58 protein-coding genes (1 of these 58 running past the window's edge) are annotated in these 56,816 nt (G+C 68.4%); 47 read left to right on the top strand and 11 right to left on the bottom strand.

Annotated elements, in window-relative coordinates; all coding sequences use genetic code 11:
- Both mprF and VFV19_13085 read right to left on the bottom strand, forming a co-directional pair.
- Positions 1–1,742, bottom strand: partial view of a bifunctional lysylphosphatidylglycerol flippase/synthetase MprF gene (gene mprF, locus VFV19_13090; protein ID HEX4825236.1) — the 5' portion only. It extends 814 nt beyond the left edge of the window; 1,742 of the gene's 2,556 nt are visible here — the first part of the coding sequence; it begins with the start codon at positions 1,740–1,742; its stop codon lies beyond the left edge, outside the window.
- Complete coding sequence (locus tag VFV19_13085) at positions 1,739–2,455, bottom strand: AcvB/VirJ family lysyl-phosphatidylglycerol hydrolase (GenBank protein ID HEX4825235.1); 717 nt, start codon at positions 2,453–2,455, stop codon at positions 1,739–1,741. The genes mprF and VFV19_13085 overlap by 4 nt, the downstream gene beginning before the upstream one ends.
- Before the next feature lie 46 nt (positions 2,456–2,501).
- Here VFV19_13085 and VFV19_13080 point away from each other — a divergent pair, with 46 nt between their 5' ends.
- Complete coding sequence (locus tag VFV19_13080) at positions 2,502–3,146, top strand: CoA pyrophosphatase (protein ID HEX4825234.1); 645 nt, start codon at positions 2,502–2,504, stop codon at positions 3,144–3,146.
- On the opposite strand, the gene VFV19_13075 is transcribed toward VFV19_13080, so the two are convergent.
- Positions 3,143–3,373 (bottom strand): hypothetical protein, encoded by a 231-nt coding sequence (locus VFV19_13075; protein HEX4825233.1) that lies wholly within the window; start codon positions 3,371–3,373, stop codon positions 3,143–3,145. The two genes, VFV19_13080 and VFV19_13075, sit on opposite strands and share 4 nt — an antisense overlap.
- 50 nt (positions 3,374–3,423) lie before the next feature.
- On the opposite strand from VFV19_13075, the gene VFV19_13070 reads away from it, so the two are divergent.
- Positions 3,424–4,431 (top strand): hypothetical protein, encoded by a 1,008-nt coding sequence (locus VFV19_13070; GenBank protein HEX4825232.1) that lies wholly within the window; start codon positions 3,424–3,426, stop codon positions 4,429–4,431.
- Here the strand turns inward: VFV19_13070 and VFV19_13065 are convergent.
- The gene (locus VFV19_13065; GenBank protein HEX4825231.1) at positions 4,418–4,903 is read right to left on the bottom strand and encodes a hypothetical protein; all 486 of its coding nucleotides are present in this window, start codon (positions 4,901–4,903) and stop codon (positions 4,418–4,420) included. The genes VFV19_13070 and VFV19_13065 overlap by 14 nt on opposite strands.
- Before the next feature lie 154 nt (positions 4,904–5,057).
- Between VFV19_13065 and VFV19_13060 the strand changes: the two genes are divergently transcribed.
- From VFV19_13060 to VFV19_13045, 4 genes are read left to right on the top strand one after another with little or no spacing between them, the layout of a single operon-like run.
- Positions 5,058–5,783, top strand: coding sequence for a hypothetical protein (locus tag VFV19_13060; protein HEX4825230.1), 726 nt, complete (start codon positions 5,058–5,060; stop codon positions 5,781–5,783).
- A gap of 3 nt (positions 5,784–5,786) precedes the next feature.
- Complete coding sequence (locus VFV19_13055; protein ID HEX4825229.1) at positions 5,787–6,347, top strand: hypothetical protein; 561 nt, start codon at positions 5,787–5,789, stop codon at positions 6,345–6,347.
- A gap of 6 nt (positions 6,348–6,353) precedes the next feature.
- A complete protein-coding gene (gene dxs, locus VFV19_13050) occupies positions 6,354–8,303 on the top strand; it encodes a 1-deoxy-D-xylulose-5-phosphate synthase (protein HEX4825228.1) in 1,950 nt (649 codons plus the stop codon).
- Complete coding sequence (locus VFV19_13045; GenBank protein HEX4825227.1) at positions 8,300–8,803, top strand: MogA/MoaB family molybdenum cofactor biosynthesis protein; 504 nt, start codon at positions 8,300–8,302, stop codon at positions 8,801–8,803. The genes dxs and VFV19_13045 overlap by 4 nt, the downstream gene beginning before the upstream one ends.
- Before the next feature lies 1 nt (position 8,804).
- Here the strand turns inward: VFV19_13045 and VFV19_13040 are convergent, their stop codons facing one another.
- Positions 8,805–9,083, bottom strand: coding sequence for a DUF3467 domain-containing protein (locus VFV19_13040; protein HEX4825226.1), 279 nt, complete (start codon positions 9,081–9,083; stop codon positions 8,805–8,807).
- Between the two features lie 64 nt (positions 9,084–9,147).
- Here VFV19_13040 and VFV19_13035 point away from each other — a divergent pair, with 64 nt between their 5' ends.
- Positions 9,148–9,417 (top strand): Fe(2+)-trafficking protein, encoded by a 270-nt coding sequence (locus VFV19_13035; GenBank protein HEX4825225.1) that lies wholly within the window; start codon positions 9,148–9,150, stop codon positions 9,415–9,417.
- Positions 9,414–10,598, top strand: a complete 1,185-nt coding sequence (locus VFV19_13030) for a glycine C-acetyltransferase (protein ID HEX4825224.1) — start codon at positions 9,414–9,416, stop codon at positions 10,596–10,598. Before VFV19_13035 ends, VFV19_13030 begins: the two co-directional genes overlap by 4 nt.
- Here VFV19_13030 and VFV19_13025 read toward each other — a convergent pair.
- Positions 10,580–10,759 (bottom strand): hypothetical protein, encoded by a 180-nt coding sequence (locus VFV19_13025; GenBank protein ID HEX4825223.1) that lies wholly within the window; start codon positions 10,757–10,759, stop codon positions 10,580–10,582. The two genes, VFV19_13030 and VFV19_13025, sit on opposite strands and share 19 nt — an antisense overlap.
- A 134-nt stretch (positions 10,760–10,893) precedes the next feature.
- On the opposite strand from VFV19_13025, the gene erpA reads away from it, so the two are divergent.
- From erpA to VFV19_13000, 5 genes are all read left to right on the top strand, one after another.
- Positions 10,894–11,217, top strand: a complete 324-nt coding sequence (gene erpA, locus VFV19_13020; GenBank protein HEX4825222.1) for an iron-sulfur cluster insertion protein ErpA — start codon at positions 10,894–10,896, stop codon at positions 11,215–11,217.
- Between the two features lie 73 nt (positions 11,218–11,290).
- Positions 11,291–12,451, top strand: coding sequence for a deoxyguanosinetriphosphate triphosphohydrolase (locus tag VFV19_13015; GenBank protein ID HEX4825221.1), 1,161 nt, complete (start codon positions 11,291–11,293; stop codon positions 12,449–12,451).
- A 17-nt stretch (positions 12,452–12,468) separates the two neighbouring features.
- On the top strand, positions 12,469–13,935 hold the full coding sequence (locus VFV19_13010; protein ID HEX4825220.1) for an aldehyde dehydrogenase family protein: 1,467 nt from the start codon (positions 12,469–12,471) through the stop codon (positions 13,933–13,935).
- Positions 13,936–13,949: 14 nt separating this feature from the next.
- Positions 13,950–14,978: a zinc-binding dehydrogenase gene (locus VFV19_13005; protein ID HEX4825219.1), complete on the top strand. Its 1,029-nt coding sequence runs from the start codon at positions 13,950–13,952 to the stop codon at positions 14,976–14,978.
- 32 nt (positions 14,979–15,010) lie between these two features.
- Entirely contained in the window at positions 15,011–15,388 is a 378-nt protein-coding gene (locus VFV19_13000) for a response regulator (protein ID HEX4825218.1), read from the top strand.
- On the opposite strand, the gene VFV19_12995 is transcribed toward VFV19_13000, so the two are convergent.
- Entirely contained in the window at positions 15,351–15,848 is a 498-nt protein-coding gene (locus VFV19_12995) for a hypothetical protein (protein ID HEX4825217.1), read from the bottom strand. The genes VFV19_13000 and VFV19_12995 overlap by 38 nt on opposite strands.
- Positions 15,849–15,948: 100 nt before the next feature.
- Positions 15,949–17,859, bottom strand: a complete 1,911-nt coding sequence (locus tag VFV19_12990; GenBank protein ID HEX4825216.1) for a peptidyl-prolyl cis-trans isomerase — start codon at positions 17,857–17,859, stop codon at positions 15,949–15,951.
- A 171-nt stretch (positions 17,860–18,030) separates the two neighbouring features.
- Between VFV19_12990 and VFV19_12985 the strand changes: the two genes are divergently transcribed.
- The 8 genes from VFV19_12985 to VFV19_12950 all read left to right on the top strand — a co-directional run bounded on the left by VFV19_12985 (position 18,031) and on the right by VFV19_12950 (position 29,167).
- Positions 18,031–19,485 carry a FecR domain-containing protein gene (locus tag VFV19_12985; GenBank protein ID HEX4825215.1) on the top strand — a complete coding sequence of 485 codons (1,455 nt, stop codon included), beginning with the start codon at positions 18,031–18,033 and terminating at the stop codon, positions 19,483–19,485.
- Positions 19,486–19,572: 87 nt separating this feature from the next.
- Positions 19,573–20,604: a rod shape-determining protein gene (locus VFV19_12980; protein HEX4825214.1), complete on the top strand. Its 1,032-nt coding sequence runs from the start codon at positions 19,573–19,575 to the stop codon at positions 20,602–20,604.
- A gap of 13 nt (positions 20,605–20,617) precedes the next feature.
- Complete coding sequence (gene mreC / locus VFV19_12975) at positions 20,618–21,475, top strand: rod shape-determining protein MreC (protein ID HEX4825213.1); 858 nt, start codon at positions 20,618–20,620, stop codon at positions 21,473–21,475.
- The gene (gene mreD, locus VFV19_12970) at positions 21,472–21,978 is read left to right on the top strand and encodes a rod shape-determining protein MreD (protein ID HEX4825212.1); all 507 of its coding nucleotides are present in this window, start codon (positions 21,472–21,474) and stop codon (positions 21,976–21,978) included. The genes mreC and mreD overlap by 4 nt, the downstream gene beginning before the upstream one ends.
- A 2-nt stretch (positions 21,979–21,980) precedes the next feature.
- On the top strand, positions 21,981–23,873 hold the full coding sequence (gene mrdA / locus VFV19_12965; GenBank protein HEX4825211.1) for a penicillin-binding protein 2: 1,893 nt from the start codon (positions 21,981–21,983) through the stop codon (positions 23,871–23,873).
- A complete protein-coding gene (rodA, locus tag VFV19_12960) occupies positions 23,848–24,939 on the top strand; it encodes a rod shape-determining protein RodA (protein HEX4825210.1) in 1,092 nt (363 codons plus the stop codon). Before mrdA ends, rodA begins: the two co-directional genes overlap by 26 nt.
- Before the next feature lie 54 nt (positions 24,940–24,993).
- Positions 24,994–27,672, top strand: a complete 2,679-nt coding sequence (locus VFV19_12955; protein ID HEX4825209.1) for a TIGR03960 family B12-binding radical SAM protein — start codon at positions 24,994–24,996, stop codon at positions 27,670–27,672.
- Positions 27,650–29,167 (top strand): Rne/Rng family ribonuclease, encoded by a 1,518-nt coding sequence (locus tag VFV19_12950; protein ID HEX4825208.1) that lies wholly within the window; start codon positions 27,650–27,652, stop codon positions 29,165–29,167. Before VFV19_12955 ends, VFV19_12950 begins: the two co-directional genes overlap by 23 nt.
- Here the strand turns inward: VFV19_12950 and VFV19_12945 are convergent.
- Both VFV19_12945 and VFV19_12940 read right to left on the bottom strand, forming a co-directional pair.
- Positions 29,164–29,592 carry an acyl-CoA thioesterase gene (locus VFV19_12945; GenBank protein HEX4825207.1) on the bottom strand — a complete coding sequence of 143 codons (429 nt, stop codon included), beginning with the start codon at positions 29,590–29,592 and terminating at the stop codon, positions 29,164–29,166. The two genes, VFV19_12950 and VFV19_12945, sit on opposite strands and share 4 nt — an antisense overlap.
- 35 nt (positions 29,593–29,627) lie before the next feature.
- Positions 29,628–29,960: a hypothetical protein gene (locus VFV19_12940; GenBank protein HEX4825206.1), complete on the bottom strand. Its 333-nt coding sequence runs from the start codon at positions 29,958–29,960 to the stop codon at positions 29,628–29,630.
- Between the two features lie 148 nt (positions 29,961–30,108).
- Here VFV19_12940 and feoB point away from each other — a divergent pair, with 148 nt between their 5' ends.
- The 10 genes from feoB (at position 30,109) to VFV19_12890 (ending at position 40,207) form a co-directional block, all read left to right on the top strand.
- Positions 30,109–32,100: a ferrous iron transport protein B gene (gene feoB / locus VFV19_12935; protein ID HEX4825205.1), complete on the top strand. Its 1,992-nt coding sequence runs from the start codon at positions 30,109–30,111 to the stop codon at positions 32,098–32,100.
- Positions 32,097–32,336 (top strand): hypothetical protein, encoded by a 240-nt coding sequence (locus VFV19_12930; protein HEX4825204.1) that lies wholly within the window; start codon positions 32,097–32,099, stop codon positions 32,334–32,336. Before feoB ends, VFV19_12930 begins: the two co-directional genes overlap by 4 nt.
- Positions 32,333–32,554: a FeoA family protein gene (locus tag VFV19_12925; protein ID HEX4825203.1), complete on the top strand. Its 222-nt coding sequence runs from the start codon at positions 32,333–32,335 to the stop codon at positions 32,552–32,554. The genes VFV19_12930 and VFV19_12925 overlap by 4 nt, the downstream gene beginning before the upstream one ends.
- A gap of 29 nt (positions 32,555–32,583) precedes the next feature.
- A complete protein-coding gene (locus tag VFV19_12920; GenBank protein ID HEX4825202.1) occupies positions 32,584–33,882 on the top strand; it encodes a tetratricopeptide repeat protein in 1,299 nt (432 codons plus the stop codon).
- Positions 33,879–34,580: a polyphenol oxidase family protein gene (locus VFV19_12915; protein HEX4825201.1), complete on the top strand. Its 702-nt coding sequence runs from the start codon at positions 33,879–33,881 to the stop codon at positions 34,578–34,580. The genes VFV19_12920 and VFV19_12915 overlap by 4 nt, the downstream gene beginning before the upstream one ends.
- 70 nt (positions 34,581–34,650) lie before the next feature.
- Positions 34,651–34,977, top strand: a complete 327-nt coding sequence (yajC, locus tag VFV19_12910; GenBank protein HEX4825200.1) for a preprotein translocase subunit YajC — start codon at positions 34,651–34,653, stop codon at positions 34,975–34,977.
- Between the two features lie 22 nt (positions 34,978–34,999).
- Entirely contained in the window at positions 35,000–36,595 is a 1,596-nt protein-coding gene (gene secD / locus VFV19_12905; protein HEX4825199.1) for a protein translocase subunit SecD, read from the top strand.
- A gap of 11 nt (positions 36,596–36,606) precedes the next feature.
- The gene (gene secF, locus VFV19_12900) at positions 36,607–37,596 is read left to right on the top strand and encodes a protein translocase subunit SecF (protein ID HEX4825198.1); all 990 of its coding nucleotides are present in this window, start codon (positions 36,607–36,609) and stop codon (positions 37,594–37,596) included.
- A gap of 58 nt (positions 37,597–37,654) precedes the next feature.
- On the top strand, positions 37,655–39,811 hold the full coding sequence (locus VFV19_12895; protein HEX4825197.1) for a bifunctional (p)ppGpp synthetase/guanosine-3',5'-bis(diphosphate) 3'-pyrophosphohydrolase: 2,157 nt from the start codon (positions 37,655–37,657) through the stop codon (positions 39,809–39,811).
- A 9-nt stretch (positions 39,812–39,820) separates the two neighbouring features.
- Positions 39,821–40,207, top strand: coding sequence for a RidA family protein (locus tag VFV19_12890; protein ID HEX4825196.1), 387 nt, complete (start codon positions 39,821–39,823; stop codon positions 40,205–40,207).
- 4 nt (positions 40,208–40,211) lie between these two features.
- Here the strand turns inward: VFV19_12890 and rpmB are convergent, their stop codons facing one another.
- Positions 40,212–40,409: a 50S ribosomal protein L28 gene (rpmB, locus tag VFV19_12885; protein ID HEX4825195.1), complete on the bottom strand. Its 198-nt coding sequence runs from the start codon at positions 40,407–40,409 to the stop codon at positions 40,212–40,214.
- A 369-nt stretch (positions 40,410–40,778) separates the two neighbouring features.
- Between rpmB and pilM the strand changes: the two genes are divergently transcribed.
- From pilM to VFV19_12805, 16 genes are all read left to right on the top strand, one after another.
- Positions 40,779–41,846, top strand: a complete 1,068-nt coding sequence (gene pilM, locus VFV19_12880; protein HEX4825194.1) for a type IV pilus assembly protein PilM — start codon at positions 40,779–40,781, stop codon at positions 41,844–41,846.
- 3 nt (positions 41,847–41,849) lie between these two features.
- Entirely contained in the window at positions 41,850–42,476 is a 627-nt protein-coding gene (locus VFV19_12875) for a PilN domain-containing protein (protein ID HEX4825193.1), read from the top strand.
- Between the two features lie 12 nt (positions 42,477–42,488).
- Complete coding sequence (gene pilO / locus VFV19_12870; GenBank protein ID HEX4825192.1) at positions 42,489–43,067, top strand: type 4a pilus biogenesis protein PilO; 579 nt, start codon at positions 42,489–42,491, stop codon at positions 43,065–43,067.
- A complete protein-coding gene (locus VFV19_12865) occupies positions 43,064–43,630 on the top strand; it encodes a hypothetical protein (protein ID HEX4825191.1) in 567 nt (188 codons plus the stop codon). The genes pilO and VFV19_12865 overlap by 4 nt, the downstream gene beginning before the upstream one ends.
- On the top strand, positions 43,627–45,561 hold the full coding sequence (pilQ, locus tag VFV19_12860) for a type IV pilus secretin PilQ (protein HEX4825190.1): 1,935 nt from the start codon (positions 43,627–43,629) through the stop codon (positions 45,559–45,561). Before VFV19_12865 ends, pilQ begins: the two co-directional genes overlap by 4 nt.
- Before the next feature lie 11 nt (positions 45,562–45,572).
- A complete protein-coding gene (locus tag VFV19_12855) occupies positions 45,573–46,217 on the top strand; it encodes a hypothetical protein (protein HEX4825189.1) in 645 nt (214 codons plus the stop codon).
- Between the two features lie 70 nt (positions 46,218–46,287).
- Positions 46,288–46,629 carry a hypothetical protein gene (locus VFV19_12850; protein ID HEX4825188.1) on the top strand — a complete coding sequence of 114 codons (342 nt, stop codon included), beginning with the start codon at positions 46,288–46,290 and terminating at the stop codon, positions 46,627–46,629.
- Entirely contained in the window at positions 46,619–46,975 is a 357-nt protein-coding gene (locus tag VFV19_12845; protein HEX4825187.1) for a roadblock/LC7 domain-containing protein, read from the top strand. The genes VFV19_12850 and VFV19_12845 overlap by 11 nt, the downstream gene beginning before the upstream one ends.
- 67 nt (positions 46,976–47,042) lie before the next feature.
- Complete coding sequence (gene accB / locus VFV19_12840; protein ID HEX4825186.1) at positions 47,043–47,540, top strand: acetyl-CoA carboxylase biotin carboxyl carrier protein; 498 nt, start codon at positions 47,043–47,045, stop codon at positions 47,538–47,540.
- A gap of 14 nt (positions 47,541–47,554) precedes the next feature.
- Positions 47,555–48,916 (top strand): acetyl-CoA carboxylase biotin carboxylase subunit, encoded by a 1,362-nt coding sequence (gene accC, locus VFV19_12835; GenBank protein HEX4825185.1) that lies wholly within the window; start codon positions 47,555–47,557, stop codon positions 48,914–48,916.
- Positions 48,917–49,086: 170 nt separating this feature from the next.
- Positions 49,087–50,802 carry a type IV-A pilus assembly ATPase PilB gene (pilB, locus tag VFV19_12830; GenBank protein ID HEX4825184.1) on the top strand — a complete coding sequence of 572 codons (1,716 nt, stop codon included), beginning with the start codon at positions 49,087–49,089 and terminating at the stop codon, positions 50,800–50,802.
- A gap of 14 nt (positions 50,803–50,816) precedes the next feature.
- On the top strand, positions 50,817–51,950 hold the full coding sequence (locus VFV19_12825) for a type IV pilus twitching motility protein PilT (protein ID HEX4825183.1): 1,134 nt from the start codon (positions 50,817–50,819) through the stop codon (positions 51,948–51,950).
- 27 nt (positions 51,951–51,977) lie between these two features.
- Positions 51,978–53,180, top strand: a complete 1,203-nt coding sequence (locus tag VFV19_12820; GenBank protein ID HEX4825182.1) for a type II secretion system F family protein — start codon at positions 51,978–51,980, stop codon at positions 53,178–53,180.
- 87 nt (positions 53,181–53,267) lie between these two features.
- Positions 53,268–54,920, top strand: coding sequence for an ATP-binding protein (locus VFV19_12815; GenBank protein ID HEX4825181.1), 1,653 nt, complete (start codon positions 53,268–53,270; stop codon positions 54,918–54,920).
- A complete protein-coding gene (locus tag VFV19_12810; protein HEX4825180.1) occupies positions 54,917–56,407 on the top strand; it encodes a sigma-54 dependent transcriptional regulator in 1,491 nt (496 codons plus the stop codon). Before VFV19_12815 ends, VFV19_12810 begins: the two co-directional genes overlap by 4 nt.
- Positions 56,408–56,581: 174 nt before the next feature.
- Positions 56,582–56,816 (top strand): prepilin-type N-terminal cleavage/methylation domain-containing protein (locus tag VFV19_12805; protein ID HEX4825179.1); only part of this gene is annotated, 235 nt, incomplete at its 3' end.

Genomic DNA, 56,816 nt, shown 5'->3' with positions numbered 1-56,816 from the left:
TCGGAGAGGAGCCGGCGCTCGAGCCCCGCCCCGCATACCGGATCGGACCAGGCGACGAGGAACCGGCCGGCGGTCCGGTAGAGGACGAACCCGTCACCGCCGCCCGGCGACCGGAAGATCGCTTTGTCGCCGGTCGCGACGAGGAGCGGCGGGGTGCCGTGCCCCAGGACGCCGATCGTCTGCAGAGCGCCGTCGATCGCGGCGGGCGGCGGGAGCACGTCGGGGGAGCGGGGACGCTGTCCGAGGCGCAGGGCCACGATCGCCGCGACGGCCCCGAGCACGATGAGGCCGCGGACGAACCGCTCCTCGTGCGCGAGGAACGCGAATCGTGAGAACGCGCTCGGGACGTCGGGCCATGCGTCGTAGGAGCCCAGTCCCACGGCACCGAAGAGGAGGACCGCGGCGAGCCCCGCCCCCGCGACGAACTCGAGCGATGGGTGCAAGCGGCCCTGGCGCTCGAAGACGCCGCGGAAGATGAGGAGGAGCGCGACCGCGGCGAGCGCCAGGATCGCTTCCTCGTAGTCTAGCCCTTTGAGAAACGTCGTGAGCGCGGCGGCGAGGAAGAGGGCCACCGAGATGCGATGGCTCGAGCGGTACCCGCGCGCGAGGCCGCGGCTCATGACGATGAGGAGGAATCCGAGGGCGATCGAGGTGCCGTGCGAGATCTCGACCAGGATCAGCGGCACCGTCTGCTGGAGCCACCGGGAGCGGTCGGCCAGCGACGGGGAAGCGGCCGAGGCGAGGAGCACCGCACCGCAGAGGAACGCATACGAGGCGAGGCCGGTCCTCACGATCGCCGCCGTGCGCCGTCCCGCCGAGACCAGACGCCCCGCGAGGACGAGGCTCGCGAAGAGGAACGGCAGGACGTAATAGACCGAGCGGTAGAGGACGAGCGCCGCCGCGATCTGGTCGTGGCTCCCCGCCATCGCCGAGAGGCGCGCACCCCAGAACAGGTCCGCAGATCCGAGCCCGCCGGGGACGAGGCTCGCGAGACCGACGAGCTGTCCGAAGAAGAAGGTGGGGAGTGAGGCGGCCGCTCCGATCGACGGCACCTGGGTCTTGATCGCCGCGTGGAAGACGAGCCATGCGAGGAGCCAATCCGCGAAGGCGACGGCGGCGAGACCGAGCGCCCCCAGCCGCCGCGTTCTCTGGAGCTCGCCCGGCCAGAGCGCCGGGAGCCGCGCCGCGGCGAGCGCCAGCGCGATGCAGAGTCCCGCCGCGAGGAACGTCCGCACCGCCGGGGCGTCGAGCGCGCCGGGCAGCGGGAGCGCGACCGCAGCGCACCAGGCGAGGAGGCCGCAGGTGAACGCCGCGAAAACGATGACGAGCGCACGCCTCCCCCGGTCCAGGGCCACGCCCATCGATCCATAGAGCCAGACACGGAGAGCCGGACCGGCCAGGGGACCGATCGTGAGGAAGTTGCTCCACGCGAACGCCACGACGCCGACCGAGAATCGCCGCGAGAGCGCGGGTGATCGCTCGGGCGGGCCGAGCGCGATCACGTCGTACGCGCCCGCGAGCGCCAAGTTCGCCGCGGTCGCGAGCAAGATGACGAAGATTCGCGTGGCGTCGGTCGCGCGGAGCAGCGTACGGACCTGGACGAGATCGACCTGCCGCAGCTCCTTCCACCCGACGATCGCGACCGCCGCGAGGAGGATCCACGGCCACGCGGCGCGCGCGGCGGGGAGCAGGCGCGCGAGGGCGCCTCGAGCCCGTGGGGCCGCCTCGACGGTCGACGTCATCGCGCCAGGAGCCGCTTCAGGCCGTCGAGGACCGCCTGCTTCAGCTCGGCCTCGTGTCCGCTGAAGTGGTGAGTGGCCTTCGGGACGACGACGAGCTCCTTGACGCCCTTGAAGCCCGCCGCGAGCTCGGGTGCGTCGGATTCGTCGTCCGAGCCGCCGTGGACGAAGAGGACCGGAACCGACGATGCGTCCGCGAGCGCGCCCGCCGTGTCGAAGACGTGGTTCTTCGACGACGACAGGCCGAGGAGCTCCGAGAGCCGGAACTCCAGGCTGCCGGTCTTGTCGGGCCCGATCATGACGAGCGCGCCGATTCTCGGATCGGCGCCGGGAGCACCGGCGATCCAGGGAGCCAGGTCCGCGCCGAACGAGTATCCGGCGAGCGCGATCTTCGGTTTCTCCGGCGCGCCGGCGGCCGCGACGAGCGCGTCGGCGAAGCGGGCGACGTCTTTGGCGAGGACCGCACGGTCGTCTTGCGCCGACATGAAGTAGTGAAGGCAATCGATGCCGCCGACCCAGTACCCGTCCGCCGCGAGCCACTCCGCGAGCTGGACGTCGAACGCGCGCCAGCCACCCTCGCCGGAGAGCACGACGACGAGCCGCCCGGCGCGCTTCGGCGCACCGTCCGCCGGGGCATACACTGCGAGCGACTGGTCGCCGCGGCTCGTGGCCACGGTGACGTGGGATGCGGCGGCGAGCAGGATGGCGGCGAGCACCGCCAGGGTTCTACCGCAACTCGCAGCGGTTCGCTATCGTGCTTCGATGCGTTTCGACCGGCTCGATGCGGTCCTGGACGCCGCCCGCGGCCGGCCGCTTCCCGGCTCGGACGCTCAGGCGGCGATGGCGCCGCGCCCGCGGCGGCTCTGGATCCCCGGACACGTTCCCTCTTCGGCGCGCCCTGCGGCGGCGCTGGTGCTGCTCTACCCGCGCGATGGGCGGTCGGTCCTGCTGCTCACGGTGCGCGGCACGCATCTGGCACGGCACGGTGGACAGGTGGCGTTTCCGGGTGGCGCGATCGAGCCCAAGGAGACGGTCGAGGATGCGGCGCTTCGAGAGGCGGCGGAGGAGATCGGCCTCGCGCCCGGAGTCGCCGAGCCGCGGCTCCACCTCACCGCGCTGCACATCCCGGTCAGCGGTTACGTGCTCCATCCGGTCACGGCGACCGCCGCGCGGCCTCCTCTCGTCCGCCCGTGCGAGCGCGAGGTGCGGCGGATCGTCGAGATCGAGGTGGAGGCTCTCGCCGGCGGGGCGCTCTTGAAGCATGAGACGGTCGACCGCGACGGCACGCGCATCGACATCCCGTACTTCGAGATCGACGGCGAGAAGCTCTGGGGTGCGACCGCGATGGTGGTCGCCGAGCTGCTCGCCGTCCTCGGAACGCCGGTCGATCCGTGGGAGCGGGCCTAGCGCGATCCGTGGCAGCGCAGGCAGTCGAAGCCGAGGGGGTGCTTTGCCGACCGCGGCACCGCGGCCGACGGACCGTGGCACGCATCGCACGCCGCCGCGCTCTCCCAGGTCGCGTGGGTCGCGTCGGCGGGAAGGAGCGGCGGCTGGCGGCTGCGGAGCGTCAGCCAGACGACGGCGGCAGCGGCGGCGGCGAGGAGCGCCAACAGGAGCTTCTGGGTCGGTCTCACGCGGCGTGGATTATAGGAGCCCGGTCCGGTGTAGGATGCGCGGCCTCGCCATGAAGCTCCGGGCCAGCACCGCGTCCGCGCCGACGCGCATCGATCTCGCCGGTGGAACGCTCGACATCTGGCCGATCTCCCAGATGGTCGAGGACGCCGTCACGGTCAACGTCGCGATCGCCCTGCGCGCGCATGCCGCCGTCGCTCCACGCCGCGACCGGTCTGTCGAGATCGTGAGCGCCGACAGGAAGCGCCGCGAGGTGCGGTCGCTCCCGCTCGGCCCGGCCGCGTTCCGCGGCCCGCTCTCGTGGCTCTTCCGTCTCGTCGACGCGTTCGCGCCTGAGACCGCGCTCACGTTGACCTGCCGGGCGGAGGCTCCCGCCGGAGCCGGTCTCGGCGGCTCGTCGACGCTGGGCATCGCGGTGGGGGCGGCGCTCGCGGCGGCGACGGGTGAAAGGCTCGGCCGCGCGGCGCTCCTCGAGCGTGTCATGAACCTCGAGACGCGCGAGATCCGCGTCCCGACCGGACGCCAGGACTATCTCGCCGCGATCTGGGGCGGGCTGGCCGCCTACCACCACCGGGCGGACGGCGTCTCGCGCGAGGCGCTCCCCGGCGTGCGCGCGCTCGAGTCGCGTCTGGTGCTCGCGTACACCGGACAGCCCCGCGGCTCCGGGGTGAGCAACTGGGACATGTTCCGGCGCTACGTCGAGCGCGAGGCCGCGACGGTGCGGCGGATGGAGGCGATCGCGACGATCGCGCGCTCGATGGCCGAGGCGCTCCGCGCCGGGGACGTCGACGCGGCCGGACGTCGGCTCGGGGAGGAAGGGCGCCTCCGTTACAGCCTGGCGCCCTCGGTGGCGACCCCCCTCCTCCGCGCGGCCGACCGCGCGGCGCGGCGGGCGGGCGCGATCGGTGCGAAGGTGTGCGGCGCCGGAGGCGGCGGATGCATGGTGGCCGTCGCGGCCGAGGGGACCGAGGCGAAGGTCGCCCGCGCCATCGCCGCGACCGGTGCGACGATCCTGAGCGTGAGGGCGTCGGCCCGGGGGCTGACCGTCAGCGGACCGTGACCGGGATCGTCACCGCGACCTTCGCCGGCGCGCAGTAGCCCGACGCGGCGACGCAGTAGAAGTAGCGCAGCTCTCCCTGCAGGTCGTGCTTTCCCTTCGCTGCGGCCGCATCGAGGTGCACCGTGACGGCGAGAGGATCGACGGCGCCGTGGTAGTAGTTCGCGTCGAGGTTGTCGGCCGCAGGTGGTGCCGGGTTCCCGATGGAGGCTTCCGCCGCGGAGACGAGGCCCGCCGACTCCGGGATCCGGATCTTGATCTTCGGGTACTTGTTGAGCTTGATCCCCGGGTTCGGGGTGAGCTGGAAAGTCGCCTTCGCGTCACCGCCCGCGGTGACGGCGGTGGGGCTGACGCTGACCGCGATCTTGACGGGCGGCCCGTCCGCCTCTTCGGCGGCACGGGGGGCGGGGGAGCCTGGGGCGAGCGCCAGAGCGAGTCCGAGAAAAAAGACGGGAACGGTGGGGTGCTTCAGCATGGCCCGGCATGATAGGGCGGCGCGGAACGGCGCGCAAACCCCCTTCGGGCGCGGCTTCCCGATCCGCACCGCGGCCGGCGCAGTGGTTGTCCGCCCCCCTCCCTCACGGTAAACTGAGGACCTCAGTCGCATGCTGTCGCGGCGGGAGGATCGGGTGCGTAACACGAAGATCGCTGGCTTGTCCGTCTTCGCCCTCGGCCTCGGCCTGATCGGAGTCACGACGATCCGCGCCGACGAGATCGTTCAGTTCACCAACGGCGCCGAGATGCCGGTCCAATCCCACGTCGTCACGAAGGACATGGTGAAGCTGGATCTCGGCAACAACAACACGATCTCGTTCCCGCTGTCGATGGTCAACAAGATCGTCAGCGCCGGTCAGGACGTCTTCAGGAACCCGACCTACTATCCCGCGAATCAAGCGATCGCGGGCGGCGGCTCGGGTGCTCCCTCGAGCTCGGCGACCCAGAGCCCGTTCGCGTCCGGCCGCGTCCAGAAGCAGCTGGCGCCTGGCCAGGCGGGGATGAGGCTCGGCGAGGCGGCCGACGGCTATCCGACCAACGACAATTACGGCACGGGCATCAGCTCGGTGCGAAGCAATCCGCACGACGACATGTCGATCGTCGCGCGGCCGCACCTCGATCCGATGCGCCCGCTCCCTCCGGGCGGCGTCGCGACGATCGATCCGCCGAGCGGTCACGGGCCCGTCGGGAAGAACGCCCCGCAGATGTCGCCGCGCACGACGCCGCCGCCGGCACAGCAGAACGCCCCGCCCCCGCCGACGCCTCCGAACGCCGGAGAAGCCGGTGCGCCGCCGGAGCCGCCCGCGAACGACGACGGCGGCAACGAGCCTCCGCCCTCGCAGGATCCTCCGAATCGCTGATCGATGATCTCCGTTCTCGGGATCACAGGCCCCAACGCGGCGGGCAAAGGCGAGGTGTCCGCCTACCTCGAGTCGCTGGGCTTCGCCGCCCACTCCCTCTCGGACATCGTGCGTGAGGAAGCCGCGGCGCGAGGCCTCCCGCCGGAGCGCGAGCATCTGATCCGGATCGGCACGATGCTTCGCGAGCAGGGCGGCGCGGCCGTTCTCGCGGAGCGGCTCGTCCCGCGGCTCGCCGGCAAGGACGTGGTCGACTCGATCCGGAACCCGGGGGAGGTCGAAGCGCTCCGCCGCGTTCCCGGCTTCACGCTCCTCGGCGTCACGGCACCCGATCGTGTTCGATTCGAGCGCTCACGGCGGCGCGCCCGTCCCGGCGATCCCGCGACCTTCGACGAGTTCGTTCTCCGTGAGCAGCAGGAGAACAGCGCGAACCCCGCGGGCCAGCAGCTCCGGGCGACGTTCGCCCTCGCGGACCACGTCGTCGTCAACGACGACGACCTCGCCACGCTCCACGCGCGCGTGGACGCCGTGCTCCGGAGTCTCGTGACGGGAAGCGCTGTAAAGTAGCCCGGCATGGACGATGTGATTCGCGACGGGTTCGACGATCTCGCCGGGAGGGAATCCCGGGCCGAGTCTCGCGGGTCCGTGCTCGATCGCGTTCGCGCCCCGGCCGATCTCCGCACGCTCTCCCCCTCCGATCTCGAGCGGCTCTGCGGTGAGATCCGCGACTACATCATCGACGTCGTCTCGCAGAAGGGCGGGCATCTCGGCGCGAGCCTCGGCGTTGTCGAGCTGACCGTCGCGCTCGCGCGCGTCCTCGATCTTCCACGGGACCGGATCGTCTGGGATACGGGTCATCAGGCCTACGTCTACAAGGTGTTGACGGGGCGCAAGGACGCGCTCTGGAGCATCCGGCAGTACGGCGGAATCTCGGGGTTCCTCAAGCGTGAGGAGAGCCCGTTCGACACCTTCGGCGCGGGACACGCGTCGACGGCGATCTCCGCCGCGCTCGGCGTCGCCGCCGCGCGCGACCTCGCGAAGGAGACGCGGAAGGTCGTCGCGGTCATGGGCGACGGCGCCATGACCGGCGGCCTCGCCTACGAGGCGCTCAACAATGCCGGCCATTCGGGGCGCGACCTCCTCGTGGTCTTGAACGACAACGGGATGTCGATCTCGCCGAACGTCGGCGCGCTGGCGCACTATCTGACCGGCATCCAGATGAATCCCCGCCTCCGGAAGTGGCGCCACGACGGTCTCGCCGCCGTCTCGAAGCTCCCACGCGTCGGAGGGCGTGCGAAGGATCTCGCCACCCGCCTCGAATCGGCGATCAAGACCGCGATCGTGCCCGGCGGGCTGTTCGAAGCGCTCGGCTTCAACTACATCGGGCCGGTGGACGGTCACGATCTCCCGGCGCTCCTCGACCTCTTGCCGAAGGTGCTCGACCGGCGCGGCCCGGTCCTGCTCCACGTCATGACGCGGAAGGGGAAGGGACTCCCGGTCGCCGAAGCGGACCACGAGGGGTTTCACGGCGTCTCACCGTTCGACAAGGTCACCGGTAAGGCGATCGCCGCCGGGGCAGGTTCCTCGCCCGGCTACACCGCGGTCTTCGGCAAGGCGATGCTCGAAGCCGCCGCCGCCTTTCCGCGCATGGTCGCGATCACCGCGGCGATGCCGACCGGGACCGGCTTGAGCGCGTTCCAAGAGCGGTTCCCCGACCGCTTCTACGACGTCGGCATCGCCGAGGCGCACGGCGTGTGCTTCGCGGCCGGTCTCGGCTGCGAGGGCGCCCGGCCGGTCGTCACGATCTACTCGACGTTCCTCCAGCGCGCGTTCGATCAGATCGTCCACGACGTCGCGCTCCAGCACGTGCCGGTCGTCTTCGCGATCGACCGCGCCGGCCTCGTCGGCGCGGATGGCCCGACGCATCACGGCGTCCTCGATCTGAGCTACCTCCGTTGCGTCCCCGGGCTCGTCGTCGCCGCACCGCGCGACGGGAACGAGCTGCGCGATCTGCTGTGGACGGGCCTGTCCCAAGAGGCCGGACCGTTCGCGATCCGCTATCCGCGGGACACGGTGCCGGCCGGCTTCGAGCCGGACCGCGCCCCCCGCGTTCTGACGGTCGGCTCGTGGGAGGTCCTCGCCGAAGGGCGCGACCTCAGCCTCCTCGCCGTCGGCGCCATGGTCGAGACCGCGAAGGCGGCCCGGGAGGCGCTCGCCGTCGCCGGCATCGACGCCGGCCTCGTCAACTGCCGCTTCGTGAAGCCGGTCGACCGTGCGCTCCTCCGCAGCTTCCGCGCGTCGTCGCCGCTCCTCGTCACGATCGAAGAGAACAGCGTCCGCGGCGGGTTCGCCGACGCCGTCACCGAGGCCCTTCTCGAGGACGGAGGCGCGCTCGGGCCGATCCTCGCGCTCGGCCTGCCGGACGCTTTCGTGACGCACGGATCGCGCGGCGAACTGCTCGCCGAGGTCGGTCTCGACGCGGAGGGAATCGCGAGCCGCGTGAGGGCCGCGCTCGCGCGATGACCCACCACGTGCATCGGGCCGAGGGCTCGCTCGCGTTCGGCCTCCTCACCGTCAGCGATACGCGCACCGCGGCGGACGACGTGTCCGGAGCGGCGATGCGTGACCTCGTCGCGGGAGCCGGGCATCGGGTCTACGCCACGGCGATCGTCCGCGACGAACCGGACGACGTCCGGCGGACGATCGCCTCGTGGTCGTCCGATCCGGGCTGCGATGCGGTGGTGTCGAGCGGGGGCACCGGGTTCTCCGGACGCGACAGGACGGTCGAGGCGGTCGCAGGACTCTTCGAGAGGACGATCGACGGGTTCGGCGAGCTGTTCCGCATGCTCTCGTTCCACGAAGTCGGGAGCGCCGCGATGATGAGCCGCGCGTGCGCGGGGATCGTGAACGGCACGCCGGTCTTCGTGCTCCCGGGCTCGCCGCGCGCGGTCGCTCTGGGCCTGAGCCGTCTCGTGCTCCCGGAGATCGGGCACGTCGTCCGCGAGCTCCGGCGGACGACCTAGCTCAGTTCTGGAACTTGGGGCTCGGCGGCTCGTCGGACGTCGTCAAGGTCCCGAAGCGCGCCTCGTAGCGGCCGAGGTTCTCGGCGAGGGCGGCGATCATCCTCTTGAGATGACTGGGGCTCACGATCACGCGCGCGTTCACGACCCCTTCGGGCGGGCACACGTTGACGAAGTCGATCACGAACTCCTCGCGGCTGTGACGCACGACCATCTGGTTCGCGTAGACGCCGCGCAGCACGTCCTCGGGGATCTTGATGTGAATCTCGCTCTCGTTCGCCATGATCGGTTCTCCCGCCGCTATCCTAGCGTGGCCTGCTAACGTAGTTCGCCACCGGAGAGCGCTCATGGCCGATGTCACGTGCTCGCGTTGCAAGAACCACGCACCCGGTCTTCCGAGGGCGCCCCTTCCCGGTCCCATGGGGCAGACGATCCTGGCGAACGTCTGCGCCGCCTGCTGGAAGGAATGGCTCGGGATGCAGGTCAAGTACATCAACGAGTACCGCTTGAATCCGATGGATCCGCGTCACTTCGAGTTCCTGCTCCAGCAGGCAGCGGCGTTCCTCGGCCTTCCCGGCGCCGGGCCTGCCGCGCCGGATCCCGGGACCCAATCGTGAGCGGCCTCGACACCCGTCTCGCCGGCGAGCTCGACGGGTTCCGCAAGGCCGGGGTCTACAAGCGACTCAACTACCTGGACAGCCCGCAGTCGGCATGGACGACGATGGAGGGGCGCGGCCGCGTCCTCATCCTGTCGTCGAACAACTACGCAGGCCTCTGCGACGCGCCCGAGGTCGTGAAGGCGGGGCAGGAGGCGCTCGCCAGGTACGGGGCGGGCACCGGCTCGGTCCGGTTCATCTGCGGCACGTTCACGATCCATCGCGAGCTGGAGCAGGCGCTCGCCCGCTTCGTCGGGACCGAGGCCGCGCTCACGTACGTCTCCTGCTGGACGGCGAACGAAGGGCTGATGCCGGCGATCCTCGACGAGCAGGACGTCGTCATCTCGGACGCCCTGAACCACGCGAGCATCATCGACAGCGTCCGGCAGTGCAAGGCGGCGCGTCGCGTCTACAAGCACTCGGACATGGGGGAGCTGAGATCGCTCCTCGAGGCGTCGGCGTCCGCGCGGACCCGCTTCATCGTCACCGACGGCGTCTTCAGCATGGAGGGCGACATCGCGAAACTGCCCGAGATCGTCGAGCTGGCGCGGCGCCACGACGCGGTCGTCGCGGTCGACGATTCCCACGCCACCGGGGTGCTCGGCCGCACCGGCCGGGGCACGGCGGAGCACTTCGGTCTCTTGGGCGAGATCGGCGTCGTCACTTCGACGCTCGGGAAGGCGCTCGGGGGTGCTGCCGGCGGGTTCACCGCCGGGTCGGCAGCGCTCGTCGACTACCTCGTGCAGCGCTCCCGGCCCCAGCTCTTCTCGAACGCGCTGCCACCGACCGTCGCGGCGAGCGCGCTCGCCGCGGTCCGCACGCTCGAGTCGCAGCCCGAGCGCATCACGCGCCTCCACGAGAACGCGCGCTACTTCCGCTCCGGGGTCGAAGCGTTGGGTCTGAAGCCACTGCCGGGCGAGACGCCGATCGTCCCGATCATCCTCGGCGAGACGGCGAAGGCGATCCGCGCGAGCGAGCTGCTCCTCGAGGCGGGCGTCTTCGTGACCGGCTTCGGCTATCCGGTCGTGCCGCAGGGCGAGGCGCGCGTGCGGTGCCAGATCTCGGCGGCCCACACGAAGGACGATCTCGACTTCGCGCTCGCCGCGTTCAAGAAGGTCGGCGGTCAGCTCGGGCTGATCTGACCGTCCGACTCGAAGGTGATCAGGGCCTCGTGATCGGAGAGACGCTGGAGCTGGGCGATCCGCCAGCCCCTCGCCAGGTACGACCGGACGCGCTCGTCGTCCTGGGCCTGCCGGCTATAGGGAATCTGGAACTGCACCTGGATACGTTGAAGCGCCGGCACGCCGCCCTCCTTCCGCCTCCTCCGAGCATAGCAGGCCGAAAGAGGACTCTTTACGGTCTGAATTGACGATTCGAGGGGGCTGTCGTACCTTGAAGTCGGGACGCCCTGGAGCGGACGCCCCCGGAGGGACGACGATGATTCAGCTGAGCGAACGGGCCGTCGGCAAGGTCAAGGAGCTTCTGACTTCCGACAACAAGACCGGCTTCGGCCTGCGCGTCGCGATCCACGGCGGCGGGTGCTCGGGGTTCCAGTACGGGCTCACCTTCGAGAACCAGGAGCGGCCCAACGATAACGTGATCGACTTCGACGGCCTCAAGGTCTACGTGGACGCGATGTCGGGGATGTACCTCGAAGGGGTCAAGATCGACTACGTCGAGAGCCTCGAGGGATCCGGCTTCAAGATCGAGAATCCGAACGCGAGCGGCACCTGCGGTTGCGGGCACAGCTTCCAGGCCTGATCGCGTTCGCGAGCGACGACCGAGGCGCGGCGTCCGGCCGCGCCTTTTTCGTCTCCGGTGGTACTCTCGGCGAGTGATCGACCCCGCGACTCAACTCCCGCTCGAAGGCGCTTCCGCCCCTTACGCGCAGACCAGCGCGGCGACGCGCGGCCGGCGCTTTCCCGAGCGGCACCACGGCTACCGCAGCGAGTACCAGCGCGACCGCGACCGCATCATCCACTCGCGTGCCTTCCGCCGTCTCGAGTACAAGACGCAGGTCTTCGTGAATCACGAGGGCGACCACTTCCGCACCCGTCTGACGCACTCGATCGAGGTGTCGCAGATCGGGCGCACCGTCGCCCGCGCGCTCGGCCTCAACGAAGACCTGGTCGAGTCGCTCGCCTTGTCGCATGACCTGGGGCACACGCCGTTCGGCCATCTCGGCGAGGCGGTCCTGGACGAGTTCATGACCGGGCACGGCGGGTTCGATCACAACCGGCAGACGCTCCGGATCGTCGAGTACCTCGAGGAGCGTTACCCCGACTTCCCCGGGCTCAATCTGACGTTCGAGGTCCGCGAGGGGATCGCCAAGCACTCGGGGCCGATCGACGTCGCGCGCGCACCCGAGTTCGCGGAATACGAGCCCGATCTCGAACCGCCGATCGAAGGCCAGATCATCGATGCGGTCGACGAGATCGCGTACAACCACCACGACATCGACGACGGCCTCTCCTCGGGGATCCTCGACGAGGAGATTCTGGCGGAGGCGATCCCACTCTACGGCGATCCGTTACGGCGCGCGCGGAACCAATGGCCCGACGCCGATCCCCGGCGCGTGCGCACGGTCGCGCTGCGCGGCGTGATCGACGTGCTCGTCACCGACCTGATCGATGCGACGAGCCGTTCGATCCGTGCGTCCGGCGTGCGGTCGGTGGACGAGGTCCGGCGCGTGGGACGCCCGCTCGCGGGGTTGTCTCCGGACGTCGCCGCCGCGAATCGCGCGCTCAAGAATTTCCTCAGAGACCACCTCTACCAGCACCATCGCATCGAGCGGATGAAGGACAAGGCGGCCCGGGTCCTGAGGTCGCTGTTCTCGCGCTACCTCGAGAATCCGAAGCTCCTTCCCGATGACACGCGGCGGCGCGTGGAGCGGTTCGGCCTCCACCGTGCGATCGCCGATTACATCGCCGGCATGACCGACCGTTACGCGAGCGAGGAGTACCGGCGCCTGTTCGACCCGGCGGTTCGGGTCTAGAGCCCAGGAGAAGATCGATGGATACCACGACCGAGATCGCCCCCGGCCGCCTCCTGATCGACGGGGCGTGGGCCGATGCGAAGAGCGGGGCGACGTTCACGACCGTGAACCCGGCGGACGAGTCGGTGATCGCGACGGTCGCCGAGGCCGGGCCCGAGGACGTCGACGTTGCGGTCGCCGCGGCGCGGAAGGCGCTTGCCGGACCGTGGGCGAAGATGACCGCGGCCGACCGGGGCAAGATCCTCTGGCGGATGGGGGACCTCATCCAGGAACGCCTGTCGTCCCTCGGTCTCCTCGAGACGCTCGATACCGGCAAGACACTCTTCGACTCCGCGAAGATCGAGCTGCCGATGGCGGCGCAGATCTTCCAGTTCTACGCGGGAGCGGCCACGAAGCTCGGAGGACGCACCCTCGCGAGCCGCTCCGACACCTTCGCGTTCACCTTGAAGGAGCCGGTCGGGGTCGTCGCGGCGATCGTCCCCTGGAACTTCCCGTTCCTCCTCGCGTCATGGAAGGTCGCGCCGGCGCTCGCCGCGGGGTGCACCGTCATCCTCAAGCCGGCGAGCCAGACGCCGCTCTCCGCGCTCGAGATGGGACGGATCGGACTCGACGCGGGACTGCCGCCGGGCGTCTTCCAGGTGCTCCCCGGTTCCGGACGCGGGTGCGGCACGGCGCTCGTCAAGCATGCGGGCGTCGACAAGGTCGCGTTCACCGGCAGCACGGAGGTCGGAAAGAGCGTGCTGCGGGATGCGGCGGGAACGTTGAAGCGCGTGTCGGTCGAGCTGGGCGGGAAGTCGCCCAACATCGTGTTCGCCGACGCCGACATCGAGGCGGCGCTCCGGGGCGCGTTCACCGGCATCTTCTACAACAAGGGCGAGGTGTGCGCCGCCGGCTCGCGCCTCTTCGTCGAGCGCGGCATTCACGAGAAGTTCGTGGCCGACCTCGCCGCGCGCGCCGACGCGGTGGTGCTCGGCGATCCGCGGGACAAGGCGACGCGCATGGGGCCCGTCGTCTCGAAGGCGCAGATGGACACCGTGCTCGGGTACGTGGAATCCGGCACCGCCGAAGGCGCGCACGTCGCGGCCGGCGGCCGCCGCGCCTCCGAGATCAACAACGGCAAGGGGTATTTCGTCCGTCCGACCGTCTTCGACGCCGTGACGTCCGAGATGACGATCGCGCGCGAGGAGATCTTCGGCCCCGTGCTCGCCGTGCTTCCGTTCGACGACGCCGCCGATGCGGTCCGCCAGGCGAACGCGACGACCTACGGCCTCGCGGCCGGCGTCTGGACGCGCGATCTGGCGAAGGCGCACCGTGTGGCGCGCGCCATCCAGGCGGGAACGGTCTGGGTGAACGCCTACAACCTCTACGACCCCGCGCTGCCGTTCGGCGGCTTCAAGCAGAGCGGCTTCGGGCGCGAGCTCGGCATCGAGGCGCTCGACGGCTACCTCGAGACGAAGAGCGTCTGGATCGACATCGGCCGCTGACGATGCGCGCGGTCGTGATCCGCGAGCACGGAGGGCCCGAGGCGCTCCGCTTCGAAGAGCGCCCGGTCCCCGAGCCGGGACCCGGCGAGGTTCGCGTCCGCGTCCGCGCGGTCGGGCTCAATCATCTCGACGTCTGGGTGCGAAAAGGAGTGCCCGGGCACGTCTTCCCGCTGCCGATCGTCCCCGGGTGCGACGTCGCGGGCGTCGTCGATGCGCTCGGCCCCGGTGCTGCAGGATGCTCCGTCGGCGACGAGGTGGTGCTCGCGCCCGGTGTCTCATGCGGGGTCTGTCTTGCGTGCCGCGAGGGGACGGAGCCTCTCTGCCGCTCCTACGGCATCCTCGGCGAGACCCGCGACGGGGGCCTTCAAGAGCTCATCGTCGTCGGTGACCGAGGTGTCCTCCGCCGGCCCGCCGGCCTCGATCTCGTGCAGTCCGCGGCGGTCCCGCTCACCTTCCTCACCGCGTGGCACATGCTCGTCGCCCGCGCCGCCGTGAGGCCGGGGGAGCAGGTCCTCGTCCACGCGGCCGGGTCGGGCGTCTCCGCGGCGGCGATCCAGATCGCGCGGTTCCTCGGCGCGCGCGTGCTCGCGACGGCGGGGAGCGAGGCCAAGAGGGCGCGCGCGATGGAGCTGGGTGCGGAAGAGGCGGTCGACTATCACGGCGCGGCGTTCGTCGACGCGGTCCGCCGCTGGACCGGCAAGCGCGGCGTCGACGTCATCGTCGATCACGTGGGGGCCGAGACGTTCGACCGCTCGGTGCGATGCCTGACGAAGGGCGGGCGCTACGTCACCTGCGGCGCGACCTCCGGCTACGAGATGAAGACCGATTTCAGATTCATCTATTTCAAGAGCCTCTCCATCCTCGGCTCGACGATGGGCTCGACCCACGAGCTGATGCGCGTGCTCGATCACCTCGGCGCGGGCCGCTTGCACGCCGTCGTCGATACGGTGCTTCCCTGGGAGCAGGTCGCCGAGGCGCATCGGCGCCTCGAGTCGCGCGAGGTGTTCGGGAAGATCGTGCTCGTCGTCGGCGATCCGGTGTAATAAGCTTCGCCGTTCCCTGGAGGCCGCTGCCGATGGCAGGCGAGAGAATTCTCATCGTCGACGACGAGGCCGAGATCGTCGAGCTGCTGCGGGACGTGTTGACGGCCGAGGGCTACACGGTCGACTCTGCGCCGACGGCGGAGGCCGCCCTCAAGCTCATCCGCGAGAACATCTACGACCTCGCCCTTCTCGACTTCAATCTGCCCGACATGGACGGCGTGATGCTCCACCGCGAGATCCGCCAGATGGACGCCGAGCTCGCGGGGCGCGCGATCTTCATGTCGGGGTTCCTGCAATCAGACGCGAACCTCGGATACTACATGTCGCAGAGCGGCGGCTTCCTCGCGAAGCCGTTCGACATCCGCGACGTGCTCACGCAGGTCCGGGCGTCGCTGGGTGACGTTCGGTAACGCCGTCCCGGCGGAGCATCCTGCCGAGCACGATGTTCACCGGGTTGCCCCTCGCGAGGAAGGGGAGGACGGGGCGCCGCCGCCAGCCCATCCGCGACAGCTCCCTCAGGATGCCCTGGTGGTTCTTCTGCACGGACAGGCCCTTGAGAAACGCAGAGTACGCCTCCTTGCGACGGTCGCAGCCGAGGAGGACGCGGCCGTAGTTGAGGCACAGGTCGGCGTTGTAGAACTCGAGCGCGATCGCCTGACGGCAGAGCTCGGCCCCTTCGCGCGCGCGCCCCGCCTCGACCGCGAGGCTCAGTCCGTAGTAGGAGAGATACCGCGCCTGAGGCGTGCGAGCGCCGAGCCGCCGCTCGAGCTCGATGGCCGCCTCGAACAGCGCGAGAGCTTCGAGCCCGCGGCCGCCATCGAGCGCGACGAGCCCCTTCTGGAACCGAGTCTCGGCCGCTTGAACGAGCATCGACGGACCCTCCCGGTCCCGGGAGAATATCGATGCGCGGAGGCGCGACCTTCCAGACCTCGTTTGGTCAAGGCGATGACGGGAACGTCATCGCCCGCGATCAGCCGTTCACCGAATCGACGAGCGGCTGATTGATTTCAATGACGTGCTCCTGCCGGAGCATCTCGATGAAGCCCTGGGTCATCTGGTTCCGCTGCTGCTGCAGCAGCTCGTCCCGGAGCGTCGGCTTCTCCGACTCGAACTTCGCCGGGTCGAAGACGTCGTGCCTCGTGATCTCGTAGACCACGGCCCCGCCGGGCGTCGCGGCGACGCCGCGGCTTCCGACGTGCGAGGCCGGACCGAAGAGCGCCGCATCGAGCTCCGCCGACCGGCCGACCGACGGCAGCAGCGCGCCGCTCGTCAGGTCGCCGGACTTCTTCATCTCGAGCTTCTGCGCCTTGGCGCCGGCATCGAGCGAGGAGGCGGCGAGGATCTTCCGGGCGGCGGCGAGCGCGGCGGTCTTCCCCCGGTCGTTGAGGATGTCATTCGCGATGCGGTCCAGGACCTCGGACTGCGAGCGGACCGAGGGAGGCACGATCTCGGTGCACCCGGCGATCGCGAACCCGCGCGCGATCGGGAGCGGGTTCGAGACCTGATTCGGCTGGAGCGCGGCGATCCCGCTCGAAAACTCCGGCGTCGGCCCGAGATCGGCGGGGTGGTCGTCGGCGGAGAGGGTCCGTCCCTCGACCTTCAGGTCCGCTTTCGCGGCCACCGCGTCGAAATCGGCGGGGGACTTGAGCTCGGAGCGCAGCTTGTCGGCCTCGGCGACGGCGAGGTCTTGCGCCTTCTGCAGCTCGAGACGCTTGCGGATCGAGTCCTTGACCTCGTCGAAGGGTGTCGTCCCCGCCGGCCGCTCCTCGAGCACCTGGATCACGTGGAAGCCGAACTCGGTCTCGACGACCGGAGCGAACTGGCCCGGGCTCGTCGCGAACACCGCGTCGTCGAACGCCTTGACCATCGCCCCGTGGCCGAACCAGCCGAGATCGCCGCCGTTCTGGCCCGAGACCGGGTCCTGGGACATCGACTTGGCGAGCGCGGCGAAGTCCTCGCCGTTCTTGACGCGCGTCAGGATCGAGCCCGCGAGCGTGCGGATCGACTCCTTGTCGGCGGGGGCCGCGCCGGGCGGCACCTTCAGCAGGATGTGGCGCGCGTGCCGCTGCTCCGGGCGGGTGTAGTCGGCGGCGTGCTGATCGTAGTCCGCCTTGACGTCGGCGTCCTTCACGTTCGTCTTCGCGACGAGCGTCTGCCGGTCGATGACGAGGAGGCGCAGCTTCCGCCCCTCGGGCCGCTTGTAGTCGTCGCGGTGCGCCTCGTACCAGGCCGTCGTCTCGGCGGGCGTCACCTTGGTCTCGAACGTCACGGCCGACGCCGGCACGTAGACGTAATCCGCGCCGGCGCGGACGTTACGCGAGGTCCACGCGCGCTTCAGCTCCTCGTCGGACACCTGGGCGCCCGACGCCATGACGTCGGCCCATTTGCGCACGAGGAGGGTCTCGCCGATGCTGCGCTCGAACGCCTCGACGCCGCCCTCGAAGTTAGCGCCGACGATGTCGGTGTATCGGTCCTTCCCGATGAAGTTCCCCTGAGGATCCTTGAAGCTCGGATCCTCGAGGATCGCGCGCGAGATCTCCTCGCGCGTGGCGCGCAGTCCGAGCTTGTCCGCGTCGGCGATCACGATGCGCTTGTCGATGAGCCCCTGGATCGCCTGGCTGCCGATCTGAAGGCTCTTCTTGATCTGCTCGTATTGCGCCCCGGCCATCCGGCGGTAGTTCTCGTCCTGGCGCCGCGCCACGACGAGGAACTCGTCACGCGTGATCTCCTTGCCGTCCACCTTCGCGGCCCAGTCGCCGGCCGCTCCCTTGTTGTAGGAACGCGGGTCGAAGTAGGCGCCGAGGTAGAAGAGCATCGACAGGGCGACCGCGCCGAGCACCCATTTCAGGTGCCTGAGGTTGTCGCGCATCACGTTGAGCATGGGAGGGTTCTCCGGGTCGTTCGCGGGCAAAGCGGGCAGTGTAGCGGAGCCGCCCCCGGCCGATCAATAGGGCGATTTCGGCGCGGTGGTCTCGCCCCGGGTCGCGTGTTAGATTCTGCCCGCGATCCGGGCCGGCGTTCGGCCGAACCCGGCGGAGGATGCCCCCCGGCCATGCCGCCGCGCGCGCCGAAGACCAACGTGCTCCTCGACTGGTTCACGGTGAGCTACCGCACGGTCGTGGTCTTCGTGCTCCTCGCCGTCGGACTGCTCGGGCTCGGGGTCTGGTACCTGTTCTTCTACGCCCCCGGAAAACCGCGCCAGGAGGCCCAGGACGCGATCTCCCGCGCCGTGGAACGGCTCGCCGAGGCCTCGAGGTACACGTCGAACGAACGGGTCGACGAGGCGGTGGCGAGCGCGCGCTCGGCGCTTGGTGAGGGGCGGGACGCCTTCGGGCGCCACCAGTACACGGACGCCCAGGTCGCGGCGATCCGATCGGAGAATTTCTCGCAGAAAGCGATCGACATGGCCCGAGGCGAGGGGACGACGGCCCGGGAGGTCCGCATCCTCCGCGAGGAGGGCGACGTCCGGGTCAAGCGCGCGGGAGAGTTCGATTGGCAGCCGCTCGATCGCAAGTCGCTCCTCCGCGTCGGCGACCAGGTGAAGACCTCGTCGAACGGCTCGGTCCAGCTCATCTACTTCGACGGCGCCCAGACGCAGATCGACCCGGGCTCGCTCCTCGAGATCCGCGAGATCCACGAAGACCCCGCGACCAAGGTCCGGCGCGTGAGCGAGAAGCTGAACTGGGGCGAGATCCAGTCGACGACCCAGAAGCGCAACGTCGACGGCTCGTTCCACGAGGTCGCGACCGACAAGGTCTCCGCGCGCGCGGAGGACGCGGTGGAGTTCCGCTTGGCCTCCGACAAGGAGACGAAGGCGGCTGCGATCGACGTGTTCGAGGGGCGCGTCCAGGTCGCCGCGGGTGGCCGGAAGGAGAACGTCGAGGGCGGCGAGCGCCTGCGCGCCGATCCGTCGGGCCAGCTCCAGGCGAAGGAAGTCCTGCCGGGAGCGCCGCGCCTGCTGTCGCCGTCGGACCAGAAGGTGTTCGTCGAAGAAGATCCGGCCAAGGCCTCGACGTCGATGTCGTGGGAGCGCGTTCCTGGAGCCAAGGCGTACCACCTGATGATCGCCGACCGGATGCTCTTCGCCGACGTCCGCTACGAGGCCGATCGCGAGGACACCAACGTCGTGCTGCAGGGAGTCCCTGCGGGGGAGTACTACTGGAAGGTCGCCGCGATCTCGCCCTCGTCGATCCGTGGACCCTTCAGCGAGGTGCGGCGGTTCCGTGTCACGTCGCAGAAGATCACCGACAAGAACGACACGACGCCGCCCGACCTCGAGATCACGGAGAACGTCCAGACGGGCCCGATGCTGATCCTGAACGGGCGGACGGAGCCCGGGGCGCTCCTCTGGGTCGACAACGAGAAGGTCGAGGTCACCGACGACGGCACGTTCTACGCCGTCATCCGCCTCCGGAAGGAAGGGGTCAACGAGGTGGTGCTCATGGCCCAGGACGCCGCCGGAAACGTCAGGAAGATCACGCATAAGGCCTACGTCGATCCCTATTGAGGCTTTCTTGCTTTTCGGGCTTTCCGGCATCTAGATTAGCGGTCCGGTCATCGTCGTTTCGACGATGCCGCGTGTGGAGTGAGTGGCATGGCTTGGTCCCCGTCGTCCTTCTTGTCGATGTTCTCGAACGACCTCGCGATCGATCTCGGCACGGCGAACTCGCTCGTCTACTCCAAGGGGCGGGGGATCGTCGTCAGCGAGCCTTCGATCGTCGCGGTCAACCAGAAGACGGGACGCGTGGAAGCGGTCGGCAAGGAAGCGAAGGAGATGCTCGGGCGCACACCCGGGAACATCATCGCGATCCGGCCGATGAAGGACGGCGTGATCGCCGACTTCGAGCACACCGAGCGGATGCTCTCTTACTTCATCGAGAAGGCGCACAACCGGAAGTTCGGCGTGCGGCCGCGCATCGTCATCGGCGTCCCGAGCGAGATCACACAGGTCGAGAAGCGCGCCGTTCGCGACTCCGCGATGCGCGCGAAGGCGACCGAGGTCTACCTCGTCGAGCAGGCGATGATGGCGGCGATCGGGGCGGGGCTGCCGATCACGGAGCCGACCGGCAACATGGTGCTCGACATCGGCGGAGGCACGTCCGACGTCGCCGTCATCTCGATGGCGGGGATCGTCTACTCGCGCTCGGTCCGCGTCGCGGGCAACGAGATGGACGAGGCGATCATCCAGTACATCAAGCGCAAGTACAACCTCCTCATCGGCGAACGCACCGCCGAGGAGGTCAAGATCAAGCTCGGCTCCGCGTTCCCGCTCGACGAGGAGCTGACCCTCGAGATCAAGGGGCGCGACCTCGTCGAGGGCGTGCCGAAGACGATCGTCGTCTCCGACGAGGAGATCCGCGAAGCGCTCGCGGAGACGGTCGCCACGATCATCGAAGCGGTGCGGGTCGCGCTCGAGCAGACTCCGCCCGAGCTCTCCGCGGACATCGTCGACCGGGGCATCGTGCTCACCGGGGGCGGCGCGCTCCTGAAGAATCTCGACAAACGCCTGCGCGAGGAGACGGGGCTCCCGGTCTCGATCGCCGACGACCCGCTCACGTCGGTCGTCATGGGCACGGGAAAGATGCTCACCGACTTCGATCTCCTCAGGCGGGTCGCGCTCGACTAGGATTCCAATCTCGATGGCCGCCGTTTCTCCCGTCCGCGCCAACGCGTTGCTCCTGGGCGTCATGGGGTTTGCACAGCTCCTCCTCATGGCGGCGAGCGTCCGTCAAAGCGTCGTCGCCGGCGCCGTCTCCGGCGCCACCGGGAGCGCCGGCCGCCCGGCCGTCGCCGCCGAGCGCTCCCTCTCGGGCACGCTCGTCGCCGTCGTGCATTTCTTCGGGGACCTCAACTCCGAGGAGATCGCGAACGCCGCGCTCAAGCGCGAGGTCACGCGCCTCTCGGGCGAGCTGACCCACGGGCGCGCCCAGGCGGAGGAGAACGAGCGCTTGAGGCGCCTGCTCGGCATGAAAGACGACCTCGTGCCGAAGTCGATCGGCGCCTCGGTCGTCACCGCTCAGATCGGCGGTCAGTCGCGGGTGATCGTCATCGACCGCGGAAGCACGGCCGGCGTGCGTCCCGACATGGCGGTCGTCGCGTGGGGCGGGGCGGTCGGCCGCGTCGTCAGCGTCGATCGCGAGTACGCACGCGTACGCCTGCTGTCCGATCCCAGCAGCGGTGTCTCGGGAATCGTCGCGCGAAGCCGCGCGGAAGGCATCGTGGCGGGACGCGGAGGCGATGCGCTCGAGATGCTCTACGTCCCGAAGTACGCCGACGTCCTCGTCGGGGATCGCGTCGTGACGTCGGGGCTCGACGGAGTCTTCCCGCGCGGCCTCGGGATCGGCCGCATCACGGTCGTCGGCGATCCGATCGGCGCGAGCAAGTCGATCCGGCTGGAGCCCGAGGTCGCCGACCGGGCCGTCGAGGAAGTGCTCGTCCTCACGGAGCCGACGGGCACGCGCCTGCTCACCGCGGACGGGACCGAAGCCAAGCCATGATCGTCCTCTGGGCTCTCCTCGGCATTGGCCTCTCGCTCGGCGCCCAGCTGGCGCTCGGGAGCATCGCTCCGGCCGCGACCCGTTACGTCGATCTCATGATGCTGCCGCTCGCGGCGTATGCGCTCAGGACCTCCCAGCGATCGTCGATGACGGTCGGGTGCGTGTCCGGCCTCCTCCAGGATTACTGGACGGAGCCGCGCCTCCTCGGGATCAACGGGCTCATCAAGACGATCCTCGGATGGGCGCTCGGTGGGCTGGGTGCACGTTTTGATCTGAATAATTTCGCCGGCCGCCTGGCCGCCGGGGCTTCGATCAACCTCCTCGACGAAGGACTTCAAGCCGGAATCCGCCGCCTTTTCGGCGAGTCGCTGGCGCCGGTTCACCCGGTCACCCTGGCGGTTCGCGCGTTGGCAGGGGGCTTGCTGACTGCCTTCGTTCTGGCGATCGTAGGGAAGATGGGACGGGCACGCAGCGCGGCGCGCCCGGCGCGCCGGAAGGCATGAGCGTGGATTACAGGGAGCGCTGGGAGCTGAAGGAGTACCAGAGCGAGCAGCGGCTCGGCCGCCGCGCGCATCTGCTCCACGCCGCCATCATCGTCGTCCTCGCGGGTTTTCTCGGCATGTTCTGGTACCTGCAGATCGTGAGAGGAGCCGATTACGAGCTCCTCGCCGAGAACAATCGCCTCCGCCGCATCGCGATGCCTCCGACGCGCGGCGTGGTCTTCGACCGGCACGACGAGGTCCTCGCCTCGACGCGGCCCGCGCTCAACCTGGTCCTCGTCCGTGAAGGCCTGCAAGACGCCGACGGTCAGCTCCGGCGTCTCGAGTCGGTGCTCGGGATCCCGTACGAGGGGCTGAAGGAGCGGCTCACCGCGATGCACCGGCGTCCGACGTTCGAGCCGCTCGTCATCAAGGAAGACGTGCAGCTCGCCGAGATCGCGAAGGTCGAGGCGCGGCGCGAGTGGTTCCCGTCGGTCGAGGTCGAGGAGACGGCGCTGCGCGACTACCCGGACGGCACCGCGATCGCGCACGCCGTCGGCTACGTCGGCGAGGTCAACGAGTCCCAGCTCGCGAGGGTCACCGACGGCTCGATCCAGCAGGGGGACATCGTCGGGAAATCGGGGATCGAGCGCCAGTACGACGACGTCCTCCGGGGCCGCCGCGGCTGGAAGCTCGTGACCGTCAACAGTCTCGGGCGCCCCTTCGGACCGTCGCAGCCCGGGCGGATCCCCGAGGACGGGGCGCCGCTCAAGCTCACGATCGACAAGGCGCTCCAGCGCACCCTCGTCGAGGCGCTCGCGGACGAGGTCGGCTCGGGGATCTTCATGGATCCGAACACCGGCGCCGTGCTCGCGCTCGCCTCGACCCCCGGGTACGACCCGAACGTCTTCACGGCGCCCGTGTCGCGCACGACGTGGATGTCGCTCATCAACGACCCGCGCCGACCTTTGAACGACCGGGCGATCTCGTCGTTCTATGCCCCGGGCTCGACGTTCAAGGTGCTCATGACGGTCGCGGGTCTCGAGTCGGGCGCGATCACCCCGTCGACCACGGTGGACTGCGGCGGATCGGTCGTCATCTACGGGCGGCCGTTTCTCTGCTGGAAGAAGGGCGGCCACGGCGTCGTCGACGTCCACCGGGCGCTCGTGCAGTCGTGCAACGTCTTCTACTACCTCCTCGGCAAGAAGATGGGGATCGACACGATCACGAAGTACGCGAAGATGTTCAACATCGGCGAGATCACCGGAATCGACATTCCCGGCGAGACGCGCGGGAACCCGCCGTCGGTCGAGTGGAAGCAGAAGACGCGCAAGGAGCCGTGGTACCCCGGCGACACGATCTCCGTCTCGATCGGACAGGGCCTCCTCGCGGTGACGCCGATCCAGATGGCGACGATGATCTCCGCCGTCGCCAACGGCGGGAGCCTCGTCAAGCCGCATCTCGCGCGCGACGCCGCCGTCGACCCGGTCAGGCTGCCGGTCTCCGCCGAGACCCTCGCCATCATCCACGACGCGTTGATGGACGTCGTCGAGGAGGGGACGGCAACGAAGGCGCAGCTCGGGCCGATCCACGTGGCCGGAAAGACCGGCACCGCGCAGGTCTTCAAGAAGTCCGCGGGGATCGACGCCGACAAGCTTCCCAAGGACGAGAAGGACCACGCCTGGTTCGTCGGCTACGCGCCGGCCGAGAAGCCCGAGATCGCCTTCGCGATCGTCATCGAGCACGGCGGCCACGGCGGCACCACCGCGGCGCCCGTCGCGAAGAAGGTGCTCGAGACCTTCTTCGCCGACCGGTTGCCGCAAAAGCCGTCGCCCGAGGAGAAGCCCAGCTCCCAGCTCCAAGCGCATCTCGCCGCGCACCCGGAGGGCAGCGGTGCTCCGCCGGCGACTGCTCGATAGGCTCGACCTTCCGACCCTCTTCGCGGCGCTCGCGCTCGCGTCGGTGGGCTTGATGGCGATCGCGTCGGCGACGGCCGAGCAGCCCGGCCGTTCCGGGCTGTGGAAGACGCAGCTCGTGTGGCTCGCGATCGCGTCGGTCTCCGCGCTCGTCGTGATGGCGATCGACTACCACATCTGGGCGGAGTTCGCGTTCGCGCTCCACGGCGTGGGGATCGCCCTCCTCGTCGCCGTCCTGGCGTTCGGCAAGACGGTCGGCGGCAACAAGTCGTGGCTCGACATCGGGCACATCGCCTTCCAGCCCTCGGAGTTCGTGAAGTGGACGACCTGCCTCGCCACCGCGGCGTTCCTGGCGAAGCGGGTGACGACGCGCGTGCGCTTCGTCCAGGCGGTCCAGCTCGTGGGGATCGTCGGCCTTCCGATGATGCTCATCGCAAAGCAGCCCGACATGGGGACGGCGCTCACGTTCGTCCCGATCTTCGTCGGAGCCTTGCTCATGGGCGGCCTGCAGTGGCGCTGGGTCCTCGGCGCCGCTGTCGTCGTCGGCCTGTTCGCGCCCGTCGGCTGGTCGCACCTCAAGCCCTACCAGAGGGAGCGCATCCTCCTCGTGGTCAACCCGGATCTCGATCCCTCGGGGGTCGGCTACCAGGTGCGGCAATCGAAGATCGCCGTCGGATCCGGTCGCGTCACGGGGAAGGGGCTCTTCAAGGGCACGCAGAACCGCCTCAATTTCCTGCCCGCGCAGCACACGGACTTCGTCCTGGCGGTCATCGCGGAGGAGCTGGGGTTCATCGGGGCCGCCGGCGTCCTGGCCTTGCTCTACTACCTCCTCTACCGCGGCCTGGTCGCGGCGCGCTCGTCCCAGGACCGGCTCGGCACCTACCTCAGTCTCCTCGTCGTCTGCTGGTTCCTCGGTCAATCCGCGATCAACATCGGGATGGTCGTCGGCATGATGCCGACGATCGGCGTGCCGTTGCCGTTCGTGAGCTACGGTGGGACCGCCCTGATCGCGGTCATGTGCGGGATCGCCCTGGTCGCGAACGTCCGCGGGCACCGCTTCGTGAACTGATCGCCTGGTAGAGTAACTACTGGCTACCAACTCCTGACGTTTCCGAGGATCCCAATGGGCGTTCTTTCCGACGACGAAGCGGCGTTCCGGCAGCTCCTGCTCGGCGTCCAGCGGCCCACCCGTTACATCGGCGGTGAATGGAACGAGATCGTCAAGGACCACCGCGAGGTGGCGCTGACGTTCGCGCTGGCGTTCCCGGACGTCTACGAGATCGGGATGTCCCACCTCGGTTTCCGCATCCTGTACCCGCTCTTGAACGCGCGGGAGGATGTCGCGGCCGAGCGCGTGTTCTGCCCGTGGCCGGACATGGCCGACGGTTTGCGCCGGACGGGACGTCCTCTCGCAACCCTCGAGACGGCGACGCCGCTTCGCACGATGGACGTCGTCGGCTTCTCGCTCCAGTATGAGATGACGTTCACGAACGTCCTCGAGATGCTCGACCTCGCGGGGATTCCGCTCCGCGCGAAGGACCGCGGCGAAGGGGATCCGATCGTGGTCGCCGGCGGCCCCGTCGTCTTCAACAGCGAGCCGATCGCGGATTTCCTCGACGCCGTCCTGATCGGCGACGCGGAGGAGATGCTCCCCGAGTGCCTGGAAGCGCTCATCGCCGCCAAGCGCGCGCGGGCGTCGCGCGGCGAGCGGCTCCGGGCGCTGGCCAGGATTCCCGGGGTCTACGTGCCGTCGCTTTACGCGCTCGAGGACGACGGCGGCCTCGCCATCCCCGTGCCGCTCGAGGGCGCGCCGTATCCGGTGAAGCGGCGGATCATCTACGACATCGACAAGTTCCCGTTCCCCGACCGGATCCTCGTCCCGCACGGCGAGATCGTGCACGACCGCGTCTCGATCGAGCTCATGCGCGGCTGCCCGGTCGGCTGCCGCTTCTGCCAGGCCGGGTACATTTACCGCCCGACGCGCGAGCGCGATCCGAACCAGGTACGTGACACCGTGATCCGGTCGATTCGCGCGACCGGCTACGACGGGTTCTCGCTCGCGTCGCTCAACACCGGCGAGTACGGGGCCGTTCAGCCGCTCATCTTCGACCTCATGGACCGGTTCGAGCCCGAGTCCGTGTCGGTATCGCTCTCCTCGATGCACGCATCGACGATGACCGAGGAGCTGGCGCAGCAGGTTCGCCGCGTGCGCAAGTCCGGGTTCACGATCGCGCCCGAGGCCGGCACGCAGCGCCTCCGCAACGTGATCAACAAGAACCTGGACGAGGCACAGATCCTGAACGCTTGCCGGCTCGCCTTCGAGGCCGGCTGGGACCTCATCAAGCTCTACTTCATGATCGGCCTCCCGACGGAGACCGACGCCGACGTCGACGGGCTCGTCGATCTCGCCCACGAGATCCTCGCCGTCGGGAGGCGGACCGCGAAGGGACGGCGGCCGGAGATCACCCTGTCGGCGTCGTCGTTCGTGCCCAAGCCGGTGACGCCCTTCCAGTGGGTCGGCCAGGATCGGATGGAGAGCCTCTACCGGAAGCAGGACCGCATCGCCTCGCGTGTCCGCCGCGGGGTTCGCTTCAAGCATCATGAATGCGAGACCACCTTTCTCGAAGGCGCGTTCTCGCGCGGCGATCGCCGTCTCGGCGGCGTTCTCGAGCGGGCGTTCCGCGGCGGGGCGCGGTTCGACGGATGGGCCGAGCACTTCCAGCTCGACACCTGGCGCCGCGCCTTCGCCGACGAGGGGATCGATCCCGAGCGTTACGCGTACGGCGACTGGACGACCGAGAGGCGGCTCCCGTGGGACGTCGTCGATTCGCTCGTCAACAAGAAGTGGCTCGCGCTCGAGCTCAAGCGTGCGCTCACTGAAGGGACGCTCTCGATCTGCGGCCCGACCGACTGTCACGGCTGCGCGTCCTTCGCCAAGGAATGCGTCAAGGGGGTCGTCAAGGAGACGACGGGCCGGCCGCTCGATCTCGGCCTGCCGATCCTCTCGACACCCGCGGCGCCGGGACCGGGGGTTCCCGCCTCCGCCGGCGAGGCCCCGCCGCTCCGCCCCGAGACCGAGCGCGACCCGAGACCGCCGGAGGGCGCTCCCCGCTGGCGCTATCGCCTGCGGTTCACGAAGACCGGACGGGCCCAGTTCCTGGGGCACCTCGATGTCACCCGTACCCTGATGCGCGCCCTGAGGCGCGCGCGGATCGCGCTCGTCTACTCGCAGGGGTTCAACCCGAAGCCCCGTGTCCAGTTCGGACCGGCGCTGTCCGTCGGGATCGAGTCGCTCGCCGAGTACGTCGACTTCGAGACCTCGTCTCCGCTCGATCCGGCCGAGACGGCCGCGGCGATCGGCCGGACCCTCCCGCGCGGCTTCACGGCGCTCGCGCTCGTCGAGGTGCGCCGGGATGCGCCGGCGCTCGGAGAGGCCGTCCGGGCCGCCCGTTACGCCGTCACGCTCCCTTCGGGTCTTACGCCGTCGCGAGCCGCGGAGGTGTTCGCCGGGCGCGCCGGCCTGTCCGTGTCGCGCGAGAAGAAGGGGAAGGTCGTCGCGTTCCCGCTCTCGGCGTGGCTTCTCGACGTGAGCGAGACGGGGCCAGGTGGTTTCCGCATGACGCTCGGCCTCGGCGGCGACGGCGCGTCCGTGCGCGCCGACGAGATCCTCGAGCTCATGTACGGCGACGCGTCGGCGCTCCGCCTCGTTCGCGAAGAGGTCTACCTGCGCGACGGCGAGCGTCTCGTCGATCCGTCGCAGGGCAGCGTCACGGTGACGGTTGGCGAACGAGCTGCTGTTTAGCCGTCTCGGCGGGCGGACGGCCGCGGCGCTCCGCGAGGGTGGCGTGACCGCGGAGCTCCGGATCGAGGACGACGCGACCGCCCTCGCCGCCGGACGGGTCATCAAGGGTCGGGTCTCGAAGGTCCTGCCGGGCATCCAGTCGGCGTTTCTCGACGTGGGTCAGGATCGCGATGCGTTCCTCCACGTCGCCGACCTGCTGCTGCCGGGGGAGAGCGCCGAGGAGTTCGAGTCGGACGACGACGAGCTCGAGGGGCAAGGGGGGAGTTTCCGCCGCGCGCGGCGCAGCGCTCCGCCGGGACGGCCGATCGAGAGCCGCCTCAAGGTCGGACGCGAGGTGCTCGTCCAGATCGTGCGCGAAGGGTTCAGCGGCAAGGGCCCTCGCGTGACCTGCTTCATCACGCTGCCGGGCCGGTACCTCGTCTACGCGCCTCTCGCGCCGTTCCGCGCGGTCTCGCGCCGCATCGCCGATCCGGCCGAGCGCGAGCGCCTGCGCGCGATCGTGTCGTCGCTCCCGGGCGAGGGCGGATTCATCGTGCGTACGGCCGGAGCCGGAGCCTCGCCGCGAGCGTTCGCCGCCGATGCGGAGAAACTGGCCGTCGCGTGGCGCGGTCTCACGCATCGCGCGGCGGCGGCGGTCGCTCCTGCCGTCGTCCACAGCGATCTCGATCTCTTCCTCCGGACCCTGCGCGACGCGTCCGCCGCGACCCTCGACCGCATCGTCGTGGACGACGACGCGATGCTCGCCGCGGGAACCGAGTTCCTCCGCGAGCTCGACCCCGAGCTCCTCGCACGCCTGAGCCGGCACACCGGTCGGGAGAGCCTGTTCGACGAGACCGGCGTCACCGACGAGGTCGAGCGCGCGTTGCGCCCGCGCGTATGGCTCAAGTCCGGCGGGACGCTCGTCATCCAGCAGACCGAGGCGCTCGTCAGCATCGACGTCAACACCGGAAAGTACCTGGGCGCGCGCCACCCGGAGGAGACGGTCCTGAAGACGAACCTCGAAGCGGCCGCGGAGATCGCGCGGCAGCTCCGCCTCCGCGATCTCGCCGGCATCATCGTCGTCGATTTCATCGACATGGACCGCCCCGAGCATCGCGCGTCCGTCCTCGAGGCGCTCGAGGGCGCGCTCCGGCGGGACCGCGCGCGGACGAAGATCGTGGGGCTCTCGGACCTCGGCCTGCTCCAGCTCACGCGCAAGCGCACACGAGCGGGACTCGAAGCGACGCTGACGCGGCCGTGTCCGTCATGCTCGGGGTCTGGTCGCGTCAAGACGGCGGAGACGCTCGCGCTCGAGGCGCTCGTCGAGGTCCGTCGCATCGCGGGGGCGTTCTCTTCGGGCCCGCTGACCGTGACGTCGCACCCGGACGTCGCGCGGGCGCTCCGCCTCGCGATTCAGGTCGCGGGGCCCGTACTCGACCGATCGATCGCGGAGCGCCTCGTCGTTCGCGAGGACCCGGCGGCCCCGTCGGACCGCTTCGACGTGAGCGCCCTCTAGCCCCGGCGCGACAGCCGCGTCCGCCGCCGCTCCTGCGCTTCGGCCGCCCGCCGACGCTCGCCGTCCGTCACGGACTCGAGGGCCGGCACGCGGTGAGGCTTCGCGTCGCCGTCGAGGGCGACCATCGTGACGAGCGCACGCGTCGTCGGCGTCCGCTTGCCGGTCAGGCGGTCCTCCGCGTGGACCTCGACCTCGATCTCCATCGAGGTGGTGAAGGCGGAATTGATACGCCCGTTCAGCACGATGATCTCGCCCATGCGAACCACGTTCGAGAAATCGACGCTGTCCATCGACGCGGTCGTGACGTCGGAGCGGGCGTGCCGCATCGCGACGATCGCCGCGCATTTGTCGATGAGGCTCAGGACGCGTCCGCCGAAAACGTACCCGCGCGAGTTCGTGTCCTCGGGGAGGACGATTTCGGTCATCTCGACGGCGGACTCGGACGCGCGACGCGACGGGGTCAGCGATTCGACCCGGCGCCCGCGGGGGCCTCGGCCTTCGCGGCCTCGGGGACCTCGGGAGCCTTCGCGACCGCGGCCGTCTTCTTGGCCTTCGCGTCGGCGGCGGGAGCGACGACCTTCGCCTCGGCGGCGGTCTTCTTCTTGGCGCAGCAGGGCATCGTGCAGCCGCCCGTGGTGTCCTTGGTGTCGGCCGCGACGGCCGCCTTCGCATCCTTGGCGTCCTTGTCGTCGGCCTTCGCATGCTCGTCACAGGCGCTCGCCGTACGCGCGGCCAGGGCGAACATGATCGTGGCGGCGGCGATCGTCGCCAGGGCTTTCTTTCGTGCGGTCATCGTCGATCCCTCCGGAGATTCCCAAGTATACGGGCACCGCCGCGGTTTGACAGCATTCGGCCCGCTCTCTACACTGTTCTCGTCTAGTTGAGAACCGTTCGCAACTAGAAAATCGCGCCGGGGAGCGGCGCGTTCGAGGCCGGTCTCCTTGAGCGAAGCGCTTCTCAGCGACGACACATCGGCCCCGGCGCCCTCACGAGACGGCGTCATCCTCGTCGGCAACCCGAACGTCGGCAAGAGCGCCATGTTCGGGGCCCTGACCGGGCGCTACGTCACGGTCTCGAACTATCCCGGCACCACGGTGGAGATCACACGCGGTCACGCCGATCTCGGCGGGGCGCGGATCCCGCTGATCGACACGCCGGGCACGAACTCGTTCGCGCCCTCGTCCGACGACGAGCGCGTCACCCGCGACGTCGTCCTGAGCGCGGACGCCAAGGCGGTGCTCGCGGTCGGCGATGCGAAGAACCTGGAGCGAACGCTCCTCCTCGCGCTCCAGCTCGGCGAGATGGAGCGACCCCTCGTCCTGGCGCTCAACATGTGGGACGAGGTGACTGCATCGGGGTGGGCGATCGATCCCGCCGCGGTTGCCGACGCCCTCGGCGTCGAGGCGATTCCGACGGTGGCGATCACGGGCGCGGGTCTCGACGACGTCCGGCGGGCGCTCGCGGCCCCTCGCTGCGGGCGGGTCCACATCGACTATCCCGCGCCGATCGAGACGGCGGTGGCTGCGATCGCGCCGCGCCTGTCGGAGGCGTCGATCGCGCCGCGCGCCCTCGCCCTCATGATCCTGGGAGGAGGGGACGCGTTCCTCGAATCGCTCGCGCCTCACCTGAACGGCGGCGTCACCGCGGTGCGGACCATCAAGGCCGAGGCCCAGCAGTGCTCGCAGGAGCCGCTGGCGGCGGTCATCAATCAGACGCGCCTGAAGGCGGCGTGGGAGATCGCCGCTCGCGTCCGCACGCGGGCCGCCGCGGCGGCCACGGCACGGCACGGCGTGAAGGAGATCCTGGAGCGCGCTGCGACGCACTCCGTCTGGGGCCTTCCCGTGCTCGCCGGCGTGCTCTTTCTGGCGTACGAATTCGTCGGTGTCTTGGGGGCGAAGACTCTCGTCGATCTCCTCGAGAACGGCCTCTTCAACGGGTGGATCAATCCCGCGGCGACCCGATTCTTCGACGCCTACGTCCCGTGGACGCTCGTGCGCGATCTCTTCGTCGGCCCCTACGGCGTCTTGACGATGGCGCTCACGTACTCGCTCGCGCTCGTCTTCCCGATCGTCGGGACGTTCTTCATCGCGTTCGGCGTTCTCGAGGATTCCGGCTACCTGCCGCGCCTCGCCGTCATGGTCAACCGTGTCTTCAAGAAGATGGGGCTGAACGGCAAGGCCGTCCTCCCGATGGTTCTCGGTCTCGGTTGCGACACGATGGCGACCCTCACGACGCGAATCCTGGAGACGCGCAAGGAGCGCCTCATCGTCATCCTCCTGCTCGCGCTGGGCGTGCCGTGCTCGGCGCAGCTCACCGTCGTCCTCTCGATGCTCGGCGCGCTCTCACCGGTCGCGATGCTCATCTGGCTCGGCATCGTCATCGGGACGATCGTCGGCGTCGGCGCGCTCGCGGCACGCGTCATCCCCGGGAAGGGGAGCGACTTCGTGCTCGAGCTTCCTCCGCTCCGGATCCCGCGGACCCGCAACATCCTCGTCAAGACCGTCGCGCGGATCGAGTGGTATCTGAAGGAGGCGGTCCCGCTCTTCGTTCTCGGCACCCTCATCCTCTTCGTCGCCGACCGTCTCGACCTGCTCCGCGGGCTCGAGCGGGCGTGCGGCCCGTTCCTCGGCAAGGTCCTCGGGCTGCCGCAAGAGTGCTCCGAAGCGTTCATCGTCGGCTTCCTGCGGCGCGACTTCGGCGCGGCCGGCCTCTACCACATGGCCGAGGCGGGACGACTCGATCCGGTCCAGGTCGTGGTAGCGGTCGTCGTCATCACACTCTTCATCCCGTGCATCGCGAACTTCTTCATGATGGTGCGCGAGCGTGGGCTCAAGACCGGCGCCGCGATCGCGGCCTTCATCTTCCCGTTCGCCATCGCCGTGGGAGCCGCGCTCAACTGGACGCTCCGCGCCTTCCACATCTCGCTCCGGTGATGCCGCCCGAGTCGACCCCCTTCATTCCGATCGCGGCGTCGACGGCGGACGCCACGCCGTTCGACTGTCCTCTGTGCGGCGCGCGCTTCAGTCATGGGACCCTCGTCTGCGGCTCCTGTCCCATGAACGCGGGATGCGAGATCGTGAAGTGTCCGTCCTGCGGGTATCAATTCCCCCGGCGCTCGCTTGTCCTCGACTTCGCGAAGCGCCTCTTCGGCGGACGCTCGGGCGCGTGACGCCCGTCACGCGTCTGAAGCCCGGAACCACGGCAACGGTCGTGAAAATCGGGAGCACGGAGGCGGCGCGGGCCGTCCGGCTGTCCGCGTTGGGCCTCGTGGCCGGGGCGACGATTCTCCTGGTCCAGCGTCGGCCCGCCGTCGTGATCCGCGTCGGCGAGACCTCGATCGCGGTCGACGCGGAGGTCGCGGATGAGATCTTCGTGGAGCCGGTATAATCCGCCCCACACCCGACAACGAGGTTCCGATGAGACGTTTCGGATTCGCGTTCGCCCTCGTGCTCCTCACCCTGGCGACCCGCGCCCACGCCCAGTCGTCGGTCTCCGAGATCCTCGGTAAGATCGTGGACCAGGACGGGAAGCCGGTCCCCGACATCGAGATCCGAGCCGCGAACAAGGCCTTCCCGGATCGCGTGCAGAAGGGGACGAGCGACAAGCGCGGCAACTTCACGGTGAGCGGGCTCCTCTACACGGCGAACGCGTTCGATTGGACGGTGACGATCAAGGGGCCGGGGTTCGTCCCGGTGTCGGCGCACGTCGTCGGCCGATTGAGCGAAGGCACGCTGTACTTCGAGGAGTCCCCGAAGCTGAGCGCGAAGAACCCCTCGTTCGACATTCCAGTCAAGGCTTTCGCCTCGGTCCGCATGGAGGTGAAGATGCGTGCGGGTGATGCGGAGGCCGAAGCCGCGCCGACGCCGGCGGCGGCCGCGGCCGCGCCGGGCGACGTGCCGAGCGCGGCGGCCGCCGCTGCGGCGGCCGCCGCGGGCGACACGTACGGCGATGCCGTGGGAAAGGTCCGCGCCGGCGACGCGGAGGGTTCGGTCGACCTGTTCAAGAAGGCGATCGACGAGAAGCCCGACGATTGGGAGCGGCGGAACGTCTTCGCCGGGGTTCTCCTGCGCCTCGACCGGCAAGGCGAGGCGACGATCCAGGCGAACAAGGCCGCTCAGCTCGCCCCGGACAAGGCGGCGCCCTATCTGACGCTCAGCGACATCTATCTCTCCCGCGGCCTCCCCGACAAAGCCTCCGAGGCCGTCTCCAAGGCCCAGCAGCTCGAGCCGGACAATGTCAAGGTGCTCGAGCGCGCGGCCGCGGTCTCGGCGAACACCGGCAAGGTCGACGACGCGATCGCGACCTACGAGAAGGTGCTCGCGACGCACCCGAACGACACCGAGGTCATGGTGGCGCTCGCCGAGCTCTATAACCGCAAGAAGGACCCCAAGAAGGCCGAGGAGATGCTCGCCCGCGTGCGCGCCGCCGACCCCGAGCATGCGTATCGGACCTTCTACAATCTCGGCGTCGTCATCGAGAATCGCGACGACGCGACGGAAGCCGATCACCGGAAGGCGATCGAGGCGTTCCGCGAGGCGATCAAGGCGAACCCGAAATACGCGCTGGCCCACCGCGATCTCGGCTTCGCGCTCCTCCGGACGGGCGACATGGCGAACGCGCGGAAGGAGCTCCAGGCGTACGTCGACCTCGATCCGCAAGCGCGCGACGCCGCGGACATCAAGGCCACCGTCAAGAGCCTCGCTTCGGCGAAGTGACCTGGACGATCGGCGTCGCCGGCGGCCTCACGCTCGTCCGCTGCGCCGCGCTCGACTCGGTCCCGGGGATCGCCCACGCCTTCGGCACGAGGACCGGACCGGGCGGCGTGCCGTTCGATGCGGCGTCGCACGCGACTGCCCTCGCGGAGGCGGCAGGGGTCGGGCGGCCGATCGTGCAGCCGCTCCGGCAGGTGCACGGGACCTTCATCGCCACGGCCGACGCGCGTCCGGGTGAAGCCGACGGCGTGCTCGTGACCCTCGGGGACCGTGGCGCCGCCGTGCGCTCGGCCGATTGCGTCCCGATTCTCGTCGCCAGTCGTGACGGGCACGCCTTCGCGGCGGTCCACGCCGGCTGGAGAGGCATCGCGGCAGGGATCGTGAACGCCGCGGTCGACCGCTTCGAGGGCGAGGGGATTCCCCCGGAGCACCTGGTCGCCGCGATCGGCCCCGCGATCCGCGCTTGCTGTTACGAGGTCGGCCCCGAGGTCCTCGATGCTCTCGGTCTCCCATCGTCGCGGACGGTCGATCTCCCCGCGATCGTGGCCGAGCGCTTCACGGCGCGGGGGGTGCCTGCGGCGCAGGTCGCGATCGCCCCGTGGTGCACGCGTTGCCGTTCCGATCTCTTCTACTCGGCGAGGGGGGAGGGGACGGGAACCGGTCGCATGCTCTCCGTCGTCGGCCCGGCCGGGGCGCCTTGACGCCCCCCGGGGCGCTGCGTCACAATCCCCCTTTCGTCCCGAGCGAAATGACGTAGGGACTGGGGGTTCGATGTCGATCCTGGCCGCGGGAATCGTTGCTTTCGCCACGCCTACCCAGCCCGGCGCCGCCCAACCCCCCGCCTGGATGCAATTCGCCCCGATCGTGCTCATGGGGGTGGTGTTCTATTTCCTCCTCCTGCGGCCGATGCAGAAGAGGCAGAAGGACCACGCGCGCATGCTCGAGACCTTGAAGCCGGGCGATCGCGTCGTCTGCGCGGGAGGCCTTCATGCGACGGTCGTGGGCGTCACCGACGCCACGGTCCAGGTGAAGATCGCCGATCAGATCCGCGTCGACGTGGAGAAGTCGTCCGTCACCACGGTCAAGCGCGCCGAGTGAGCCGGAGGCGCGGAGGGTCCCGATGTCGAACATGACCTGGAAGCTGCTGATCATCGTCGGAGCGGTCGCCCTCTCCGTCCTCTCGTTCTATCCGCCGAAGGAGAAGATCAACCTGGGCCTCGATCTCCAGGGCGGCTCGCACCTGCTCCTTCAGGTCGACACGTCCGCCGCGATCAAGAGCGAGGTCGATCTGGCGATCAACCGCGTGGGCCAGCTCCTCAAGGAGAAGACCATCGCCTACGCGTCGATCGCGCCGACCGACAACGGGGTCGACCTCAAGGGCACCGACGCGTCGCGCGACGCCGACGTTCGAGAGATTTTCGACACGATCACGCCGGGCTGGACGATCACGCCGTCCGAGGGGAACTGGACGGTCCGGATTCCGGACCGGCTCCGCCAGGAGATCGAGGCGTCCTCCGTCGACACCACCTTGACGGTGCTCCGCCAGCGTATCGACGAGCTGGGGGTCAAGGAGCCGATCATCCAGAAACAGGGGACCGCCGGCGATCGCATCGTCGTCGAGCTCCCGGGTCTCGACGACCCCGAGCGCGCGAGGCGCCTCCTCCAGGACCAGGCGAAGCTCGAGTGGAAGGCCGTCGTCTACCCGCCGGGGACGAGCGACTACGAGGGCTGGGCGCCGCCCACGACGCAGGAGGCGACGCTGGCGATGTTCGGCGGCGCCTTGCCGCCGAACGTCGAGCTCGTGCCCCAGGTCTTCAACGACGCCGGCGGCACCAAGACCGAGATGTGGTGGCCGCTCCAGAACGTCGCCGCGATCGTCGGGAACGACCTGCGGTCGGCGCGGCGCGGCAACGACCAGATGCAGCGGAACGTGGTCGACTTCATCCTCTCCGCCGATGCCGGGAAGAGGTTCCAGGCCGCGACGCGCGAGAACCTCCACAAGAAGATGGCGATCGTCCTCGGCAGCTCGAAGGGCAAGGTCGTCATCTCGGCACCGGTCATCAACGACGTCATCAGCGATCGCGGCCAGATCTCGGGCCGGTTCGACGTGAAGTCGGCGGAAGATCTCGCCCTCAAGCTGAGGTCCGGCGCGATTCCGACCGCTGTCACGATCATCGGCGAGACGACCGTCGGGCCGTCCCTGGGCCGCGATTCGATCAAGGCGGGCGTCTTCGCGTCGCTCCTCGGCTTCGCCGGCGTCGCGCTCTTCATGCTCGTCTACTACCGGCTCTCCGGCGTCAACGCGGTGATCGCCCTTCTGCTCAACGTCGTGCTCGTCCTGGGCGCGATGGCCTATTTCGGATCGACGCTGACGCTCCCCGGGATCGCCGGCCTCATCCTCACCGTCGGCATGGCGGTCGACAGCAACGTGCTCATCTTCGAGCGCATCCGCGAGGAGCTCCGGCTCGGCAAGACGGTGCGCACCGCGATCGATCAGGGCTTCGGCCGGGCGTTCGGCACCATCGTCGACACGCACGTGACGACGATCGTCTCCGCCTTCTTCCTGTTCACCTACGGCACGGGTCCCGTGCGTGGTTTCGCCGTGACGCTCGTCATCGGCCTTCTCTTCTCGATGTTCACCGCGGTGTTCGTCTCGCGCGTGATCTACGACCTCGTCCTCGGCAACCGGCGTAACGTCGAGTCGCTGAGCATCTGAGGGAGGCGAACGTGCTGCAGCTGTTCCACGATCCCAAGATCGATTTCATGGGCAAGCGCCGGATGTGGGTGGCCGTGTCCTTGTCGCTCATCGTGATCTCCCTCGCCGTCGTCTTCTCGCGCGGCATCAGGATGGGAATCGAGTTCGAAGGCGGCGCTGAGGTCCAGCTCCAGTACGCGCAGGCGCCCGACGTCCCGGTCGTCCGCACCCAGCTCGAGAAGGCCGGCTACGCCGGGGCCGTGGTCACGACGATCGGCAAGGCGGAGGACCACGAGATCTACGTCCGCGTCCCGCTCGTCGCAGGTGCGAAGGACGAGGACATGGCGCCGTCGGTGATCCGCACGCTCAAGGCCGCCGAAGGCGAGAGCGCCTTCACGGTGCGCTCGCAGGCCTACATCGGCCCGACGGTCGGGCGCGAGCTGATCAAGAAGGCGCTCGCGGCGGTGCTCGGTTCGATGGGCGGCATGCTCGTGTACATCTGGATCCGGTTCGAGTTCCAGTGGGGGCTCGCCGCCGTGGTCGCCCTCGTCCACGACACGATCATCACGCTCGGGCTCTTCTCGGCGTTCGGCTTCGAGATGAGCCTCCCGGTCGTCGCCGCCTTCCTCACGCTCGTCGGCTACTCCGTCAACGACACGGTCGTCATCTTCGACCGGATCCGGGAGAACCTGAGAAGCAAGGGCGGGACCGCCGGCAATCTGCCCGACTTGATCAACGTCTCGATGAACCAGACGCTCTCGCGGACGATGCTGACCTCGCTCCTCACCTGGATCGTCTGCGTGTTCCTCTTCATCCTCGGCGGTCCGGCGCTCCGCGACTTCTCGTTCGTCATGGTCGTCGGGATCATCGTCGGCACCTACTCGTCGATCTACATCGCCTCGCCGATCCTCGTCGTGTGGCAGGAGTGGCTCGGCGCACGGGCTAAGGCCAAGGTCGTCGAGTCGGGCCTGGCGACGTCGCCCAAGGCGACGGCCAAGAAGGTCCGCGCCGGCAAGGCGTAAGGGAAAGCCGCTTCTACCCGGAGCCTATAATCCCCTCTTTCAGGAGGGGACGTAAGTCGTGGTCCGGAGGTTCGAGGACGTCCTGGAGCGGGTCGAGTCGTTCAACCCGTCCGCCGATTTCGACCTCCTCCGCCGCGCCTACATCTTCTCTGCCCGCGAGCACCGGAACCAGGTCCGCCGCTCCGGCGAGCCCTACCTGATCCATCCGATCGAGGTCGCCTATGTCCTGGCCGACCTCGAGCTCGACACCGCGAGCGTCGTCGCCGGCCTCCTCCACGACGTCGTCGAGGACACGCTCACGACGATCGAGACCGTCCGCGACTACTTTGGCGAGGACGTCGCGCACATCGTCGCCGGCGTCACCAAGATCTCGAAGCTGCAGTTCGCCTCGAAGGAGCAGGCCGAGGCGGAGAACTTGCGCAAGATGATCCTGGCGATGGTCGACGACATCCGCGTGATCCTCGTCAAGCTCGCCGACCGCCTCCACAACATGCGTACGCTCGAGCACCTCGCTCCCGACAAGCAGGAGCGCATCGCCCGCGAGACGGCGGAGATCTACGCCCCGCTGGCGAACCGTCTCGGCATGGGCCGCATCAAGTCCGAGCTCGAGGACCTGACGCTCAAGTATCTGGAGCCCCAGGCGAACGTGGCCCTCGTCTCCGCCCTCGAGGCCAAGCGCAAGATCAGCGAAGCGTTCATCGAGGAGATCCGCCGGAAGCTCGTGACCGCCCTCGAGGATGCGGGAATCGCGGCGCAGATCTCGGGGCGGATCAAGAGCGTCTCGTCGATCTACCGCAAGATCCGGCGGCAGAAGATCGAGGTCGAGGAGGTGTACGACTACGTCGCCTTCCGCATCCTCACCGAGTCGATCAAGGACTGCTACGGCGCCCTGGGGATCGTCCACTCGATCTGGCGGCCGGTCCCGGGGCGCATCAAGGACTTCATCGCGATCCCCAAGCCGAACATGTACCAGTCGCTCCACACCTCGGTCATGACCGAGGTCGGCCAGCCGTTCGAGGTCCAGATCCGCACGCGCGAGATGCACCGGATCGCCGAAGAAGGCGTGGCCGCGCACTGGCAGTACAAGGAAGGCGGCAAGGCGCGCGGCGGCGAGGCCGAGCGCGTGGCCTGGCTCCGCCACATCCTCGAGTGGCAGCAGGAGACGAAGGACCCGCGCGAGTTCCTGGAGATGGTCAAGGTCGACCTCTACCCCGAGGAGGTCTACGCTTTCACCCCCAAAGGGAAGGTCCTCTCGTTTCCGCGCGGTTCGACGCCGATCGACTTCGCCTACGGCATTCACACCGACGTGGGCCACCGTCTCTCCGGGGCCAAGATCAACGGCCGGCTCGTTCCGCTCCGGACCCCGCTCGGCAACGGGGACATCGTCGAGATCCTGACGCAGCCGCATGCCCATCCGAGCCGCGACTGGCTCGCGCTCGCGAAGACGTCGCGCGCACGCGGGAAGATCCGGTCGTGGCTGAACGCGAACGAGCGCGAGAAATCGATGGCGCTCGGGCGCGAGCTCGTCGAGAAGGAGCTGCGGAAATACCGTCTCTCGCCCCGTGAGTTTCTGGAGAACGGCAAGGCCGGCGAGGCGCTCAAGAAGCTCGGCTTCGCGGCGATCGAGGATTTCCTCGCGGCGGTCGGCTACGGGAAGGTCGTGCCGCACAGTCTCGTCGCGGCGATCGTTCCCGAGGACGAGCTGAAGCCGAGGACCGACGGCGTCGTGGCGCGCGTGGTCAAGAAGGCGTTCGGCCTCGGCGAGCGGCGCGTCAAGGTCAAGGGGATGAACGACATGATGATCATGCTCGCGCGCTGCTGCAATCCGGTGCGGGGCGAGGAGATCGTCGGCTACATCACGCGAGGGAAAGGGGTCTCGGTCCATTCGGTCCAGTGCCCGAACGTGCGGAGCCTCATGTTCGACCCGGAGCGGCGGATCGACGTCGAGTGGGACGCGTCGGGTGCGTCCGGGACCCTCTTCGACGTCAAGCTCGCGCTCGACGTTCAGGACCGGCAAGGACTGCTCGCGAAGATCGTCTCGGCGGTCGCCGACGAGCAGGCGAACATCCGGAACGTCGACGCCAAGACCTTCGAGGGGTCCGACGCGCGTGTGACGATCGTCATGGCGGTCTCCGACCGTCAGCAGATGGAGAAGGTCATCGCGAAGGTGAGGAAGATCGCGGGAGTCAGGGACGTCGAGCGCATGCTGCGCTGAGGGGAGAGCATGACCAAGACGACGGTGAGCACGGAGGACGCGCCGGGGGCCGTGGGCCCGTACGTGCAAGGGGTCAGGGCGGGGGATTTCCTGTTCGTGTCGGGACAGGTCGCCCTCGACCCGAAAACCGGCATCCTCGTGGAAGGGGGCGTCGCCGAGCAGACCGAACGGGTCCTCAAGAACGTGCGCGCGATCCTCGAGGCGGGGGGAAGCTCCCTCGACCGGGTCGTGAAGGCGACGGTCTATCTCACCGATCTCGGTGAGTTCGAGACGATGAACCGCGTCTACGCGTCGTTTTTCGGAGACTCACGCCCGGCACGCGTCACGGTCGAGGTTTCGCGGCTTCCCAAGAACGGGAAAGTTGAGATCGACGCGATCGGGATCGTCGGGCGCTAGCGGGTCAGCGCGACGCCTTCATGACGGAGCCCGAGCGGATGCAGCGCGTGCAGAGGCGGGCGCGCCGCGCGTTGCCGCCCGGGATCCGGACGCGGACGCGCTGAAGGTTCGGCATGAACGTCCTCGAGCTCACGTTGTGGGCGTGGGACACGTTCTTCCCGAAAATCGTCTTCTTCCCACACACATCACAAACGCGCGCCATGACGTCCTCGAATTGAAGAGAAAGGCCGCGAAATCCTAGAAGAGCGGCCGTCTTCTGTCAAGGCTGCGTCCGGCGGGTTGCTTTCGAGTTTGCGCTTCCTATATTGCCCCTTGGCCGGAACCGGAAGGTCCGGACAAACCCGACGATGCCGGTGGGGGTCACCGGTGACGACGGCGTTCGACGGAGGTCGAGGGCGGGGCAATGAAGATCGAAATTCTTGTTCGGAAGCGTCCGAAAGCGCTCTCCAGCGCCCGTGGGTGTTTCCGCATTTCCTTGACTCGCCGGGAATCAGTGACTTAGGTTAAAGCTCCACCTGGGGAGGGGGGATTAGGGACCGATCCCTGGGAGGAAGCAAGCCGCGAGGAAAATATGCTCTTCGGACGCAGCCGGACTCTCGTCGGATTGGACATCGGGGACAGCTCGATCAAGGTCGTCGAGCTTAAGGATCTTGGGAAAGGCCGGGGTTTCCAGCTCGCCAAGATGGGATCCGAGTCGCTGTCGGCAGAAGCAATCGTCGACGGCGCGATCATGGACTCCCAGATGGTCATCGAGACCATCAAGCGCCTCTTCCAGAGGCTGAAGATCAAGAACACCCAGGTGGCGACCGCGCTCTCGGGCCACTCGGTCATCGTCAAGCGGATCAGCTTGCCGGTCATGACCGCCGCGGAGCTCGCCGAGTCGATCCACTGGGAGGCCGAGCAGTACATCCCCTTCGACATCGACGACGTCAACCTCGACTACCAGATCCTCGACGGGTCCTCGCTCTCGGGCGAAGGCAACATGGACGTCCTCCTCGCAGCGGCGAAGAAGGACAAGATCAGCGACTACACGAGCGCCATCACGCAGGCCGGCCTCCAGCCGATCGCGGTGGACATCGCGGCCTTCGCCATGCAGAACGCCTTCGAGGCGAACTACGAGTTCGAGCCGCACCAGATCATCGCGCTCGTCGACATCGGCGCCGCGGTCAGCTCGATCACGGTGCTGCACGGCGGCACGTCGGTCTACTGGCGCGACATCAACGTCGGCGGGAATCAGTACACCGACGCGATCCAGAAAGACCTCAACCTCTCCGCCGAGCAGGCCGAGCGCCTGAAGCGCGGTGAGGAGATCGACGGGATCCCGTACGAGCGCGTGCTGCCGATCCTGGCCGCGGTGAACGAAGACGTGGGCACCGAGATCCAGAAGACGCTCGACTTCTTCAAGCAGATCTCCGCGACCGACGAGTCGCTCGACCGGCTCTACATCACCGGTGGGTCGGCTCAGGTCGTCCACCTCAAGGAGGCCTTGGGCGAACGGCTCCACACGCAGGTGGAGATGCTCAATCCGTTCCGCCGCATCCAGCCCGCGACGCGCGAGGTAGGGCAGGACGTCCTGAACGAGATGACGCCGACGGCGTCGGTCGCGGTCGGACTCGCCCTCCGGAAGCAGGGGGACTAAGCGATGATCAAGATCAACCTCCTCGCCGAGCGCAAGGCCCAGAAGGCCAAGGCGGCGCCGTCCGCGTCGCCGATGAAGCTCGACATGGGCGGCAGCCAGAACCTCCTGCTCGCCGGGATCATCCTCATCGGCTTCCTGGTCGCCCTCGGCTGGTCGTGGGCCCGCATGGCGGAGCTCAGCAAGGTCCAGAACGAGAAGGTCCAGGCCCAGGCCGAGCTGAAGCGGCTCGAGGACGTGCGGAAGAAGGCCGAGGCGTTCAAGAAGCAGAAGGAGCTCCTCGAGCGGAAGATCACGCTCATCACCGACCTCAAGAAGAAGCAGGCGGTGCCGGTCCACATCCTCGACCAGGTGTCGCGCAACCTCCCGGACTTCATGTGGCTCGACTCGATGACGGCCGCCTCGAACGCCATCGTCATCTCGGGCAAGGCCACGACGTACAACTCGGTCTCGAACCTCTACGACAACCTCCGGGCGTCCGGTCAGTTCACGGACGTCGTCCTCGGCAAGACCACCGAGATCACCGAGGGGGTCTCGTTCAGCTTGACCTGCCGCTACGCGCCGCCCGGGGCGAACGCCGTTGCGCAGGCCGACGCGGACACGGCGGCGCCGGCGCGCCCGCCCCAGAGCTAGGAGCGTAAAGCGATGCTCGAAAGACTGCCGTTCTGGGGCCAGGTCCTGACGATGCTGCTGCTCGCCGCAGGGCTCGTCGGCCTCGCCTACTACGCCTATCCCAACCTCAAGCAGAAGGGCGAGGAGATCCAGACGATCCGCGCCGAGCTCGACGACATGCACGCCAAGATCAACGAAGGTCATGCGATCGAGCAGAAGCTGCCGGAGTTCGAGCAGGAGGTCGCGAGCCTCCAGAGGAAGCTCGGCGACATCCAGCAGATCCTGCCGACGGACACCGAGACCGGCGACCTGCTCCGCTGGATCAAGAACATGAGCGACCAGTCGAACCTCGGCCTCAAGACGTTCGCGCCGGGCAACCTCAAGCCGGTCGACTTCTACAAAGAGTTCCCGATCGAGATGGACGTCGTGGGCCGCTATCACGACCTCGGCATCTTCCTCGATCGCGTCGCCAAGTACTCGCGCATCATCAACGTCGACAACCTCCGCATGAGTGCACTCCCCAACGGAGGCGACAAGACGATCCGCGCGACCTTCACAGCGACCACGTTCGTCTACGACGACAAGGCCGCTTCCGGGGAGGCCAAGCAGTGAAGCGGCAACTCGGTTGGTGGATCGCCGTCGGGGCGCTCATCGCCCTCGCCGCCTGGGCCGCTCCCGCCCGGGCCGCCGACAAGCCCGCTCAGGCCCCGGCTCCGTCGCCGGACGCGAAGGCCCAGGCGGATGCGCAGCAGAAGGAAGGCCAGCAAACGGTCGAGACGATCCTCAGGCAGCAGGAGGATCTCCTCGCGGGGCGAACGTTCTCCTACGATCCGGGCGGCCGGCGCGATCCGTTCCGATCGCTCATCGAGGAAGCGGCGCTCAAGGCCCACGGCCCGCGTCCCCGCGGCGTCGCCGGGATGATGGTGGCCGAGCTGGCCCTCACCGGCATCGTGCGCGACTCGTCGGGCGGCAACATCGCCGTCGTCACGGGCACGGACAGCAAAGGTTACTTCCTTCACGTCGGCGACGAGGTGTACGACGGCAGCGTGATCACGGTCGATCCCGCCGCGGGCACCGTGACGTTCCGGCAGCAGGTCGACGATCCGAGACTCATCAAACCCTATCGGGACGTGGTGAAGAGGCTGGTCCCGCAAGGGGAGGAGAAGAGCCAATGAGCAAGTACGGCAAGTTGTCCCTGGTGGCGCTGACGGCGCTCCTCTTGGCTGGCAGCGCCTTCCAGGCGAGAACGGCCGAGCCGACGGCGGGATCCGAATCCCCGGCGCTCACCCCCCCGGCGACTCCGGCCGCGGCGGCGGAGCTCCGGACCGTCAGCGTCGAGCACGACGCGTCGGGCCGTCCGGTGGTCACGCTCAGCGGCTCCGGGCCGATGGCCTACGAGACGCTCGAGCTGACGAACCCGCAGCGGCTCGTCGTCGATCTTAAGGGCACGGTCAGCCACGTCGACAAGAGCCAGGTGCCGATCGACGACGGCGGGGTCCTGCGCGTGCGCGCCGGACAGTTCCGCCGGTCGCCGGAGCCCGTCTCGCGCGTCGTCGTCGATCTCGACCGTCCCGTGCCGTACCACATCGAGCAAGCCGGCAACGACCTGAAGATCGCGTTCGGCGCCGCCGACGGCGGCGAAGCGGTCGCGAAGGCGACGCCCACGGCTGCGAAGGCCGAAGTCGCCCCGGTCGAGACGAAGGAGACGGAAGCGGTCCCGACGGCTTCCGCTGCTCCCGCCGCGACGAGCGGAAGCCGCGCCGTCTCGCAGGACGCCATCGAGAAGCTCCTGGCGAAGCCCGCGCTCCGCGCCGACGAGCCGCCGGCCGGTCTCTCGCCGGCTCCGACGACGTCGGGGAATTTCGAGACGAAGACGATCATCGGCGACAAGGCGAACTACTCCGGCAAGCGGATCTCGCTCAACCTCGTCGACACGGACATCAAGCAGATCTTCCGTCTGTTCCACGAGATCTCGGGCCTGAACTTCGTCCTCGACCCGTCGGTGGACGGCAAGGTGACGATCGTCCTCGACAACGTGCCGTGGGACCAGGCGATGGACATCATTCTCAAGAACAACGGGCTCGACAAGCAGTTCGAGAACAACGTGGTCCGCATCGCGCCGACCGCGAAGCTCGCGTCGGAGGCGGCCGCCCGCAAGCAGCTCAAGGAGGCGAAGGACCTCGAGGTCGAGCCGATCACGGTGACGCGCACCCTCTCCTACGCGAAGGCCGACGAGGTCGAGAAGGTCATCCGCGACGGCGGCGTGCTCTCCACCCGCGGCAAGGTCATCGTCGACAAGCGCACGAACGCACTCATCATCAGCGACATCCCGAAGAAGGTGCAGCCGCTCGATCAGCTCATCTCGACCCTGGACGCCGAGACGCCTCAGGTCATGATCGAGGCCCGCATCGTCGAGACGTCGAAGTCGTTCTCGCAGGACCTCGGCATCAAGTGGGGCTTCAACGCGATCGCCGACTCGTCGAAGGGGACGGGCACCGGCCTTCAGTTCCCCGCGAACGCGTCGGCGAAGTACGGCTTGAACCTCCCGGGCGCCGGCACCGCGTCGACGCTGGCGTTCTCGTTCGGGAACATCCTGGACTCGTTCACGCTCGACATCGCGCTCTCCGACCTCGAAACGGAAGGGCAGGCGCGCGTCCTGTCGTCGCCGAAGATCGCGACGCAGAACAACGAGCGCGCGGAGATCGAGCAGGGCGTCCGCATCCCGGTCGTCAGCACCACCGCGACCGAGATCAACGTCGAGTTCGTCTCGGCGTCGCTCCGCCTCGCGGTCACGCCGCAGATCACCGCCGACGGGACGGTCGCGATGGACGTCATCGTCGAGAACAACACGCCGGACTTCGTCAACCGCGTCGGTGACGTCCCGCCGATCAACACGCAGCGCGCGCAGACGAAGGTGCTCGTCGCGGACGGCGGCACGGCGGTCATCGGCGGCATCTTCACCGTCAACGAAGGCAAGAGCGAGGTGGGCGTTCCGTGGTTCCGCAAGATCCCCGGCCTCGGCTGGCTGTTCAAGACCCGCAACATCACGAACGAGAACCGGGAGTTGCTCATCTTCATCACCCCCAAGATCGTCAAGGTCGGGTAGCGGAGGCTCGCATGCGTAACACGACGAAGATCCTGGCCGGCTGTCTCCTCGCCGCGGCAGGCGCCTGGATCGCGGGATGCAACAGCGCGATCGACAGCGGTAACGGTCCGGCGGTCGTCCTCGAGACCGAGAACCTGACGATCCCGCCGATCACAGCCGCCGCCGATCAAAACAGCGGGGGATGCACCTACACGGTCACGAACGCGACCGTGACCCTCAAGAACAAGCCGAAGAACTCGGGGGCGGACAAGTCGCCGTTCAACGACATCCTGATGCAGGGTGTCGACATCAACTACACGTGGGACGACGGGAACGGCGTCGCGGCCTACAGCGCGGGGCTCGGCGGCTCGGTGGCGGCGAACGGCTCCTCGACCGCGCAGTTCGCCCCGGTGGGGCTGGCCGACCTCGTGGCGGGGAATCGCGCGGGGCACTCGGCGGCGCTCAGCCTCAAATTCCGCGGCACGACGGTCTCCGGCGACAACGTGACGACGACGACCGGCGGCTCGCTCCTGGTCAATAGCTGCGCGACGGTTCCCGTCGGCGCGTGCTGCTTGATCTCGGGCGCGTGCAACGTCTCGAGCCAGGCCACGTGCGTCGCGAACGCCGGCACGTATCAGGGCGACAACACGTCCTGCCTCACGACGCCCTGTAACTGACCGATTCCGTGTTTCGAGTATCCTCGGCCCTCCCGCACCGCGGGGGGGCCGTTTTGTTTTCGGAGCCGTGATGGGAACCTTGGGACCGGACGGAGAGTTCGCGACCCTCACGCACGCGAGGCTCCGCGCGTCGCAGGGGGACGTGGCGGGCGCGGCACGGATCGTCCGCGTGATCCTGCGCGCGCAGCCCGGCCACGAGGAGGCGCGTGCGTTCCTCGCCTCGCTCGAGGGGCGCGTCGCGGTGACGTATCGCGAGCGGCGCGAGCCGGAGCCCCGGGCGGCCGCGCCTGCGGAGGCGGCGGCGCTGGCTCCGGCGTTCCGCCGGGCCCTCGACGAGGGGCAGGCCGCCGCGCGCCTCGAGGCGTGGGTCGAGAGAATCCGAAAGGGCAGGGGCGAACGGCGTGCTCGATGAGGTGCTGGGCCGGGTCATGACCGGCGTCGACGGGGCCCGGTGCATCGTCCTGGCGGCGCGCGACGGGGTCGTGGTGGCGGCGCGGGCGAGGAACGGAGCCCCCTCGCCGGAGCTCATCGCCGCGTCGATGGCCGACCTCTTCGAGAAGGTCGGGTCCACGTTCGACCGGGAAGGTCTGGGCGCAGCGGCGGAGGTCGCCGTCGGGGGCGTCGACGGTCACGTCATGATGCGAGCCGTGACGCCGGATTACCTCCTCGCGATCGCACTCGCCGCCGGCGGCAGCCTCGGACGCGCCCGGTGGGAGCTGCGCCGCGCCGCCGCGGATCTGGTCGCGGAACTCTCCTGAGCCTCGCCCCCTCGCTTGTGCCTCGCCCGCGCAGGGTGATAGCCTGCGCCGATTCGCCGGGGGAACCTTGGACGCGAAAGAGCTGCGCGAGCTGATCGAGCTCATCTCGAAGTCGAACTTCGTGACGTTCGAGCTCGAGCGGGAAGGGTTCAAGCTGAAGCTGGAGAAGAGCGGCGGTGTTCCACCGCCGGCGATCGTCGTCGCGGCGCCCGCCAACGCTCCCAGCCTGCCGATGCCCGCGCCCATGGGGGTGGCCCCCCAGGCGGTGGCGCAACCGCCGTTGCCGCCGTCCCCGGCCGCGCCGGCGGTGGCTTCCGGCCTCGTCGACGTCAAGTCGCCGATCGTCGGGACGTTCTTCCGGCAGCCCAGCCCGACCGCCTCGCCTTTCGTCGAGCCGGGGAGCCGCGTGAAGAAGGGCCAGGTCCTCTGCATCATCGAGGCGATGAAGCTCATGAACGAGATCGAAGCCGAGATGGACGCCGAGGTCGTCGAGATTCCCGTCGCGAACGGGCAGCCGGTCGAGTTCGGCGAGGTCCTCTTCCGGCTCCGGCCGATGGCGTCCTAGAGGGCGAAGACGCCTTGTTCCGGAAGATCCTCATCGCCAACCGCGGCGAGATCGCGCTCCGGGTCATCCTCGCCTGCAAAGAGCTGGGGATCAAGACGGTCGCCGTGCACTCGACCGCCGACGCCGACGCGCTCCACGTCAAGTTCGCCGACGAGGACGTCTGCATCGGCCCTCCGCAGTCGCGCGAGAGCTACCTCAACATCTCCGCGGTGCTCTCGGCGGCGGAGATCACCGGCGCCGAGGCGGTTCATCCCGGCTACGGCTTCCTCTCCGAGAACGCGCACTTCGCCGAGGTCTGCCGCGAGGTCGGCCTCACGTTCATCGGGCCTCCGCCCGACGTGATCCGGCGCATGGGGGACAAAGCCGAGGCGATCCGCACGGTCCGCGCCGTGGGCGTCCCGACGATCCCGGGCAGCGGCGGCGTGCTCGAGACGGAGGAGCAGGCGCGCGAGGTCGCCGAGCGGATCGGCTACCCGGTGCTCGTCAAGGCCTCGGCCGGCGGAGGCGGCCGCGGCATGCGGGTCGTCCCCGAGCCCGACGAGCTGCCGCGCCTCCTCGAGGCGGCGCGCACGGAGGCGTTCGCCTCGTTCGGCGTCCCCGACGTGTACATGGAGAAGTACCTGGTCCAGCCGCGGCACATCGAGGTGCAGGTCTTCGGCGACACACACGGGAACCTCCTCCACCTCTTCGAGCGCGAGTGCTCGATCCAGAGGCGGCACCAGAAGCTCCTCGAGGAATCGCCGTCGACCGCGCTCGACGAGGCCCTGCGCGCACGGATGACCGAGGCCGCGCTCCGTGCGGCGAGCGCCGTCAACTACGTCAACGCGGGCACGATCGAGTTCCTGCTCGACGTCACCGGCGACTTCTACTTCATCGAGATGAACACACGGATTCAGGTCGAACACCCGGTCACCGAGATGGTGACCGGCATCGACCTGATCAAGGAGCAGCTCCGCGTCGCGGCCGGCGAGCCGATCTCCTTCGGTCAGGACGATCTCAAGCTCCAGGGTCACGCGGTCGAGTGCCGGATCAACGCGGAAGATCCCGACACGTTCGCGCCGAGCCCCGGAAAGATCCGCACCTTTCACGTTCCGGGCGGGCCCGGTATCCGCGTCGACACCGCTTGCTACGCCGAGGCATACGTCCCGCCGTACTACGACTCGATGATCGCGAAGGTCATCGCCCACGGGAACACCCGCGGCGAGGCGATCCTCCGGATGCGCCGGGCGCTCGAATCCTTCGTCGTCGAGGGGATCCAGACCAACGTGAAGCTCCAGCAGCGCATCCTCACCGACGAAGACTTCGTCCGGGGCCGGCTCTCGACGCGGTTCATGGAGCGCTTCGTCGCCGCCCCGAAGCGCGCCGAAGCCGACTAGGCCGGCAAGCCCGAAAAGCGTTCTCGGCTGCCCCGAACTGACAATTGGGGCGCGTCCTTGACAATAATTTTCACGGAACCTAGATTCGCGCCGGCCAAAGTTCTATGTGCGCCGACATATTTGTATAGGCACACTGGGGTTAGTTCAATAGCTGGAGGGCCGGGGCAACCATGGCGGTCAAGCTCGGAGAGATGCTCCTCAAGGCGGGGATGATCACCCAGCCACAGCTCCAAGAAGCACTCGAAGCGCAGAAGAAAGGCGGGGGGAAGCTCGGGTTCAACCTCGTCAAGCTCGGGTTCGTCAAGGAAGACGACATCACGCAGCTCCTCTCCGATCAGTACGGCGTTCCATCGATCAACCTCCGCCACTTCGAGATCGACGAGTCGGTCATCAACCTGATCCCGTCCGAGGTCGCGCAGAAGTACCTCGTCCTCCCGGTGAACCGCACCGGGGCGACGCTCACCATCTCGATGGCCGATCCGACGAACGTCTTCGCGATGGACGACATCAAGTTCATGACCGGCTACAACGTCGAGCCGGTCGTCGCGAGCGAGATCGCGATCCGCGAGGCGATCGAGAAGTACTACGGCTCGTCCCATGCCCTCGAGCTCAAGAAGGTCATGGACGAGATGGCCGAGCAAGACACCGAAGCCCTCGAGCTCATGGAAGAGGACGAGGAGATCGATGTCCACAAGCTCGAGCAGGTCTCCGAAGAAGCGCCGGTCGTCCGCCTGGTGAACATCATCCTCACCGACTCGATCAAGAAGGGCGCCTCCGACATTCACATCGAGCCGTACGAGAAGGACTTCCGCGTCCGCTTCCGTGTCGACGGCGTGCTGTACGAGATCATGCACCCGCCGATGAAGCTGAAGGACGCGATCACGAGCCGCCTCAAGATCATGGCGAAGCTCGACATCTCCGAGAAGCGCCTTCCTCAGGACGGCCGCATCAAGATCAAGATGAAGCTCCAGGGGAAGATGAAGGAGATGGATTACCGCGTCTCCGTCCTCCCGACGCTCTTCGGCGAGAAGATCGTCATGCGTCTCCTCGACAAGGACAACCTGGTGCTCGACATGACGCGTCTCGGCTTCGAGGTCGAGTCGCTCGGGAAGTTCGAGCGTCAGATCTTGAAGCCCTACGGCATGGTGCTCGTGACGGGACCGACGGGGTCCGGCAAGACGAACACGCTCTACTCGTCGATCGCGCGCGTCAACACGCCGGAGACGAACATCATGACCGCCGAGGACCCGGTCGAATTCAACCTGCACGGCATCAACCAGGTGCAGATGAAGGAGCAGATCGGCCTCAACTTCGCCGCGTCCTTGCGCGCCTTCCTGCGCCAGGACCCGAACATCATCCTCGTCGGCGAGATCCGCGACTTCGAAACCGCCGAGATCGCGGTCAAGGCCGCGCTCACGGGCCACCTCGTCCTCTCGACGCTTCACACGAACGATGCGCCCTCGACGATCAACCGGCTCATGAACATGGGCATCGAGCCGTTCCTCGTCGCGACCTCGGTCAACCTGATCTGCGCCCAGCGTCTCGTGCGCCGGATCTGCAAGGACTGCAAGGAAGAGATCCAGGTCCCGGCGCAGGCGCTCGTCGACATCGGATTCTCCGTCGACGAGGCGAGCAAGGTGCGGCTCCTCAAGGGGCGCGGTTGCCCGAACTGCAACAACACCGGCTACCGCGGCCGCGTCGGGCTCTTCGAGGTCATGGAGATCAGTGACGAGCTGCGCGAGCTGATCCTCTCGGGCGCTTCCGCGATGGAGCTCCGGAGGAAGGCGATGGAAGAGGGAATGATCACGCTCCGCATGTCGGGCCTCCAAAAGCTCAAGGACGGCCAGACGAGCGTCGAGGAAGTCGTCCGCGAGACCGTGCTCTAGACAAGGAGACAGCGATGTCCGTGACGATGCACCAGCTCTTGAAGACGCTCGTGGACCAGAGCGGGACCGACCTCCACATCACCACGAACTCGCCGCCGCAGATCCGGATCGACGGCAAGATGGTCCCCCTCCAGCTCCCGCCGATGACCGCCGCGGAAACGAAGCAGGTCGTCTACAGCGTGCTCACGGACAACCAGAAGCACCGCCTCGAGGAGACGCTCGAGGTCGACTTCTCGTTCGGCGTCAAGGGGCTCGCGCGGTTTCGCGCCAACGTGTTCTTCCAGAGGGGCGCCGTCGCCGGCGCGTTCCGCACCATCCCGTGGGAGATGCGGAATTTCAAGGACCTGGGCCTTCCCGACGTCGTCGCCAACCTCTGCGAGCGCCCCCGCGGCCTGATCCTCGTCACGGGGCCGACGGGCTCCGGGAAGACGACGACGCTCGCGGCGATGCTCGACAAGGTCAACAAGGAGCGCCACGAGCACATCGTCACGATCGAGGACCCGATCGAGTATCTTCACGCACACCAGAAGTGCCTCGTCAACCAGCGTGAGCTGCACGCCGACACCCACTCGTTCGCGAACGCGCTCCGGTCGGTCCTCCGCCAGGACCCCGACGTCGTGCTCATCGGCGAAATGCGCGACCTCGAGACGATCGAGTCGGCGCTCCGCATCGCCGAGACGGGCCACCTCACGTTCGCGACGCTGCACACGAACTCCGCGGCCCAGACGATCAACCGCATCATCGACGTCTTTCCGGCTCACCAGCAGTCGCAGATCCGCGCGCAGCTCTCGTTCGTGCTCGAAGGCATCCTCTGCCAGTCGCTGCTCCCGCGCGCGACGGGCCACGGCCGCGCGCTGGCGCTCGAGATCCTCGTGCCGAACTCCGCGATCCGGAACCTCATCCGCGAGGACAAGGTCCACCAGATCTACTCGGCGATGCAGACCGGCCAGGCGCAGTACGGGATGCAAACGTTCAACCAGTCGCTCGCGACGCTCTACTTCAAGAAGCAGATCACGCTCCAGCTGGCCGTCTCGATGTCGTCGCACCCCGATGAGCTGCAGGACATGATCAACCGGGGCGCGGGCCTCATCAACCAGCCGGCCGCAGCAGGCGCCGCCGGCGGCCGCCGGCCGCCCGAGCGCCGGTAAGCGATAGGACAGGGAGGAGGACGACCGATGCCGAATTTCGCGTGGAAAGGCCGCACGCGCGCCGGGAAGATGCAGGAAGGGGTCCTCGTCGCGGACAACAAGGACGCCGTGATCGCCGTGCTGCGCAAGCAGCAGATCATGGTGACCGGGGTGACCGAGAAGGGGAAGGAGTTCGCCCTGCCCAAGATGGGCGGGAGCATCTCGCGGAAAGAGATCGCGATCTTCACCCGGCAGTTCTCGGTCATGATCGACGCGGGCCTGCCGCTCGTCCAGTGCCTCGAGATCCTGGGGAGCCAGCAGGAGAATCGCGTCTTCCAGAAGATCCTGTTCGAGGTGCGCCAGGACGTCGAGTCCGGCGCGACACTCGCCGACGCGCTCCGCAAGCACCCGAAGGCGTTCGACGACCTCTACTGCAACATGGTCGCCGCCGGCGAGGCCGGCGGTATTCTCGACACGATCCTGCAGCGCCTGTCGCAGTACATCGAGAAGATCGTCAAGCTCCGGTCGGCCGTGCGCTCCGCGATGGTCTACCCGGTCGCGGTCATCACGATCGCCATCGCGGTCGTCTGGATCATCCTCTGGAAGGTCATTCCGACGTTCGCGACCCTGTTCGCAGGACTCGGCGCCCAGCTCCCGCTCCCGACCCGCATCACGATCGCGCTCTCCAAGTTCATCGGGGCGTGGTGGTGGCTCGTGTTCCTCATGATCGGCCTCGGGTGCTACGCCATCTTCCGCTATCACAAGACCTATCAGGGCAAGCGCGTCCTCGACAAGATCCTCCTCAAGCTCCCAGTCCTCGGCCAGGTCTTGAAGAAGATCGCGGTCGCGCGCTTCTGCCGCACGCTCGGAACGCTCGTGTCGTCCGGCGTTCCGATCCTGGACGGCCTCGAGATCACGGCGCGCACCGCCGGGAACGCCATCGTCGAGGATGCCATCATGGCGACGCGCAAGAGCATCGAGGAGGGCAAGACGATCGCCGAGCCGCTCCGCGGCCACGACGTGTTCCCCCCGATGGTCGTCCAGATGGTCGCCGTCGGCGAGCAGACCGGCGCGCTCGAGACGATGCTCAACAAGATCGCGGATTTCTACGAGGACGAGGTCGACGAGGCGACGGCCAATCTGCTCGCGCTCCTCGAGCCGATCATGATCTGCTTCCTCGGCGTCGTCATCGGCGGTATCGTGATCTCGATGTACATGCCGATGTTCGACCTCATCAACAAGATCAACTGATCGTCCGCCGGAGAGGGCGGGGGCGGCGACGCCCCCGCCCGCCCCATCATGAACCCTATCGAGCTCGAACGGCAGCTGCGGCGCCTCATGATCCTCCGGGTGGTCACGGTGACCACCCTCCTCATCGCGGCGTTCGCCATCGAGCTCGCGCTCAAACCCGGCCAGACCGTCCGTCCCCTGTTCGTGCTCAGTGCGGGGGCCTACGGGATGGTCCTCGCCTACGCGGTCCTCGATCGCTGGATGAAGGGGACGCTTCCGTTCATCTATCTCCAGATCGTGGGCGACGCGCTCGTCGTGACGGCCTTCGTCCGGATCACCGGGGGGATCGACAGCCCGATGTCGTTCCTCTACCTCCTGCCGATCGCGGTCGCGTCGATGCTCCTCCTCCGGCGCGGCGGTCTCACGATCGCCGGCGTCTGCTTCGCCTTCTATGCGGCGCTCGTGCTCCACGACGGAGGCCTCCTCGGGGTCGGACGCTTCCTGGGCCCGATCGAGCCGGCCGAGCCGTGGCGAACCTCGTACTTCCTCATCGTCCACGCCTTCTCGTTCGTCGCGGTCGCGCTCCTGTCCTCGTATCTCGCGGAGCGCGTCCAGCGCCAGTCGACCGAGCTCGACGCGCGGGACGCGTCGGTCGCACGCCTGACGGCCCTGAACGAGAACATCATCGAGTCGATCCACAGCGGTCTCATCACGACCGATCTCGAGGGCATCGTCAATTTCATGAACCGCGGAGGCGCCGAGATCATCGGCCGCTCCCAGGGCAACGTCCTCGGGGCGCCGATCGCCTCGCTCCTCGGGCTCGATCCGGCGTGGCGCAAGGCCGCCGACGAGGCACTCGGCGCCTCGCGCCGCCATCGGTTCGAGCGCTACACCGGGGGACCGGAAGGCTCCCGCATCTTCCTCGGGATCGCGGTCTCGAACCTGAAAGATCGCGACGGCCTTCCGCTCGGCTACATCTTCACGTTCCAGGATCTGACCGAGCTCTATGCCGCGGAGCAGCAGATGCGTCTCAAGGAGCGCATGGCGGCGCTCGGGCAGATGGCGGCTGGGATGGCGCACGAGCTCAGGAACCCCCTGGCCGCGATCAGCGGGTCGGTCCAGTACCTGAAAGGCGATCTCCGTCCCTCGGGTGAAACGCTCGAGCTGATGGACATCATTCTCCGGGAATCCCAGCGGCTCGATCAGGCGATCCGCGACTTCCTGACGTTCGCGCGGCCCGGACGGTTCGCGCCGCAGCGGGCCGACGTCGTCCGCCTCCTCGAGGATCATCTGAAGCTCCTGCGCAAGAGCCGGGAGTTCACGGGCGCGCACCGGCTCGAGACGCGGTACGCGAGTGCGTCGCTCCGCTGCGATGTCGACCCGAACCGGATGAAACAGGTGTTCTGGAACCTCTCGACGAACGCGCTCAAGGCGATGCCGCAGGGGGGCGCCCTCACCATCACGGTCGCCGAGGACGACGCCCGGAACGAGATCACGGTGGCGTTCGCCGACGAAGGGGTGGGCATGGACGAGAGGACCCGCGAGGGATACTTCCAGCCGTTCCGCAGCGCCTTCGACGAGGGCACCGGCCTCGGTGCCGCGATTGTCTATCGTCTCGTCGAAGAGCACGGCGGCCGGATCGCCGTCGAGTCCACGCCGGGGCGGGGCACGACGGTGAGCGTCACCGTCCCGAAGCGGCGCGGCAGCGCCGTGGACGAGGTCGAGGCGCCGCTCACGGCGGCGGGAGGGATCGAGGCGTGAACAGGGTGCTCGTGGTCGAAGACGAGAAGAGCATGCGCGATCTCCTCTCGCTCATGCTCCGCAAGGAAGGTTACTCCGTGGAGACGGCCGACAGCGGGACGCAGGCGGTCTCCCGGCTGGCGAAGGATCCCGCCTACGATCTCATCGTCACCGACGTGTCGATGCCGGGCATGACCGGTCTCGAGCTCTTGAGGCACGCGCGGCGGACGGTGCCCGACTCCTCCGTCATCCTCATGACGGCGTACGGCTCCAAGGAGACGGCGATCGAGGCGCTCAACGAGGGGGCGGCCTACTACGTCGAGAAGCCTTTCGATCTCGACGAGATGAAGGTCGTCGTCCGGAAGACGATCGACCAGAAGCGGATCGCGAGCGAGAACGCCGACCTGAAGTCGGAGAACCAAGGCCTCAAGGCCGAGCTCGCGGGACGCTACCGTTTCGAGGGCCTCATCGGCCGCAGCGGCAAGATGCAGGCGATCTTCCAGCTCATCGAGCGGGTCGCCGGCACCGGCAGCACGGTCATGATCTCCGGCGAGTCCGGCACCGGCAAGGAGCTCATCGCGCGCGCGGTCCACTACAACAGCGGCCACGGCGACCGCCCGTTCATGGCGATCAACTGCGGCGCCCTTCCCGACGAGCTGCTCGAGAGCGAGCTGTTCGGCCATATGAAGGGCTCGTTCACCGGCGCGGTCGCGACGAAGAAGGGACTCTTCGAGGTCGCGAGCGGCGGCACGATTTTCCTCGACGAAATCGGCGAGACGACCCCCGCGATGCAGATCAAGCTGCTCCGCGTGCTGCAGGAACGCACGATCCGCCGCGTCGGCGGAACGGAGGAGATCCCGGTCGACGTGCGCGTCATCACGGCGACGAACCAGGACCTGGAGAAGATGGTCCGCGAGAAGTCGTTCCGCGAGGACCTGTTCTACCGGATCAACGTGATCCCCATCCGGATGCCGGCGCTTCGCGAGAAGCCCGAGGACATCCCCGCGCTCGCCGAGCATTTCCTCGCCAAATGCCGCGCCGCCATCGGCAAGGGGGCGGCGGGCATCTCCGAGGAAGCGATGGATTGCCTCGAGGCCTACCGGTGGCCGGGAAACGTCCGCGAGCTCGAAAACGTCATCGAGCGGGCGGTCGCGCTCGAGCCGACCGACCTCATCCATACCGACAGCCTCCCCCGCGAGATGCGCGGCGGCTCGGGTCGCGGTGAGATCGACGTCGTCCTGCCCGAGTCCGGGATCGATCTCGAGGCCCACCTCGAAGATCTGCGCCGCCGGTACATGGCCGAAGCGATGGAGCGTGCCCATCAAGTGCAGACCCGGGCGGCGGAGCTCCTGGGCATGACGTTCCGCTCGTTCCGCTATTTTGCGAAGAAATACGGGCTGACGCGGGCCGAGCCCGGAACGATCGAAGCCGCCGCCGAGGATCTCGCGACCCAGGAGGAATCCGGCGAGAGTGCCGATGAACGTCACATCCGGCCCCGCGCGGTGTAAGCCGATGTCACCTCGCGACCCCGACATGCTGGCGAGCCGTAAGAACCTCCGTCACAATTGTGCCTTCGTTTCAGGATTGTTCAGGTTCGAGGTGCCGTTCGGGAGAGCGAGAAGCCGCTGGCACCGCGGTTGCTGAATACGCCGTGGGGTCCTGACAATGGGAGAACAAGAGTGATGAGAAAGAGCCAGAAGGGTTTCACGCTGATCGAGCTTCTGATCGTCGTCGCGATCATCGGCATCATCGCCGCGATCGCGATCCCGAACCTCCTGAACGCGATCGACCGCGGCAAGCAGAAGCGGACGATGGCCGACATGCGCTCGATCGGCACCGCGGTCGAGTCGTACGCCGTCGACCAGAACGTCTACCCGGTGGCGGCCTCGTCCGCGACGCTCGCGACCCTCGTGCAGC

The sequence above is a fragment of the Candidatus Polarisedimenticolaceae bacterium genome, from assembly GCA_036275915.1.
In the GTDB taxonomy this organism is placed as follows: Bacteria; Acidobacteriota; Polarisedimenticolia; order Polarisedimenticolales; family DASRJG01; genus DASRJG01.
This window is presented reverse-complemented; position numbering and strand designations above follow the sequence as displayed.

Bases quoted from the DNA above. Each gene is read 5' to 3' on its own strand.
- VFV19_13080 (HEX4825234.1), top strand. From the start codon at position 2,502: ATGCGTTTCGACCGGCTCGATGCGGTCCTGGACGCCGCCCGCGGCCGG.
- VFV19_13070 (HEX4825232.1), top strand. From the start codon at position 3,424: ATGAAGCTCCGGGCCAGCACCGCGTCCGCGCCGACGCGCATCGATCTC.
- VFV19_13065 (HEX4825231.1), bottom strand. From the start codon at position 4,903: ATGCTGAAGCACCCCACCGTTCCCGTCTTTTTTCTCGGACTCGCTCTG.
- VFV19_13055 (HEX4825229.1), top strand. From the start codon at position 5,787: ATGATCTCCGTTCTCGGGATCACAGGCCCCAACGCGGCGGGCAAAGGC.
- dxs (HEX4825228.1), top strand. From the start codon at position 6,354: ATGGACGATGTGATTCGCGACGGGTTCGACGATCTCGCCGGGAGGGAA.
- VFV19_13045 (HEX4825227.1), top strand. From the start codon at position 8,300: ATGACCCACCACGTGCATCGGGCCGAGGGCTCGCTCGCGTTCGGCCTC.
- VFV19_13040 (HEX4825226.1), bottom strand. From the start codon at position 9,083: ATGGCGAACGAGAGCGAGATTCACATCAAGATCCCCGAGGACGTGCTG.
- VFV19_13035 (HEX4825225.1), top strand. From the start codon at position 9,148: ATGGCCGATGTCACGTGCTCGCGTTGCAAGAACCACGCACCCGGTCTT.
- erpA (HEX4825222.1), top strand. From the start codon at position 10,894: ATGATTCAGCTGAGCGAACGGGCCGTCGGCAAGGTCAAGGAGCTTCTG.
- VFV19_13010 (HEX4825220.1), top strand. From the start codon at position 12,469: ATGGATACCACGACCGAGATCGCCCCCGGCCGCCTCCTGATCGACGGG.
- VFV19_13000 (HEX4825218.1), top strand. From the start codon at position 15,011: ATGGCAGGCGAGAGAATTCTCATCGTCGACGACGAGGCCGAGATCGTC.
- VFV19_12995 (HEX4825217.1), bottom strand. From the start codon at position 15,848: ATGCTCGTTCAAGCGGCCGAGACTCGGTTCCAGAAGGGGCTCGTCGCG.
- VFV19_12990 (HEX4825216.1), bottom strand. From the start codon at position 17,859: ATGCTCAACGTGATGCGCGACAACCTCAGGCACCTGAAATGGGTGCTC.
- VFV19_12985 (HEX4825215.1), top strand. From the start codon at position 18,031: ATGCCGCCGCGCGCGCCGAAGACCAACGTGCTCCTCGACTGGTTCACG.
- VFV19_12980 (HEX4825214.1), top strand. From the start codon at position 19,573: ATGGCTTGGTCCCCGTCGTCCTTCTTGTCGATGTTCTCGAACGACCTC.
- mreC (HEX4825213.1), top strand. From the start codon at position 20,618: ATGGCCGCCGTTTCTCCCGTCCGCGCCAACGCGTTGCTCCTGGGCGTC.
- mreD (HEX4825212.1), top strand. From the start codon at position 21,472: ATGATCGTCCTCTGGGCTCTCCTCGGCATTGGCCTCTCGCTCGGCGCC.
- VFV19_12955 (HEX4825209.1), top strand. From the start codon at position 24,994: ATGGGCGTTCTTTCCGACGACGAAGCGGCGTTCCGGCAGCTCCTGCTC.
- VFV19_12945 (HEX4825207.1), bottom strand. From the start codon at position 29,592: ATGACCGAAATCGTCCTCCCCGAGGACACGAACTCGCGCGGGTACGTT.
- VFV19_12940 (HEX4825206.1), bottom strand. From the start codon at position 29,960: ATGACCGCACGAAAGAAAGCCCTGGCGACGATCGCCGCCGCCACGATC.
- VFV19_12920 (HEX4825202.1), top strand. From the start codon at position 32,584: ATGAGACGTTTCGGATTCGCGTTCGCCCTCGTGCTCCTCACCCTGGCG.
- yajC (HEX4825200.1), top strand. From the start codon at position 34,651: ATGTCGATCCTGGCCGCGGGAATCGTTGCTTTCGCCACGCCTACCCAG.
- secD (HEX4825199.1), top strand. From the start codon at position 35,000: ATGTCGAACATGACCTGGAAGCTGCTGATCATCGTCGGAGCGGTCGCC.
- VFV19_12890 (HEX4825196.1), top strand. From the start codon at position 39,821: ATGACCAAGACGACGGTGAGCACGGAGGACGCGCCGGGGGCCGTGGGC.
- rpmB (HEX4825195.1), bottom strand. From the start codon at position 40,409: ATGGCGCGCGTTTGTGATGTGTGTGGGAAGAAGACGATTTTCGGGAAG.
- pilM (HEX4825194.1), top strand. From the start codon at position 40,779: ATGCTCTTCGGACGCAGCCGGACTCTCGTCGGATTGGACATCGGGGAC.
- VFV19_12875 (HEX4825193.1), top strand. From the start codon at position 41,850: ATGATCAAGATCAACCTCCTCGCCGAGCGCAAGGCCCAGAAGGCCAAG.
- pilO (HEX4825192.1), top strand. From the start codon at position 42,489: ATGCTCGAAAGACTGCCGTTCTGGGGCCAGGTCCTGACGATGCTGCTG.
- pilQ (HEX4825190.1), top strand. From the start codon at position 43,627: ATGAGCAAGTACGGCAAGTTGTCCCTGGTGGCGCTGACGGCGCTCCTC.
- VFV19_12855 (HEX4825189.1), top strand. From the start codon at position 45,573: ATGCGTAACACGACGAAGATCCTGGCCGGCTGTCTCCTCGCCGCGGCA.
- VFV19_12850 (HEX4825188.1), top strand. From the start codon at position 46,288: ATGGGAACCTTGGGACCGGACGGAGAGTTCGCGACCCTCACGCACGCG.
- pilB (HEX4825184.1), top strand. From the start codon at position 49,087: ATGGCGGTCAAGCTCGGAGAGATGCTCCTCAAGGCGGGGATGATCACC.
- VFV19_12825 (HEX4825183.1), top strand. From the start codon at position 50,817: ATGTCCGTGACGATGCACCAGCTCTTGAAGACGCTCGTGGACCAGAGC.
- VFV19_12820 (HEX4825182.1), top strand. From the start codon at position 51,978: ATGCCGAATTTCGCGTGGAAAGGCCGCACGCGCGCCGGGAAGATGCAG.
- VFV19_12815 (HEX4825181.1), top strand. From the start codon at position 53,268: ATGATCCTCCGGGTGGTCACGGTGACCACCCTCCTCATCGCGGCGTTC.